Consider the following 57,671-nt stretch of genomic DNA (forward strand, 5'->3'; position numbering starts at 1 on the left):
TCGACACGCTGGAAGAAGGGCAGGGGCGACATGGCGGCGGCCTCCGGGATGTGAAGGAACAGGCTTGCGGCGAGCAGCAGCGCCGGGCGGATCCGCATCATCGCACCTCTTCGGTATCAGCGGTGGGCTCGGTGTCGGCGGTGGGGCCGGCATCGTCCGGCGGGCGGACAGCTTATAGGCGCAAGGCGGCCGGGGCGGAACGGATGCTTACGGGGGGCCTCGGGAGGACCCCAGTTTTTCAGGCCGGCACCGGCTCCCGGTTCGCTATGAGACTGTTGATCGCCTGCTCCGCCAATGCCGAGCGGAGCGGCAGCCGGCCGTACAGCTCCGGCGGGGCGAGGGAGCGGGCGCGGTCGTCGCTGACCACGTCCACCAGCAGGACGATCCGCTGCTCGTCGGGAGCGTTCTCCACCTGGTGGGGGAAGGTGAAGTCGCCGGCCCACGGAGTCCCGGCCGGATAGGCGGCCGGGCTGTCGCCGATCCAGGTGACGGCGGCGGGCGGGGCGATGATCGGCACGATCAGCCGCGCTTCGGGCTGGTGCAGGCCGGCGCCGTCGTAATGCCAGCGGAGCAGGCCGCCGGGCTCCTGCCGGTGGACGTAGCAGGACAGGATGCGGCAACCCAGCCCCTCCAGCAGGGCGCGGGCGCTCGGCATCATGTCCAGTGCCGGGGTCGGCCGGCCGGTGGCGCGCAGGTTGTCGGAGCCGAGCCCCTCCTCGATCAGGGTGATCGACGACCAGCTGCCGTCGCCGGCCATGAACATGCGCCCCTCGTCCCCCGTCGCCGCGTCGAGGGCCGCGAACTCGCGCTGGAGCGGCGCCGGGTCGGTGCGGACGGTCAGCGGGGCGTGCAGCATCAGGCCGCTGCCGGCGGTGACCTGCTGCCAGGGATGGAGGGGGCGGGACTGCATGGCGGGCGAGCCGTTCGGTTGTGGTTCCGTTCAGTTCTTAAACTTTTTCCGGGAGATGTGCCAGTCGGGGCGTCCCGATCGAGCGGATGGTCTTATGCATCGACAGCGGCGATGGATGGTTGCAGGCTGTCGCCCCCGTTCTCCGTCTTCCGGACATCGTCCTTCCATGCGGATCCTGTTCGTCCACCAGAACACCCCCGGCCAGTACAAGCATCTCGTCCGCCATTTCGCGGCGGATCCGGCCCATCAGGTCGCCTTCATCGGCAAGGTCCGGCGCGAGCTGCCGGCCGGGGCGCAATTGGCGCTCTACCGGCCGACGCGCGAACCGGGCGAGGCCACCCATCCCTATATCCGCATGTTCGAGGGGCAGGTGCTGCACGGGCAGGGCGCGGTGCGCGCCGGTCTGGCCCTGCAGAAGGAAGGCTTCACCCCCGACGTGATCTGCGCCCATCCCGGCTGGGGCGAGGCCTTGTTCCTGAAGGACCTGTTTCCGGACGCGCGGCTGCTGCTCTATTGCGAGTTCTTCTACCGGGCCGAGGGCTCCGACGTCGGCTTCGATCCGGAGCGGCCGGTGACGCTGGAGACGCGCTGCCGCATCCGCACCAAGAACGCCACCCTGCTGACCGGGCTGGACGCGATGGATTGGGGCGTCAGCCCGACGGAGTGGCAGCGGCACCAGCATCCCGATGCCTTCCGCCCGCGCATTTCGGTGATCCATGACGGGGTCGACACCGCGGTCTGCCGGCCGGATCCGGCCGCCACCGTCACCCTGCCCGACGGCCGCACCCTGTCGCGCGACGACGAGGTGGTGACCTATGTCGCCCGCAACCTGGAGCCCTACCGCGGCTTTCCCACCTTCATGCGGGCGGCGGCGGAGCTGCTGCGGCGCCGGCCCAAGCTGCATATCCTGATGGTCGGCGGCGACGAGGTCAGCTACGGCGCCCCGCCCGAGGGCGGCGGCACCTGGCGCGAGACAATGTGGCGGGAGACGATGCTGGACGCCGCCGGCGCGCCCAGGCATGAGGCGGCACGGCTGCATGTTCTGGGCAAGCTGCCCTATGAGCAGTACCTGTCGGTCCTGCGCGTCTCGCGCGCCCACATCTACCTGACCTTCCCCTTCGTCCTGTCCTGGTCGATGCTGGAGGCGATGGCCTGCGGCGCCGTGATCGTCGGGTCCGACACGCCGCCGGTCGCCGAGGTGATCGAGGACGGGGTGAACGGGCTGCTGACGGATTTCTACGATCACATGGGGCTCGCCGACCGGGTGGAAACGGTGCTGGACGACCCGGAGCTGCGCGCCGCCCTGTCGGCCGCCGCAAGGCGGACGGCGGTGGAGCGCTTCGACCTCGCCACCGTCTGCCTGCCGGCGCAGATCCGCCTGCTGCAGGACGTGCAGGCCGGGCGGATGCCGGCTCTTTAGGAAGGGGAGGTCACCGGCCCGCCGCCATCCTCTCCAGGTCGCTCCGCACCGCCTCGAACACCGGCGTCCAGTCCTCGTCCGGGCCCTGGCGGTAGAGGCGCATCGACGGGTACCAGGGGGTGGTGGGGCCGGTGCGGCCGTAGACCCAGTAGGGGACATGCTGCACCAGGTTCCACACCGGAACCCCCAGCGAGCCGGCGAGGTGGGCGACCGAGCTGTCGGTCATGATGACCAGATCCAACGCCTCCAGGACCGCCGCGGTGTCGGCGAAGTCCTGCATCTCCGGCCCCAGCGCCGTGATGGGGGCATCGGGCAGGGCCTGCAGCTCGGCCTCCGGCGGCCCCTTCTGCAGGCTGTGGAAGACGGTGCCGGGAACCGACAGCAGCGGCAGGAAGCGCTCCAGCCCGGCGGCGCGGATGTGGTTGTCGCTGAAGCCCTGGTTGCCGGACCAGACGATGCCGACCCTGAGCCGGCCGTCGCGAGGCCCCAGCAGCCGGGCGGCCTTGGCGCGCGCCTCCTCCGGGACGGTCAGGCGGGCCGGCGGCGGCACCGTGGCGGCGGTGGTGCCGAAGCGGTGCGGCAGGCTCATGATCGAGCTGTGGACATGGTAGATCGGCGTCGGCGCCACGTCGCGCGGCACAAAGGCGTCGACCCCTTCCATCCCGGCGAACAGGCGGCACAGCTCGTCGGCGCGTTCGACCACCACCCGGCGGGCGCCCAGTCCCTTCAGCAGCGGCAGGTAGCGCGCCATCATGATGGTGTCGCCGAAGCCCTGCTCGGTGGTGATCATGACGATCCTGCCGTCCAGCGGCTCGCCGGTCCAGCGCGGCCCCGGATGGGGGCGGTAGGCCTGCAGCTGGTACTCGTCCAGCCAGTAGCGGCATTCGTAGTCGGCGAAGCCCTCCTCATACTCCCCCTCGTGCAGGCGGATCTGGGCGCGGCCCCAGCGGTGGCTGGGAAGCTCCGGCTGCAGGCGGATCAGCCGCTCCAGCGCCTCCCGGCAGGCGGGGAAGTCGCCGCGGCGCTGCAGGGCCACGGTCAGCCGGAAAAGGGCGTCTGGATCGGCCGGGGCGAGCGCCAGGGCGCGCCGGACGGCGTGCAGCGCCTCGGCATGCCGGCCGCAATGGGACAGGGCGAGCGCCCGCTCGGCCCAGGCGGCGCCCTGGCCGGGATCGAGGAGGAGGGCGCGCCGGCTGCTGTCCGCGGCCATGCCGCGCAGGCCCGGCCGGTTCAGCACCTTGCCGCGGATGACCCAGCCTTCGGTGTCGGCCGGATCCTCGGCCAGCCGGAACTCGATCGGCCGGGGCGGCGGCTGGGGGGCCGGCTGGAGCGGGGCGGCGAAGGGGGCGCCCAGGAAAGCGCCGGGGAAGGGCGGGAAGCCCGCCATGGGGGGGACCGACGGCAGGGGCGACAGGGGGGTGTTCGTCATGAACCGGCCAGCGGAGTGAAGAAGGGAAGGGCGGCGGGAAACTATAGAGAAGGCCGTTCGCCACCCGCAAGGCGCGACATCCACCAAACTGTGTCGCGCATGGGAGGTGCCGGCCGACGGTGCCGCCCGGCCCCCTCCCTTCCCGACGGGCCTTGCGCCGGGGGGCATCCTGAATTAACCCGATTGTCAGAAAGCACCGGTTACGGTCGGGGTTCATTTCGATCCCGATGCGGCGCCCGCCCCGGAGCATCCGGCCGGCGGGGTCCGGCCCGGCGGTTTCGAACGATGCGGCTTCAATGGACGGAACCGGCGGTGACGACACACTCCAGCAAAGCGGGCGGGGCCATGCCAGGGACTCCGGCGGATGGATCGGAGGAGTCCGCCCTGTCCGGGACCGGGCTGGAGGCGGGGCTGCGCATGCTGGACGGCCGGTCGGTCCTGATCACCGGGGGGACCGGCTCCTTCGGGCGCCGCTTCGTCGAGACGGTGATGCGCCACGCCGAGCCGCGCCGGGTCATCATCTTCTCCCGCGACGAGTTCAAGCAGTACGAGATGCAGCAGCGCATGCCGGCGGAGTGGGCGCCGACGCTGCGCTATTTCATCGGCGACGTGCGCGACCGCGAGCGGCTGGAGCTGGCGATGCGCGGCGTCGATTTCTGCGTCCATGCCGCGGCGCTGAAGCATGTGCCGGCCGCCGAATACAACCCGATGGAATGCATCCATACCAACGTCTACGGGGCGGAGAACGTGGTGCGGGCGGCGCTGTCGATGGGGGTGCGGCGCGTCGTCGCGCTGTCGACCGACAAGGCGGCCAACCCGATCAACCTCTATGGCGCCAGCAAGCTGGCATCGGACAAGATCTTCATCGCCGCCAACAACCTGTCGGGCGCGCTCGACACCCGCTTCGCGGTGGTGCGCTACGGCAACGTGGTGGGCTCGCGCGGCAGCGTCGTCCCGCTGTTCCGCAAGATGATCGCCGACGGCGCCGACCATCTGCCGGTCACCGACAAGCGGATGACCCGCTTCTGGATCACGCTGCAGCACGGCGTCGATTTCGTGCTGTCCTGCTTCGCCATGATGCAGGGCGGCGAGATCTTCGTGCCGAAGATCCCCAGCATGCGCATCGCCGACCTCGCCCGCGCCATGGCGCCGGACCTGCCGCAGAAGATCGTCGGCATCCGGCCGGGCGAGAAGCTGCACGAGGTGATGATCACCGAGGATGATTCCCGCCAGACCTACGAGTTGGCCGACCGCTACGTGATCGAGCCGGCCTTCGCCTTCTGGCAGCATGCGCCGTACGAGCGGCTGAACGCCCGTCCGGTGGCAGACGGTTTCCGCTATGCCAGCGACGGCAACGACGACTGGCTGGACGGCGAGCGGCTGCGCGACCTGCTGGCGGAAGCGCCCTGATGGCGGAGATGCCGTTCCTCCCCTACGGCCGCCAGTCGGTGGAGGAGGAGGACATCGCCGCGGTGGCGGCGGTCCTGCGCGGCGACTGGCTGACCCAGGGGCCGGCGGTCACGGCCTTCGAGCGGGCCTTGGCCGCGCGGGTGGGGGCGGCCGATGCGGTTGCCTGCGCCAACGGCACCGCGGCGCTGCGGCTGGCCTATGCCGCGCTCGGCATCGGGCCGGGCGACGCGGTGGTGGTGCCGTCGAACACCTTTCTCGCCACGGCGTCGGCCGCCCGCCACGCCGGGGCCGAGGTCGCCTTCGCCGACGTCGATCCCGACAGCGGCCTGATGGGCGTGGCCGAGGCCGAGGCCGCCATCGCCCGCGGCCGCAAGGCGGGCTGGCGCGTCCGCGCCCTCGCCCCCGTCCATTATGCCGGCCAGACCGCCCCGATGACCGGGACGGCCGGGCTGGCGGCACTCGCGCAGGCGGAGGGGCTGGCGCTGGTCGAGGATGCCTGCCACGCCATCGGCACGGTGGATCTGTCCCCGGATGGCGAGACGCCGGTCGGCGCCGGACGCGCGGAGGTGGAGGCGGGGTCGCTGACCGTCTTCTCCTTCCATCCGGTCAAGACCATCGCGGCCGGGGAGGGCGGGGCGGTCACCGGCGGCGATCCGGCGCTGATGGCGCGGGTGCGGCGCCTGTGCAACCACGGCATGATGCGCGTGCCCGAACCGGGGGAGGGCTTCGCCGATCCCGACGCCGCGCTGGATGCGGAGGGAAAGCCCAACCCCTGGTACTACGAGATGGCGGAGCCCGGCTTCAACCACCGCCTCTCCGACATCCATGCGGCATTGGTGCTGAGCCAGCTCGGCCGGCTCGACCGCTTCGTGGAGCGGCGGGCGCGGCTGATGGCGCTCTATGCGGAGCGGCTGGCGCCGCTGGCCCCGCTGGTGCGGCCGCCGGTCCCGGTGCCCTGGTGCCGGCCGGCCTGGCACCTGTGCGCGGCGCGCATCGACTTCGATGCTGCTTCGGATGATGCTTTGGATGCTGGGGGGCGGACCCGTTCGGCCGTGATGACGGCCCTGCGCGGCCTGGGCATCGGCACCCAGGTGCACTATATCCCGGTCCATCGCCAACCCTACTGGCGCCGCCGTTACGGCGACCTCGCCCTGCCCGGCGCCATGACCCATTATGCCCATACGCTGTCGCTGCCGCTGTTCCCGGCCATGGCCGACGGCGACGTCGACAGGGTCGCCGCGGCGCTGGAACGGGTCCTGTCCTGACGGATGTCCAGCCGGCCATCCTGACGGAAGATCAGGGTCCGGACCGTTTCGCCCAAGCGATTCCGTTAGCGTTTTGGACAGGATGGACGGATAACAATGGCGTCGTCAGGACGGCATAGGCCTAGGTCCAACGGCTGAAGAGCCGCATGGCCGGGGTCGGGTCATCCCGAGCGCCGCTCCACAGTGCTTCGCGTACGGACCTCCGAATTTGCTTCGCAACACGCTCTGGAATCTGCTTGGCGAAGGCCTCCCCATGTTGGCGGCCCTCGTGTCGATTCCGTTGCTCATCTCCGCCGTCGGGATGGAGCGTTTCGGCGCGCTGACCCTGATCTGGGCGCTGCTCGGCTATCTGGGGGTGCTCGACCTCGGGCTGGGACGGTCGCTGGTGCAGGTCGTCGCCGACCGGATCGGCCATGCGGGCCATGCAGGAGATCCGGAAAACAAATCCGGAGCCGACCAGGGCGTCGGCGGCACGGCGGGCATCGCCGGGCCGGCCATCGCCCTGATGGGGGCCATCGGCCTCTTGACCGGCGGGGCGGTGGCGCTGGGCGCCGGGCTGCTGGCCGACCGGTTCCAGCTGGATACCGGCACCTCGCCGGACGAGATCCGGCTGAGCCTGCTGATCGCGGCGGCCATCGTGCCGATCGCGCTGGTCTCCGCCGGCCTGCGCGGCGTGCTGGAGGCGCACCAGCGTTTCCGCCCGATCAGTCTGGTGCGGATGACGGTGGGGGTGCTGAACTACCTGAGCCCGCTCTGCGTGCTGCCTTTCAGCCAGAGCCTGGTGCCGGTGATCGCCGCCATCGCGGTGGGGCGCTTCATCGGGCTGGTCGGCTATGGCGTGCTGGCGGTGCGCCAGATGCCGGACCTGCTGCGCCCCATCCGCTGGGGCCGCCAGAGCCTGCGCGGGCTGTTCACCATGAGCGCCTGGATGATGCTGAACAATCTGGTCGGCCCGGCGATGCTCTATGCCGACCGCTTCATCCTGCTCAGCCTGGTGCCGGCGGCGATGGTCGCCTTCTACACCACCCCGTTCGAGCTGCTGTCGCGGCTGATGGTGATCCCCGGCGCCCTGTCGCTGGCGCTGTTCCCGCTGGCCTCCAGCCTGTTCCGGCGCGACCCGCCGGCGCTGGGCCGCATCCTGGACGCCGGCGGCCACCTGACGCTGGCGGTGTTCCTGGCGATGCAGGCCGCCACCATCGTCGGCGGCGAGACGGCGCTTGAGCTGTGGCTGGGCCCGGCCTTCGCCGCCAACAGCGCGTCGGTGCTGTCGATCCTGATGCTGGGCGTCTTCTTCAACGCCACCGCCTATGTGCCCAACACCCTGATCCAGAGCGTCGGCCGCGTCGACGTGACCGCCCGGCTGCAGCTGGCCGAGCTGCCGGTCTATCTCGGCGTGCTGTGGCTGCTGGCCGAGCGCTACGGCGCCGTCGGCGCCGCCGCGGCCTGGAGCCTGCGCACGGCGGTCGATTGCGGGCTTCTGCTGGTCCTGCTGCCGCGCGTGGCGCCGGGCACGGGGGCGGTGGCGCTGACCATCGGCCTGCGCGCGCTGCTGGCCGGGGTGGCGGGAACGGCCGGGCTGCTGGTCGGCGGGCCGGTGGGGGCGGCGATCAGCCTGACCGGCCTGCTGGCCGTCGGCCTGGGCGTCGCCGGCCGGCTGCTGCGCACGCGGTCCTGGGAGAAGCTGTCCGCCCCGCTGCGCAAGTCCCGCGCCGCCCGGCTGATCGACGGAACCGCGGCGGACCGGACGTAATATAACGGCCGGTCGCGGGCTTGCGGCCGCGCTCGACCGCCACGGTGCGCGGGTGGTTCCTTTGCCGCCGGAAATGCGCTATGTGAGCGGAAACTCTGTGCAACGCTGGTTGGAGTTCGAAGGCCATGGCCGAGGGTACTGTGGACTATTACGCGATGGTCGAAGAGGCTTGGCAGCTCAGCGACACCGCGCGCGACTATGTGAAGAACGCCGGCCGCGAGGTGGACAACACCGAGCTGTGGGAAAAGGTGTTCGCCTCCTCGCCGCTGATCGACCTGGAGCGCACCCGCGCCGAAGGCGGCCAGCCGCTGCAGAAGATCTTCTTCAAGAACCCCTACGGCCTGCAGTACCGCGCCGACCACAAGGACTGGATCCCGTTCCGCCACGGCGCGCTCGACCCGGCCTATCTCCAGGTCATCTGACAGGGCCGTCCGGCGGACAGTGCCGTCTTGCTGCGGGGGTTTTTAGGGGGCGTGCATGGCGCGGCTGGTGGCGGGGCAGGGCTTCGCCCTCGATCTGGATGAGGCCCGGCTGGCGAACGGGTTCGTCGCCGACGCCTTCACCACCGTGCCGGAAGCCTCCACCCTCGCCGCCGGCGCCGGCAGCCAGACCGTCGCCCGCACGGTCGCCGGCCGGGCGCACGCCATCGCGCTCGACTATGTCGCCGCCGGCAGCGGGTCGGGGGCGGGCGTCCGTTTCACCGGCCTGAGCGACCGCGATGCGGCCGGCGTCCTGCGCTACCGGATCGAGGGGCTGGACGTCGCGCTGACGGGCGGAACGCTCGACCGGCTCGGCGCCCGCATCTTCCAGCAGATCGACGGCTTCGCCGGGGCCGACGCCAACGACAGCGTGTATCTCGGCGTGCCCGGCGGACGCAGCTTCGACGGCGGCGGCGGCATCGACCGTGCCGTCTACACCGCCGATCCGCGCCGCTATGCCCTGCAGGGCGGCGCCTACCGTGCGGAGACGCCGGTGGTGGTGGCGCTCGACGGCAGCGGCCGGCGCCATGCCGTGGTGTCGAGTCGGAACGCCGATACGCTGACCGACGTCGAGCTGATCACCATCGATGGCCGCACCGCCGCCCTGGCGGCGCTCGCTTTCGACGCGCGGAGCTACCTTGCGGCCAACCGCGACCTCGCCGCCGTCTTCGGCGACAATGTGGTGGCCGCCGCCGCCCATTATTCCTGGAACGGCCGGAACGAGGGGCGCAGCCTGGGCGGCTTCGACCCGCTGGGCTATCTGGGCGCCAATCCCGACGTGCTGGCGGCGGTCGGCGTCGATGCCGGGGCCGCCGTTCGGCATTACCTGGCCTATGGCGCCCGCGAAGGGCGGACCGCCGGTTTCGATCCCTACGGCTATCTCGCCTCCCACCCCGACGTGCTGGCCGCCATCGGCATCGATCCGGCGGCGGCGGTGGTCCACTATGCCCGCCACGGCCGGGGCGAGGGGCGCAGCGTGACCTTCGACGCGGCGGCCTATCTGGCGGCCAACGCGGACGTGGCGGCGGCCACCGGCGGCAACGCCGCTGCGGCCAAGCTCCATTACCTCGCCTTCGGCCTCGGCGAGGGGCGGCCGTTGCGGGTGCCCCCCAGCCGGTCCCCGGTGGCGTCCATGAGGGCCGCTTCCATGAGATTGGCCATGCCGGCCGCCGCCGCACTCCTGGAGCCGCAGGGGACATCTCTTGGGACGCCGCAGGGAGTGCCGGTCGTCGTGACCGGGACGGCCGGCAACGACACGCTGAGCGGCAGCGCCGCCTATGACGCGCTGGGCAACCCGATCACCGACGCGGTGGACGGGCTGGCCGGGATCGACAGCTTCGTGCTGACCGGCGCGCTCGCCTCCTACTCTCTGGCCATCGACGCCAACGGCAATCTCGTGGTCGGCGGTCCCGACGGCACCGACACGCTGACCGGCATCGAGATGCTGCAGGCCACCGACGGGGTCTATCCGGTGGGATCTCTGGTCGGCTTCTCCCAGCCGTCGCTGACGGGCCTGACCGTCTCGACCTCCGCCTCCACCGGCGCCGATTATCTGGTGGGCGGGATCATGGGGGACGCCATCGGCGGCGGGGCTGGCAACGACACCATCGCCGGGCTCCTCGGCAACGACACGCTGTTCGGCAATGCCGGCAACGATGCCCTGCTGGGCGGCGACGGGCTGGACCAGCTGGAGGGCGGGGCGGGCAACGACCTGATGTTCGGCGGGGCTGGGGACGATCTGCTGCGCGGCGATGTCATCGACGTGGTCGGCAACGACACCCTGCTGGGCGAGGACGGCAACGACTGGCTCGACGCCGGGGCGGGCAACGACTGGCTGGACGGCGGCGTCGGCAACGACACGCTCTATGGCGGGCTGGGCGGCGACGTGCTGCGCGGCGGCGGCGGCGGCGACGTGCTGTTCGGCGATGTCTATTCCGACCGCAGCCACGAGATCTCGGTCAACGCCGCCGACACCACCACCGTCTATGAGGACGTCCTGCTGGGCGGCGCCGGCAACGACACGCTGGTCGGCGGCCATGGCGCCGACCTGATGGACGGCGGAGCGGGGGCGGATGTCTTCTCCATCCGCAACCTGAACGAATCCACCCTGGCCGCCCCCGACGCCATCATCACCTTCAACGGTGCCGTCGTGGCGCAGCAGGCCCTGCAGGGGCTGGCGAGCTACGCCACCGTCGGGGCCGAGGGCGACCGCATCGACGTTTCGGAAATCGACGCCGTCACCGGCACCACAGAGAACGACGCCTTCACCTTCGTCGGCGCCGCCGGCTTCACCGCGGCCGGCCAGCTGCGCTATCAGGCCTCCGGCGCGGTCACGCTGATCGAGGGCGAGGTGAACGGCGATGGGGCGGCCGACTTCCGCATCCAGGTCAACATCGCCAACTATACCTTCTCCGCCTTCGACTTCGTGCTGTAGGCGCGCGGGCGGCCACCCCCCATGATGTTCACCCTCGTCAGGACCGAACGGTTCGAGCAGGAGATCAAGAAGAGCCGCTTCCTGGCCCACGCCGCCCCGGCCGGCAGCGAGGAGGAGGCGCGCCGCGTCATCGCCGCCGGCAGCAGCCCGGATGCCGGCCACAATTGCTGGGCCTTCCGGATCGGCGACATCTACCGCTTCAGCGACGACGGCGAGCCCGGCGGGACGGCCGGGCGGCCGATCCTGCAGGCGATCGAAGGGCAGGGACTGGACCGCGTGGCGGTGGTGGTCAGCCGCTGGTTCGGCGGCATCCTGCTGGGCGCGGGCGGGCTGGTGCGCGCCTATGGCGGCACGGCGGCCAGCTGCCTGAAGGCGGCGGAGCGCGAGCCGATCGTCGACTATGCCACCCTGTCCATCGCCTGCGCCTTCGCCGAGGAGGCGCGGGTCCGCTCCAGCCTCGGCTCCTTTCCCGGCACCCAGGTCGAGACCACGGACTTCACCGCCGACGGCGTCCAGCTTCGCGTCACGCTGCCCCGCGACCGTGTGGAGGATTTCACCCGCATGGTCACCGACCTTTCCCGCGGGCAGGCTGTGATCGGGCCTGTCGGAGATCGCGGATAAGCGGAAGCGTGGCTGCTTTCCATAAGGGAGCTTATGTGTTTTTCATGCCATAAAATCATGAATTATAATGATGGGTTGATGATTTGGAACCTTGTCGCGGGGGTTTCCCGATCTCCCCACCGATAGGAAATCCACCCCTTTCTCGTGAGTCAAAAGGGGCTGTTTCGTGTAGGGCGACAATTTTGAGCACTCCCCGTTGAACGGGGGATGGTGCCGAAATCATCCGATGAAATCCGGCCTTCCTCCTTCCGTTTTACTTGGAAGGATCGCCCGTTCTAGCCGGTGATACCCCGACTTATCGAATTGTGGACGGCGGTTTCCTCCTCACATTTGGGTGAATACGGCCGATTGGCCCAACAAATCATCACCGGAGTGCGGTTGCGTGCCGGCAGCCGGCGGGAAATGCCCCCGTCCCGGTCATGCCGCCCTGCCGCCGTCAAGGAGGACCATCTGTGCGCGACGTACTGATTGCGGACGCCGGCCTCGCGGATCTGGACCGGCTGCTCGACCGTTGCCGGCCGGACATTCGCGTCGTTCGGGTGGCGGCCGATGGGGATGGCGGGAAGGCCCTGGCCGATGCGCTCGCCGGGCGGCCTGCGGCCATCCATCTGCTGGCCCATGGCGAGCCGGGCGTGGTCCGCCTGGGCGCCCGTCCGCTCGACGTCGCGGCGTTTGAGCACGCTGGGGAGTCTGCTGCAGAGGCGGACAGGCATTCCTGGCCCCAGGCGCCGGACACGGAGATCCTGATCCATGCTTGCGACGTGGGGGCCGATGGCGGCCGCTTCGCCGCGGCGCTCGCCCGGGCGACCGGCGCACGGGTCGCCGCCGCCAGCCATCCGGTCGGCCATCCGTCGCTGGGCGCCTCCTGGGACCTCGACGTGACCACCGGGCCGGTCGCCGCCGCCCTGCCCTTCTCCGGCACCGGCGACTGGGTCCATCGGCTGGCCTACAGCGGCACCCCGTCGGACGGCGACGACACGCTGGTCGGCGACGACACCGGCAACATCATCGACGGCGGGGCCGGCAACGACAGCATCACCGGGGGCACCGGCAACGACAGCCTGGTCGGCGGGATCGGCAACGACACGCTGGTCGGCGGCGGCAACACGGGCGTCGCGGCCGGCGACACCATGAATGGCGGGCTGGGCGCCGACCATTATGTCGGCGGCAGCGGCTTCAACATCGTCACCTACGAGGACGCCACCGCCGGCCTCACGCTGGACCTGACCAACGGCGCCAACAACACCGGCGAGGCGGCCAGCGATACCTTCGAGAACATCCAGCGCTGGATCGGCTCGGAGTATGCCGACAGCCTGACGGCGGGCGACACGGCGGTGTGGTTCTGGGGCCATGGCGGCAACGACGTCGAGCATGGCGGGGCCGGCAACGACACGCTGGAGGCCGGCGACGGCAACGACAGCGTCTTCGGCGGCGGCGGCACCGACCTGATCTACGGCCGCGCCGACAATGACGAACTGCATGGGGAACTCGGCGACGACACGGTGGCCGGCGGCGGCGGTGCCGACCTGATCCATGGCGATGCCGGCAACGACCTGCTGAAGGGCGACTGGGAGCGCGACACCATCCATGGCGGCGACGGCGACGACACCATCCTGGCCGGCATCGTCTCCGCCGGCAGCTATGCCCAGACCCAGGCCGACACGATCTTCGGCGAGGCCGGCAACGACCGCTACATCGTCGTCAGCCAGTATGACGCCGGCACCGTCGGCTTCGACGGCGGCACCGGCACCGACACGCTGGAGGTCCGGTCCGACAACCTGACCAGCTTCAACGGCTACGACCTGGAATACTACACCGCCGTCGCCTCCCCCACGATCGACCTGACGGGGATGACGCTGGCCGGTGTGGAGCGGCTGGAGCTGACCGGTAGCCGGGCGCACGATGTGACGCTGACCGGCGCGCAAGCGGCCGGATTCGAGGTCATCGCCGGCAGTGCGGCGTCCGACACCCTGCGCATCGCCGGCAGCGCCGACCTGTCGGCAGTGGCCCTGTCGGGCATCGAGGCCGTCGAGGTCACCGGCAGCGGCGCAACCCTGACGCTCGCGGCTTCGCAGCTGGCCGGGCTGGCGCTGACAGGCAACGGCAACGCGCTCGCGGTGGCGGCGTCCGGCGATGGGGCAACCGTGGACCTGTCGGCGGCCGCCGGCTTCGCGCAGGTCGCCCTGACCGGCACCGCCGGGGCCGACGAGCTGACGGTCGGGGCCGGGGCGACCGTCACCGGCAATGGCGGCGGCGACGTCATCCGCATCGCCGCCGGGACCACCGGTGCCGTCACCGTCACCGATGCCGCTATCGGCGATCGTCTGGTGATGGAGGGCGCCGACCTTGCGGGCATGGAGGTGGAGACGGCCGCCGGCTCCACCGTGCTGCGCCTTGCCAGCGGTCTGGCCGTGACCCTGACGGGGAGCTTCGACGCCACCCAGTTCCAGGCCGGCGGCAGCGGCAGCGTCACCATCGTTCAGGCCGTTTCGCCTCCCCCTCCCCCTCCCCCTCCCCCGCCGCCCGTCACGTCACCGGATCCCGTTCCCGATTCCCCACCGGCTCCCCCGCCGGCCCCTACCCCGGTTCCAACCCCCGACCCCACTCCGGTCCCCACGCCGGTCCCGTCGGCCGACCCCGCCTCCACCCCCCAGGCGCCGTCCGCCGGAGGGCTGCCGGCCGGCTTCAACGCGCTCGCCTACATCGCCTCCCACCCGGACCTGATCGCCGCCTTCGGTGCCAATGCCGAGGCCGGCACCCGGCATTACCTGCAAAGCGGACAGGCGGAAGGGCGGACGGTCACCTTCGACCCGCTGGCCTACACCGCCTCCTTCCCCGAACTGATCGCCGCCTTCGGTACCGACGCCGATGCCGCGGCCCGGCACTACATCGAGCTCGGCCGCGCCGAGGGGCGGCAGCCGAACTTCAACGGCCTGTCCTACATCGCCTCCCACCGGGACCTGATCGCCGCCTTCGGCACCAACGCCGACGCAGGCACCCGGCATTTCATCGAGAACGGCTATGCCGAGGGGCGGAGCGTCACCTTCGACGGCTATAATTATCTGGCGGCCAACCGCGACGTGGCGCTCGCCTTCGGTGCCGATCCCGATGCCGCCGCCCGGCACTACATCCAGAACGGCCTGTCGGAGGGGCGGCCGGCCCAGGGCTTCGACGCGCTGCGCTACATCGCCAGCAACCCGGACCTGATCCAGGCCTTCGGCCCCGACGTCCAGGCGGCCGAGATCCATTACATCCAGATCGGCTACGCCGAGGGCCGGTCGCTGACCGCCTTCGACCCCGCCGCCTATCTGGCGAGCAATCCCGAGATCGCCGCGGAGTTCGGCACCAGCGACGCCGCGATCGAGCTTGCCTACATCAAGCGCAGCACCTCGACCGAGACGGCGGCCCTGTCGCCTGCCGCCAGCCCCGCAGCCATGGAGATGGCGCCCATCGCCGTCACCATGCTGGCGGCGGGGATGACCGGGTCGGAGGCGCTGGGGATCGGCAGCGGCTTCCACGACCCGGCATCCTCCGGCACGGCGTCGGGCATGCTGGCGGTGGGCGACGGCGGGCTGTCCGGCCGGGAGCGGACGGAGCTTCCCGCCTGAACGGCGGGGAGGTTCGGGATCGGGTCTTGCGGAAGGATGGCGGCGCCGGGCAATCCCCGGCGCCGCTTTCCGTCGGTCCGGCCGGTCAGCGGCCGCCGGCGGTCCTGGCGCGCTCGGCCTTCGCCATGGACGGCAGCGCCACGTCGATCACCAGCCGGTGGCCGCGGTCCTTGTCCGGGGCCAAGGTGGAGACGGCGAGCAGGCGCACCGCCCCGCCCTTGGCATCGTCCTCGCCCGCGCCATCCTCGTCGCTGAACAGCAGGCGGGTGCCGCCGCCGTCCCGCTCGGCCCGGTAGCCGAGCGCCGTCGCCGGCAGGCGGCCGGACGGGGCAGCCTGCCACAGCGTGCCGGGCAGCCTCACCTCCAGCCGGCCGTCGGGGCGCCGCACCGGGGTCTCGTAACGCGGGTCCTGGTCGAGGTCGAGCACGACGCGCAGCCCGTCCCCGCCATTGGCGGTGCGGATCCGTTCCACACGACGCTGGGCCTCGGGGCGTTGAGCGTCAGGGCGTTGGGTTCCGGAGCGCGCCGCGGGCTGGAAGCTGACCGGCTGGGCGGGGGCTGCGTCGTCCCGGGGGTCGGGCTTGACCGCAGGGACCGGAGCGGCGGGAACTGCCGGAGCCGGGGAGGCGACAGGCTGTGAAACCGCGGGCTGGGCGGCGGCCGGCCGGGTGGCGGCCTTCGCAGGGGGGACCGCCTTGGCCGGTTCCTTGCCCAACTCGACGAAGCCGCCGGTGCGCCCCTCGGCGCGGCCATGCTGGACGTAATGGGCGTAGCCGCTGGAAGCCTGCCCGCTGCGGATGGCGGCGACCACGTCGGGATTGGCGGCCAGATAGCTCCGCTCCCGCCAGCCGGTCGGCGGCGCCAGGGCGCTGTCGATCTGCGGGGTGCGGCGCAGGCCGGACATCAGCGACCCGTGCAGGCCGAGCCCTTCCACCGCCAGCGACAGCCACATGGGCGTCAGCAGCAGAAGCAGAAGGCGCAGCAGCTGGGAGATCGGCGACAAGGCGGGGCGCGTCCGGAAGAGGGGAAACGGCACCGGTCCCGTCGGCCCGGCGTTCCCCGCATGCCTACTCCCAAGCGCGCCGTCCGGTCCAGGAAAAGCCGCCGGCCGGAGGGGGGTGCTTTTTCGGCCATCAACCCCTTTGACCACCAACGATGCGGGGTACCCCATCGTTCGGGTGGCCGCCCGTCGGCGCGATGCACACCTTGGGTTGGCCGCAGCCGTTCGGCGCCACCCCTTAGAGTTTCGGAACCGGGAAGCCTTCATGGAACAGATGCGAGACGGATCGCCGGCCGATCCGGCGCGGGACCCCTCCTCCCCCCTCTCCTCCAAAGGGCAGCCTCAGGCCGAGGGTTCCCAACCCGGCTCCAACCCTGGCCCCAATCCTGGTCCAAGGCCCGGACCGCCTCTCGATCCCGGCATCGCCGGGCTGGTGTCGGCGCTGCGCATGCTGGGCATCCCGGCCGATTACGACGGCGTGCGCCATGCCTGCGGCGGCGAATCCCCCGACCTGACCGGGCTGGTCCGCCAGGCCCACCGGCTGGGCGCCAAGGCCCGCGTGGTGAAGACCAAATGGGAGCGGCTGGAGCGCACGCCGCTGCCCGCCCTGGTCCCCGGCCCCGATGGCGGCTTCCTGGTGCTGGCCAAGGCCGGCAACGGCCGCGTGCTGGTGCATGACGCCGCGACCAACCAGACCCGCATCCTCGACCGCGAAGGGTTCGAGCCGCTGTGGAGCGGCCGGTTGATCTGCCTGGGGCGCAAGGGCACGATGGGCATGGGCCAGCCGCGCTTCGACGCCCGCTGGTTCGGGGCGGTCGCCTGGAAATACCGCGGCATCCTGGGCGAGGTGCTGCTCGCCTCCTTCTTCATCCAGCTGTTCGCGCTGGTGACGCCGCTGTTCTTCCAGGTGGTGGTCGACAAGGTGGTGGTGCACCGCAGCCTGGGCACGCTGGACGTGCTGATGGTCGGCATGCTGGCCGTCATCCTGTTCGAGGCGGTTCTGGGCGGCCTGCGCACCTACACCTTCGCCCACACCGCCAACCGGCTGGACGTGGAGCTGGGGGCCAAGCTGTACCAGCGGCTGCTGTCGCTCCCCATGGGCTATTTCGCGGCGCGCCGGGTCGGCGACAGCGTCGCCCGCGTGCGCGAGCTGGAGACGATCCGCAACTTCATGACCAGCTCCACCATCACGCTGGTGCTGGACCTGCTGTTCACCGTGGTCTTCCTCGGCGTGATGCTGCTGTACAGCCCGATGCTGACGGCGATCGTCGCGGCCTCCTTCCCCATCTACGTCCTGATCAGCCTGGTGGCGACGCCGATCCTGCGCCGCCGGCTGGACGAGAAGTTCGCCCGCGGCGCCGAGAACCACAGCTTCCTGGTCGAGACGGTGTCGAGCATCGAGACGGTCAAGGCCATGGCGGTGGAGCCGCGCATGCAGCGCCGCTGGGAGGACCAGCTGTCCGGCTATGTCCGCGCCGGCTTCCGCGCCGGCAACCTGAACAACGTCGCCAGCCAGTCGGTGCAGTTCGTCTCCAAGATCTCGACCATGCTGGTGCTGTGGCTGGGGGCGAAGCTGGTGATCGAGGGCAGCCTGACGGTGGGCGAGCTGGTGGCCTTCAACATGTTCGCCGGCCGCGTCGTCCAGCCGGTGCTGCGCATCGCCCAGCTGTGGCAGGACTTCCAGCAGGTGCGGCTGTCGATGCACCGCATCGGCGACATCCTGAACACCGCGCCCGAACCGCTGCAGAGCCCCGGCCGCGCCGCCATGCCGGCGATCAAGGGCGACCTGACCTTCGACCACGTCACCTTCCGCTACCGCCATGACGGGCCGGAGACGCTGAGCGACGTGTCGCTGCACATCCCCGCCGGACAGGTGGTCGGCATCGTCGGCACCTCGGGCTCGGGCAAGAGCACGCTGGCCAAGCTGCTGCAGCGCTTCCATGTGCCGGAGCGCGGGCGGGTGATGGTGGACGGCACGGATCTCTCCACCGCCGACGCGGTGTGGCTGCGCCGGCAGATCGGCGTGGTGCTGCAGGACAATGTCCTGTTCTCGGGCACCATCCGCGAGAACATCGCGCTGACCGACCCGACCATGGAGATGGGCCGCGTCGTCGCCGCGGCGAAGCTGGCCGGCGCCCACGACTTCATCGTCGAGCTGCCCGACGGCTACGACACCGTGGTGGGGGAGCGCGGCGCCAGCCTGTCGGGCGGGCAGCGGCAGCGCATCGCCATCGCCCGAGCGCTGGTCACCAACCCGCGCATCTTGATCTTCGACGAGGCGACCAGCGCGCTCGACCATGAGTCCGAGCGGATCATCCAGGCCAACATGCGCCGCATCTGCGCCGGCCGCACCGTGCTGATCATCGCCCACCGCCTGTCCACCGTCGCCATCGCCGACCGCATCGTCACGGTGGAGCGCGGCCGCATCGTCGAGGACGGCGCGCCCGACGAGCTTCTGCGCCGCGGCGGCCGCTACGCCACGCTGTTCCACGGTCAAATGGGGGGGCAGATGGGACAGCTGCCGGGGGGGAACCCGCCGCCAACGGACGGGCTGATCGAACAACGGGCCGCGGGCTGAGGGGGGACGAGCGCCATGAGCAAGACGAACGCCGCGGTGAAGGCCACCTCCGCCATCCCCGATCCCAATGGTTCCAACCCCGCCGCGCCCGCCAACCCTGCCGGCGTCAAGCCGCCCGCCAACGTGCCGGGCACCCCTGGCGAGCCGCGCCCGCCGACCCGGCCCCAGGGGCGAACCCAGAAGCGCCGGCGCGACGAGATGGACTTCCTGCCCGACGCGCTGGAGATCCTGGAACGGCCGCCCTCGCCCACCGCGCGGACCTTCACCGCCGTCATCATGCTGGCCTTCACCGCAGCCTGCGCCTGGGCCTGGTTCGGCCATGTCGACGTGGTGGCGGTGGCCCAGGGCCGGGTGGTGCCGAGCGGCCGGACCAAGACCGTCCAGCCGATGCAGACCGGCGTCGTGCGCGCCATCGCCGTCGAGGACGGCCAGCTGGTCAAGGCCGGCCAGACGCTGATCGAACTGGACCCGACCGGGGCGACCGCCGACCGCGACCGCATCCGCTCCGACCTGTCGGCGGCAAGGGCGGAGGTGGCGCGGCTGCGGGCGGCGCTGGAGGTGGTGAACGGCAACCCCGACGCCGTCTTCGCCGCTCCCGCCGGGCTGTCGCCCGAACTGGCGCGGATGCAGGGCCAGCTGCTGGCCAGCCAGATCGCCGAGCAGCGCGCCAAGCTGGCCGCGCTCGACCGCGAGCACGCCCGGCGCGAGGCCGACCGCGCCACCGTGGTGCAGACCATCGCCAAGCTGAACGCCACCCTGCCGCTGATCCGCGAACGGGCGGAGGCGCTGTTCGACCTGTCCCAGCGCGGCACCTCGTCCCGCTTCCAGTATCTCCAGCTCCAGCAGGATCTGGTCGGGCAGGAGCAGGAGCTTCTGGTCCAGAAGATCAAGCTGACGGAGGCCGACGCCTCCATCGCCGCCACCGCCGAGCAGCGCCGCCAGACCGAGGCCGAGTTCCGCCGCCAGCTCTACACCGGACTGGCCGAGGCCGAGCGCAAGGCCGCCTCGCTGGATCAGGAATTGGCCAAGGCAGACCAGCAGGTGGATCTCTTGCGGCTGACCGCGCCGGTGGACGGCTATGTCCAGCAGCTGGCCGTGCACACGGTGGGCGGCGTGGTGACCACCGCCCAGCCGCTGATGGTCATCGTGCCGGAGGACAGCCGGCTGGAGGTGGAGGCCTTCATCCCCAACAAGGACATCGGCTTCGTCCAGACCGGACAGGTGGCGGAGGTGAAGGTGGAGGCCTTCTCCTTCACCAAATACGGCCTGATCCCCGGCCGCGTCGCCTCGCTGTCCAGCGACGCCGTGCAGCAGCAGGCCGACAAGGGAACGGAGAAGAGTGGCGCCAAGGCGCCGGAGGGGGGAGCGGTCTATGCCGCCCGCATCGCGCTGGATCGCGACACGCTGGAGGTCGACGGCAAGGAGACGCGGCTGCAGCCGGGCATGACCGTGACCGCCGAGGTCAAGACCGGCCGCCGCCGCATCGCCGACTACCTGCTCTCCCCCCTCTCGCGCAGCGCCCAGGAAGCCATGCACGAGCGGTAGAAGTTCCCTCTCCAGGGATCCCCCCTCTCCCCCCCGGGGAGAGGGTCGGGGTGAGGGGGATGCATGGGGTGGATTCGGTGGGGGCGGAGAGTGCGCGACTCTTGAAAATCCTCGCCGCGCGCCCCCCTCACCCTAACCCTCTCCCCGCTTTCGGCGGACCTTTGGTCCGCCTGTCGCGTCAGCGCAAACGAAGTTTGCGCGTGAGCGGGGGAGAGGGGATCTCCAGTTTATGCCGCCATGTCATGCGCGTCGTACCAGGCGTGCAGGCCGTGGGCGGCGTCCTCGAAGCCGGAAACCGTCTGCGGCATCCAGGCGGCCATGGTGTCGGCAATCCCATGCGACGCCGCGTTGGCCGAGACGGCATGGCCCAGCAGGTCGCCGGCCTGAAGCTCTGCCATCTGCGCCTGGGACGGAGCCTTGGTACCGAACAGGCTCTTGTCGGCGGCGACGACCAGCGTGCCGTTCCACCACATCCCGCTCTGGCCCTTGACCACGTCGCGCCCGTCGAGCGCGCCCTTGTCGTAGGTCACCGCGGCGTCGGTGGCGGCATAGCCGTGGCCGTTCACGCTGACGCTGTCGACGAACAGGTTGCGGTCCTGGCCGCCGGCGAAGCCGTCGTTGTCGTACCGGATCTGCACCTTGTGGGCGCTGTCGGCCGACACGCTGGTGATGAAGGCGTAGGTTTTCGCCGCGCTGCCGACGGTGGCGCTGCCGACGGTCTGGCCGTCGACCAGAAGGGTGAAGTGGGCGTTGACCCCGGCGGCGGCCGTGCCCTTGGCGTTGACCAGGATGGTGGCGGCCGTGGTCGCGGGCGCGCCCGGTCCGGTGTCGGGCGTTTCCGGCGCGCCGTAGAGTTGGCCGATCTTCGCCAGCATCGCCTGGGTGTTCAGGTCGGTGTAGCCGGTGGCGCCGAGCGGCGTTCCGGTCTGCTTCGCCAGCGACAGGAACTCGTCCTGGGTCAGGGCGCTGCCGCGCAGCGCCAACGCCTCCTGCTGGGCGAGCGCCACCGCGGCGGTCACCGTCGGGGCGGCGAAGGAGGAGCCGTTGGCCGTCACCGTCCGCCCCGCCAGGTCGGTCAGCCGGATGTCGGTGCCGTCGGCGCACAGGTCGGTGATGCCCGGATTGCGCTGGGCCCAGCCCGGCAGCGCCCCGTCGCCGGTGGAGGCGGTGACGCAGATCGTGTTGTGGTCGGCGGCGAAATAGGAGACGTCGGTCGCCGTCCCGTTCTGCCCGGCATTGCCGGCGGCGGCCGACACCAGCACCCGCTTGGCGGCGAGGCTCGCCAGCTCGTCCGACAGGATGGTCGTCATCTCCGACGAGGCGGAGCCGCCGGCCAGCGACAGGTTGACGCCGACGACGTTGTGGTCCGACGCATGGGCGACGACCCATTGCAGCGCCTGCTCGATCGCTGCTCCCGACGCGGTGGTGGAGTTGTCCGGCATCACCTTCAGCGCGATGATGCCGACGTCCGGCGCCTGCGACAGGATGCGGGAGGTCACCAGGGCGCCGTGGGTGTCGGCGTTGGGGTTGCGCGCATCGCCGTCATTGTCGGCGTAGTCGTGCTGGTAGACCACGGAGGCGGCAGTCTCCCAGGTCGGCGACCAGCCGCTGTCGATGACGACGACCGTCTTGCCGCTGCCGGTATGGGTGCTGTTCGCCATGCTGTCGGTCCCCGCTGTCTGCCGTCGATGAAAAGCGGGGCGGAGTATGAGGGCTGGCGGTGTGGCCTTCGGATGATAAGGACGGGGCGGTTTTGGGATGGGGCACCCCTTATGCGACGGCGCATAAGAGAAGGCATGAGGGGCGGCATGACCGGCGGTATCGGGCATGGGGCTGGCCGGAGCCAACCGGCGCCCCACCTGTTGGGCGGAAGCCATGCAAGAGGGAGCAATGCCGTGCGAGGGGGGTGGATGAGGGTGCCGGTCCGTTATCGCTGGGGGTTCGCCGCCCTGCTGTTCCTGCCGTCCGCAGCCGCCGCCCAGCCCCCTGCCGCTCAATTGTCTGCGGGGGCGCCGGCGCTGGAACTCCCGGTGCGCTGCCGGATCGGGGCGGACTGCTTCGTCCAGAACTACGTCGACGCCGATCCGGGGCCGGGGATGCGGGACTTCGCCTGCGGCCGGCTGACCTATGACGGGCACAAGGGGACGGATTTTCGCCTGCCCGACCTGGAGGCGATGCGGCGCGGGGTGGCGGTGGTGGCGGCGGCTTCCGGCACGGTCGCCCGTGTGCGCGACGGGATGGAGGATGTCAGCATCCGGCAGAGCGGCGGCGCGCCGGCCGGCTATGATGCGGGCAATGCGGTGGTGGTCGACCATGGCGACGGCTGGGAAACCCAGTACAGCCACCTGAAGCGTGGCAGCGTCATCGTCAAGCCGGGCGACCGGGTGGAGGCGGGCACGCCGCTGGGCCAGATCGGGCTGTCCGGCAAGACCGAGTTTCCCCATGTCGATTTCGGCATCCGTCATGACGGCCGCACGCTCGATCCCTATACGGGCAAGGAGGCCGGCAGCGGCGATGCACCGTCCTGTGCTGCCGACCAGGGGGCCGCCGGGACGGGCAACGCGCCGCTCCCCCCGGATACGCTGTGGAGCGCCGAGGCGCGCCGGACCCTCGCCTATCGGCCGAGCGCCCTGCTCGGCGCCGGTCTGGCGCCCGAGGCGCCGAAGGCGGAGGTGGCGCGGGACGGCGGCTATGGCGCGGGCAATGACGGCAAACCCCTGCCGGCCGGCACGCCGACGCTCGGCGTCTGGGCGGAGCTGATGGGCGGGCGGCAGGGCGACCGCGTGACCCTGGAGGTGACCGGCCCCGACGGCCGCCGCCTGTTCCGCAGCGAAGGAGCGGTGCCGCGCCCGCTGGCCGTGCTGTTCTTCGGCACCGAGGTGAAGAAGCCCGCCCCCGGTCCCTGGGCGCCCGGCCCCTACCGGGTGACGGTGACGCTCCGCCATGGCGACGAGACGGTGCTGCGGGAGGAGAGGCGGGTGGAGGTGCGATGAATCGCGGCAGATAATCAACCGAAGAGTCCTGTTGAACTCAGGCAAAGATCTTTACGTTTGTTAAGTATAAGTTCGTATAACCGTTAAACAAATATTCTTCTATAAAAGAAAAATTTTAAAACTGATGATTGATATATGACTTTGGCCTATGTTGCTGCCGCTCGCGAATGGGCGGCTTCGGAGAATTTGCCGAATTCTCCCTCCAGACTGTAAAGCGTCTGAAGCAATATGGGGATATCCATGAAGAATATCGGGATTTTTGACCGGATGAAAGTGGCGACCCGTATTGCAGCCGGCTTTCTTGTGCTTCTCGTCATCATTGCCGCCATTTCCGGACTGGCCGCATCCGGCCTGCTGTCGGCAAGGAGCGGGTTCGATCAATATGCTGCCATCAGCAGCAACTCGCTGAACATCGAGACGGTCAAGGGCGACCTGTCCGAAATGCGCCGCAACGTGATCTCCTACATCTACACCGGCAATGACGACGCCAAGGAGACGGCGCGGCAGATCCAGAAGCAGTTGGCGGAGCTTCTTCCCCAGGTCATCCAGGCCAACGCGCATCCCGAACGGCGGGCCAATCTGGAACGGATGAGCGTGCTGCTGGCCTCCTACCGGGCCAATTTCGACAGGATGGAGCCGGTGCGGGAACGCCGCGACGATCTGGTCGAGAAGGAAATGGACCCGACCGGACGGACGGCGCGGGAAAACCTGTCGCGGATCGTCCGCTCGGCCATGGCGGACGGCGATCTCGAAGCGGCCGCCTATGCCGGCATCGCCCAGGAGTCCCTGATGCTGGCCCGGCTGGAGGCCACCCGTTTCCTCGCCGACCCGCGCGACGAGGTGGCGGACCGCTTCCGCCGGAACGCCGAGGGGTTCGAGAAGGCCGCAGCCGTTCTGGACGGGCATCTCCAGAATCCGGAGCGGCGGCGTCTGGCGGTCGAGACGGCGGAACTGGCGAAGCGCTACCGCAACCAGTTCGAGGAGTTGCGGTCGGCGGCGATCGAGGTCGACCGGCTCGTCAACGGGGTTATGACCAAGGAAGCCAACGAGTTCAAGGATCTGGCCATGCGGACGGTCCGGATGCAGGCCGAGGCGCGGGCCGACCTGCTCAGCGGAACCGAACATGCGATGACGCGGACGATGACGCTGAACCTGGGCTTCGCCGGCGTGGCGCTGCTGGTCGGGCTGCTGGCGGCCTGGGTTGTCGGCCGCAGCATCGCCCGTCCGGTCCGGGCGATGACCGCCGCCATGCGTGTCTTGGCCGGCGGCGACCTGACGGTCGACATTCCGGCCCGCGCCAGCCGTGACGAGATCGGCGACATGGCCAAAGCCGTGCAGATCTTCAAGGACAACGCCGTGGAGCGCGTGCGGCTGGAGGAGGAGCAGGCGCGCGAGCAGGCTGCGAAGGAGCAGCGCAGCCATGTGGTGGAGGGCCTGATCCGCACCTTCGACCGGAAGGTGACGGACGTGCTGGATGGGGTGTCGGCCGCATCGGCCACCCTCGGCGATACTGCCCGCGGCATGGCGGACATCGCCGCCGAGACCACCCGGCAGGCGGCGTCCTCCGCCTCGGCCGCCGAACAGACATCGGCCAACGTGCAGACGGTCGCCGCCGCCACCGAAGAGATGGCCGCCTCCATCCAGGAGATCAGCCGTCAGGTATCCCGCTCCAACGCGGTCGCGTCGCAGGCCGTGCAGGAAGCCGGCGAGACGACCGCATCGGTGCGCGGACTGGCCGATGCCGCCGGACGGATCGGCGACGTCGTCAAGCTGATCCAGGGCATCGCCGAACAGACCAACCTGCTGGCGCTGAACGCCACCATCGAGGCGGCGCGCGCGGGCGAGGCCGGCAAGGGCTTCGCCGTCGTCGCGTCGGAGGTGAAGACGCTCGCCAACCAGACCGCCCGGGCGACGGAGGAGATCGCCGCCCAGATCGCCGGGGTCCAGGGCGCCACCCAGGGGGCGGTGACCGCCATCGAGGACATCGGCAGGACCATCGCCAGCATGAACGAGATCGCCTCGACCATCGCCGCCGCCATCGAGGAGCAGAACGCCACCACCGGCGAGATCACCCGCAACGTCCAGCAGGCGGCGCGCGGCACCGAGGAGGTCAGCGGCACCATCGTCGAGGTGAACGACATGGCCGGCCGGACCGGCACCTCGGCGGACCAGGTGCTGACCGCGTCCGATGCGCTGTCCCGGCAGGCGGTGGAACTGCGCCGCGAAGTCGAAAGCTTCCTGGCCGGCATCCGCGCGGCCTGATCGGGAAGGTGTCCGAAGAAGCGCAAGAGTCAAATCGAACCCGGCGGAAGTTATCACAAAATTAACACGTACTCTTTCCACAAAAGAGATTGCCCGAAAGGAGAAAAGTTAAGCCTTTCTGTCGTGTGATTGCCTCGTATGGGCAAGGCAATCCGGCAATGACAGACACTCAGCAGGCTTTCTACGTCGCGACCAACGGCAACGATTCCTGGTCGGGGCGTTTGGCGGCACCCAATGCCGATGGGACCGACGGTCCCTTTGCCACGCTGGAGCGCGCGCAGGGCGCCATGCGGGCAACCGGCATCCGCGACACCTATGTGCGCGGCGGCACCTATGCGATGGCGCGCACGGTGACGCTGACCGGGGCCGACAACGGCGTCCGCATCATGGCCTATCCGGGCGAGACCCCGGTCTTCAGCGGCGGCGAGCGGGTCGGCGGCTTCACCGCCATCGGCGGCGGGCTCTATGCCGCGGCGACCTCCGCCACCGGGCTCGACCTTTCCATCGGCGGGGTCCGGCAGAAGGTGGCGCAGACCGGCGACTGGAATGCCGGCGACCCCCGCTCCGGCTGGTCGGCCCTGGAGGCGGCGGCCGGCGGCGCCAGCAGGACCAGCCTGCGCGCCGGGGCCGGCGACGGGGCGATGGCGGCGGTGCTGGCCGCCGGAGTCCAGCCCGGCACGATGGTCCAGACCTTCGATACCGAGCGGCTGTCCGACAACATCGTCGGCGTCGCCTCCACCGATGCCGGCAGCCGGACCGTCACCTTTACCCAGAGCGCGAAATACGCCCTGCGCAGCGGCGGTACCTATCGCCTGCTGAACGACGACGCCTTCATCCGCGATGCCGGCGAATTCGCCTGGCAGGCCGAGACCGGACGGCTGGTGGTGAAGCCGCAGGACCCCGGCGCGCTGCTGGCCCAGGGGGCGGTGGTGGCGCGGCTGGGCACGCTCCTGTCGCTGAACGGGGCGAACGGCGTCACCCTGCAGGGGCTGACCTTCGCCGACACCGCCTGGAACGGCTCGGCGCTGACGCTGACGAACGTGTCGGGCAACAGCATCGCCGGCAACCGCTTCGTCAATGCCGGCACCGCGATGACGCTGGCCGGGTCGTCCGGCAACGCGATCGAGGCCAACCGGATGGAGCATCTGGGGGCTGGCGGCATCAAGCTCGCCTACGGCAGCAACGGCAACCGCGTCAGCGCCAACAGCATCGACGGCATCGGCGAGGTTCTGAAGGACGTGGCCGGCATCCAGCTCTACGGCACCAGCGGGACGCTGATCTCCGGCAACGACATCCGCAACAGCACGCGCTACGGCATCTCGATCAAGAACTGGGACGGTGCCACCGTCAACACCGATACGGTGGTGGAATACAACCGCATCTACAACACGATGACCGAGACCGCCGACGGCGGCGCCATCGAGATGCTGGGGCGGTCCAACGTCGATACCCGCACGATCATCCGCGGCAACGACATCCGCAACGTCGGCGGGCTGGCGACCGACGGGTCGGGCTGGCTCGACCGCCACAAGAGCTTCGGCATCTATCTGGACGACATGGCCAACGGCGTCACCGTCCAGGACAACTTCATCCAGAACACCGGCTGGGCCGGCGTCTTCATCCATGGCGGTGATTCCAACAGCGTCACCAACAACTTCGCCGTCCTGTCCAACCCGCGCGAGCGCTTCATCCGGCTGGAATGGGTGCCGAGCGCCGGCAACATCGGACTGCTCGCCAACAACAGCGTCACCGGCAACGTCATTTCCTCCTCCACCGGGGTGGATTACTGGGAGTTCTGGACCCCCGGCGCCTACACCGTCACCGGCAACCTGCTGCAGGGCGTGCGCGGTCTGAATGGCGGCGACAGGGTGTCGTCCGACCTGTTCGTCAACCCGTCGGCCGGCGACTTCCGCCTCGGCAGCGGCGCCGCGGCGGGGCTCGGTCTTTCCCTGGGCATCCGCGACCTGGATTGGGCGCGGATGGGCAGCGCACCGTTGACGGTGCCGGGGATCCCCGCCCCCGGTGCCGGCGGCGGATCCGGAGGCGGTGACTCGCCGTCGACCGGCACGGGCGGCGCGCCCGCCGCGGCCGGGCCGGCCTTCTCGCCGCTGGCCTACATCGCCTCCTACGCCGACCTGTCGGCGCTCTTCGGCGCCAACGCCGCCGCCGGTGCGGCGCATTACGCCGCCAGCGGCCGGTCCGAGGGACGGACGGTCAGCTTCGATCCATTGGCCTACATCGCCTCCCATGACGATCTGGCGGCGGTCTTCGGCACCAACGGCGATGCGGGCGCCGCCCATTACATCACCAGCGGCCGGACGGAAGGGCGGGCGGTCAGCTTCGATCCGCTGGCCTACATCGCCTCCCATGGCGACCTGTCGACGATCTTCGGCACCAATCGGACGGCGGCGGCGATGCACTACATCGCCAGCGGCCGGGCGGAGGGGCGGACGGTCAGCTTCGACCCGCTGGCCTACCTTGCCTCCTACAATGACCTGTCGGCGATCTTCGGCACCGACCGGACGGCGGCGGCGATGCACTACATCGCCAGTGGCCGGGCCGAGGGGCGGACGGTCACCTTCAACCCGCTGTCCTATCTGGCGGCCAACGCCGACCTTGCCGCCGCCTTCGGCACCGACACCACCCGGGCCGGGCTGCATTACCTGGGCGCCGGCCGGACGGAGGGGCGGAGCACCGGCTTCAACGCGTCGGCCTATCTGGCGGCCAACGGCGACGTCGCCGCGGCCACCGGGGGCGACCTGACGGCGGCGATGCGGCATTACATCCAGAACGGCCGGCTGGAGGGCCGGGCGCTGAGTCCCGCCTCCTCGTCGGCCCGTTCGGCGGGGATGCTGCCGGAAAGCGCAATGCTGGCCGCATCCGGGATGGGGTGAGCGGGGAGCCGGCCCCTCTCCCGCGGAGATTGCATATGGGAAATCGAACGACGACGTTGCTCTTCGGATGCCCTTCTCCCCTTGCGGGGCGGGATGAGGGGGGCCGGCCGACGGCCGGGGAAATTAATGGCTTGTGACCCCTCACCCCAACCCGCGGGTCGGCAAAACGCCTTCGGCGTTTGGCCGATTCCGCCCCGCAGGGGGAGAGGGGCTTTCGCGGCGGACCACCTCCAAATGCGCTGACCGAGCATCTCCCGCCTGATTGGGTGACAAGCCGGGCGTGAGCCGTTAAAACGGCCCGTTCGGCGCCGCTGTCCCGCGGCACCCGGATTTCCATGCGGGGATGATGGCTCAGGCTCTTCTCGACACCCCCTTCGCCCAGCCGGCCGAGCCCAATCCGTTGGGAACGGACCCGCTGGGAAAGGGGCCCGGCAAACCGGCCGGACGGCGGTGGCCGCTGTTGGTCAAGCTGGCGGTGACGGTCGTGATCCTGGGCGCGCTCGCCGCGGGAGCCGACTGGCAGGGCATCGTCGCGCGCCTGTCGGCCGCCGACCCGTGGCTGTTCGCCGCCGGCTTCGCCGTGAAGGCGCTGACCCTGCCCTTCGCCTCGCAGCGGTGGCGGGCGGTCGGACGGGCCGCCGGTTTCCGGCTGACCCGCTGGACCGCCTTCCGCCTGCAGATGGCCAGCGGCTTCCTGGGGCAGATCCTGCCGGGATCGGTGGGGGCCGACCTGCTGCGCGGCTGGTTCACCTGGCGGCTCGGCCATCCGGCCGGCCCGGTGATGCTGGCCCTGCTGGTCGACCGGCTGATGGCGCTGTTGGGCGTGGTGCTGATCGGGCTGGTCGGGCTGCCGCATCTGGCGGCGGTGGCGCCGCCCGCCGTCGCCGGCACCGTCCTGGCCGGCGCGCTTGTCCTGGCCGTGGCCATGGGGCTGCTTCTGCTGGCCGGCCGCATCCCGCGCGACCGGCTGCCGATCCCGAAGCGGCTGCGCGACGGTGGGTTGGTGCGGACCGCCTGGGGGGCGGTGGCGCAACTGCGCGCCATGGCCGGCAACCCTGCCGCCTGGGCGGCGCTGGGCCACAGCGTCGGCGTCCATCTCGCCACCATCGGCGCCACCATCCTGTTCGCCCGCTCCGTCGGCCTGCCGCTCGGCTGGCTGGACGGGCTGGCCATCGTGCCGGCCGCCATCGTCGCCGCAGCCCTGCCCGTCTCGCTCGGCGGCTGGGGCGTGCGCGAGGGGGCGATGGTCGCCGGCTTCGCGCTGCTCGGCTTCGATGCCGGCGCGGCGCTTCTGGTCTCGCTGCTGATCGGGCTGTCGATCGCCGTCCTGTCGCTGCCCGGCGGCCTGTTCTGGCTGCTGCTGCGCAACGAGACCGCCTCCCGGCCCGATCCTGTCCAGCCGGGCATCGCAGTGCCCGCTGCCCTTCCCACGGATTCCACCCGATGACCGACCAGCCTCTTCCGACGCTCGACCGGACCGCCACCCCGGAGGCCGCCACCTTGGAACCCGCAACGCCGCGTGCGCTCTCCCCCCGGCAGGAGCGTATCCGCGGGCTGTTCGACGCCATGGCCCCCCTGCGCGACCGTTGGGCCGAGCGCAACCGCGCCTTCCACGAGGCCGACCGCGCCTATCTGCGCTTCCTGATCCCGGAAGGGGCGACCGTGCTGGAGATCGGCTGCGGCGTCGGCGACACGCTGGCGGCGCTCAAGCCGTCGCGCGGCGTCGGCATCGACCTCAGCCCGGCGACGATCGAGGCGGCGAAGGCCCGCCACCCGCAGTTGGAACTGATCGCCGCCGACGCCGAGAACCCGGCGACCATCGACGCCGTGGAGGGTCCGTTCAGCCACATCCTGCTGTCGGGCACCATCGGCTTCCTCGACGACATCGAGGAGACGCTGCGCCTGCTGCGCCGGGTCGCCAATCCCAAGACCCGCATCATCGTCAGCTACCATTCCCGCGTCTGGGAGCCGATTCTGTGGGCGGCGGAGAAGCTGGGAATGCGCATGCCGCAGGGCCAGCAGAACTGGCTGTCGACCAGCGACATCGTCAACCTGCTCGATCTGGCCGGCTGGGAGCCGGTGCGCCGCGAATGGCGCCAGCTGATCCCGAAGCGGCTGTTCGGGCTGGGTACGCTGGTCAACCGCTACATCGCGCCCCTGCCCGGCATCCGCCGGCTGTGCGTGCGCAACTATGTCGTGGCCCGGCCGCAGCCCACCGTGGAGGAGGTCACCGTCGACGGCAAGCCGGCCTCGGTCACCATCCTGATCCCCTGCCGCAACGAGCGCGGCAACATCGAGAACGCCATCCGCCGCCTGCCCCGCTTCGCCCCCGACATCGAGGTGATCTATGTCGAGGGCAACAGCCAGGACAACACCTTTGATGAATGCCTGCGCGTCCGCGACGCCTATCCCGACTGGGACATCAAGGTCATGAAGCAGCCCGGCAAGGGCAAGGGCGACGCGGTGCGCGCCGGCTTCGCCGTGGCGCGCGGCGACATCCTGATCATCCTCGACGCCGACCTGACGGTGCCGCCGGAGACGATGGGGAAATTCTACCAGGCGATGGTGTCGGGGCGCGGCGAGTTCGTGAACGGCACGCGGCTGGTCTATCCGATGGCGCCGGAGGCGATGCGTTTCCTGAACTTCCTGGCCAACCGGGCCTTCGCGCGCATCTTCTCCTTCCTGCTGAACCAGCGCTTCACCGACACGCTGTGCGGCACCAAGGTGCTGTGGCGCGAGGATTACGAGACCATCGTCGCCAACCGCCACTACTTCGGCGACTTCGATCCCTTCGGCGATTTCGACCTGATCTTCGGCGCCGCCAAGCAGAACCTGAAGATCGTCGAGGTGCCGGTGCGCTACGCCGACCGCAGCTATGGCGAGACCCAGATCTCCCGCTTCACCCATGGCTGGCTGCTGGCCCGCATGGTGGTCTTCGCCTGGAAGAAGCTGAAGGCGTTCTAAGCCTTCAGCGCACCGTCGCCCTACCGCACCGTCGACAGGGCGATCTCGAAGGCCCGCCGGTTGATCGCCCAGGCTTCGAACGACGAGTCCTCGTCGGGGGAGAGCAGGATCAGGCAGACCGGCAGGCTGTGCGCATCCGCCCCCCCGGTCTCGCTGAGCGCGACTTGGGCGGCGAGGATGGTCATGGAGGTCCCGTTCCGGCGGGCCTTGCGGCGGTGGAGAAGGAGGCTGCGCTCCGCCGTCCGTTCCTCGGCGATGCGCTCGGCATCGGCGGACAGGGTGAAGCCCTGGTTGGCCAGCTTGGCGAGCGTGGTCCGTTCGATCTCCGCGGCGGCGGCGAGGGCGGCGGCGGCGGTCGCTTCCGCGGCGCCGAGCACCGCGATCAGGCTGCCGCGGCCGGTGGAGCCGTCCGGCCCGACATGGTCCAGCACCAGCGAGGCGCCGTCCGGCGGGGCGTCGCCGCCCGGCGTCTCCCGCCACAGGCCGGAGGCGAGGAAGCGGACGGCGTGCGCCCCCTTCAGCTCCGTCCATTCGAACCCCTCGGCGAAGGTCTGGCCGGTCGGCTCGGCCAGCCGGAAGCGCATGGTGGCGAGCAGGACGATCTCCTGCATCACCCGATGGTCGGCCTGCCCGCCCCGCGACGGTCCCCCCTGCATCATGCGCCCGTCGATCAGGAACAGCAGGTCGCCGTCCTTCACCGTCAGCAGCCGGTGCAGGCGCAAGCCGCCGTCATGGCGGCCGGCGGCGAGCGCGTCGCCCATCATGCCGGTCGGCGAAGGCGCCTGGCGGAAATCCAGTTCGCGGTAGCCCTGCGAGCGCATCCAGGCGCGCAGCCAATCCGCCCCGTGAATCTCGCGCGGCAGGAAGGCGGCCCAGACCACCAGTTCCACCCCCTCCGCCGCTCCCGTCGCTCCTGGCTCCCCCGGATAAAAGCGTGCCAGCGGGACGAGGGGTGCCTCCGGGCCGGGAGCGGCGGTGGCCGTCCGTTCCACCGCCCAGCCTCGCGGCAGGGCGATGGAGAAGCCGGTTCCCGCCGGCAGGCCGTCGCGGACCAGGACGTCCAGATAGGTGGCTTCGATCACCGGGCGCGGCGACAGCGGCGCCGTCAGCAGGGTCGGCAGTCTGGGGTCCATGGTCTACTCTCCCGTCGCGATGCCGGCCGGACTCATGGCCCGGCGCTCCGTTCCCGGCCGGTGTAGCGGGGGCCGACGCTGAGGTCCACATCGGCCTTCAGGCCCAGCAAGGCCGCGGCCTCGCCCGCCAGACCCATATGGTAGCGCCCGGTCTCCAGATCCTTGAAGGCATGGGCGGACGCCCCGGCCCCGACCGAGCCGGCGGACGCGCCGCCCTTCCCGCGCAGGCTGATCGTGTAGTCGGTGAAGGGGATCGGGATGTTGATCTCGCCCTTGAGGTCGCCGGAGGCCGCCGCCGCACCGGCCTTGGCGCCCAGCGCGATGCCGGCGCGCCGCCCGTCGGAGCCGATCAGCCCGTCGGCCTTGGCTTCGGCCTGCATCAGCGAATATTCGCCGCCGCCCTCGGCCCACGGGTTGTTCTTGTCGGTGCCGGCGAACAGCGTGCCTTCCTGAGAGACCATCACCGCCTTGGCCGATGCGGTGCCGCCGATGCCATGGACGATGCCGCCGGCGGCCTTCGCTTCGGCGGTCAGGTTCTCCATCTTGTGGGAGCCGCCGACATAGCGGTTCCCCAGATGGCCGGCATGTTCCATCTTCACCATGCCGACGCCGACCTCGCCCTTGGCCTGCCCCAGCAGGCCCTGGCGCTTCGCCTCGCCGTCGGCCATGGCGTAGAGCGCGCTGACATTGTCGTCGCCGCCCGCCCGCTTCAGGAAGAGCGGTTTCTTCGGACAGGGGGCGACCGGCGCGCCGGGCGGCGCAGGCGCCGCCGTCTGCGCGGCCGCCTGTCCGGCGCGCGCCGCGGCGGGGGCCGCCGGCGGGGCCGGCGGCGGCGCCACGACCAGCCGCTGGCCCGACGCGATCATGTTGGGGTTGGAGATGCCGTTCAGCCGCTGCAGCTCGGCCACGGTGGTGCCGTTGCGCCGGGCGATGGCGGAGAGCGTCTCGCCGCGCTGGACGGTATGGACGGTCATCGTGTGCCCCCCGCCGTGCGAGGGGCCGCCGTCAGCGCGGCGGTGATCTGGTCGAGCCGCGCGTCGGCGTCGCTTGGCCCGTCCAGCCCCGGTCCTTCCAACAGGGCGCCGAGCCAGGCGAACTCCTCCCGCCGAGCATGGTCGGCCGGGAAGGCCGCCAGGATGTGGACGTAGCGGGTGATCTGCCGCTCGGTCTCCATGCCGTGGGCGGGAGCGGCGGCGAGCGCCGCTTCGATCCGGGCGGCGACCTCGCCGGCCGGGATTTCGGGGGCTTCCCGCGCCATCATCGCCGCCGCCGCGGCGCGCAGCCGGTCATGGAAGGCGTCGGCGCGCGCGGCGTGGAGCTGCCCCTGCTGGCGGTCTGAGATGCGCAGCATGGCTCAGCGCTCCCCCGGCCACAGGATGCCAGTCCAGACCAGCAGCGCGGCGACGGCGCCTGCGAGCGCGAACAGCGCCATCAGCGTGAAGCCGGCGGTCTGTGCCAGCTCCGGCGCACGGTCGCGCAGGATGGCGTCGGCGATGGCGCCCTTGGCCTCGATCCGGGTGAAGAGGGCGCGCAGGCGGCCGACAAAGCCGGTGACGAGCGCCGGGGCCGCGAGGGCGAGCATGCCACCGCCCAGCCCGACGAACAGCGTCTTGTAGGCCCGGGCGGCGAGATCGCGGTTGCCGCCGAACAGCGGCAGGGTGCGCTCTCCCAGCACGGAAAGGCCGATCAGGGTCAGGAGAAGGAGAAACGCCGCGAGGAGCAGGCGTCCTTCGGTGGAGGACGGAAGCGGATCCATAACCCTTTGGAACCCTTTGGCCGGTCGGGGTGAAAACGGGCAAGCGGGAGCTTCACAAAAGCAACCGCGCCTGTCCACTCCGTTCACCGTCCATACCATTCGGCATCACGGCGCCGTCAGGCGGTGACGCCCCGCCGTCAGGCGTTGACGATCGCCGGCATGGCGAGGGCCTGGTAGCTGTCGCGCTGCTCGGTCAGGCTCAGCAGCAAGTCGGTCAGGCTGTCGCGGGCGAAGGTGTCGGAGGTCTCCGCCAGCTTGCGGCGCACGACGCCGATGAACTCCTCCAGCACTTCCAGGTGCAGTGTGGCGGAGGCGAGGACGTCCTTGGCAATCGGGGCGGTCATGATGGCGGTCTTTCGCATGAGAGAGAAGGCGGAAGGAACGGCAGGATCAGGCGGCGAGGGCGGTGACGGGCTGAACAGTCGCGAGCATGGCGCGGTAGGTCTCGCGCTGCTCGGTCAGGCTCGACAGCAGGTCGGTCAGGCTGTCACGGGTGAATTCGCTGGTGGCGCCGTTCAGCTTCGACTGGGTGATGGCGATGAATTCATCGACGATATCCAGGTGCAGAGCGGCGGAATTGAAGATCTCGGCGGCGTAATCGGTCTTGGACATGTTGGCGATCCCTGTATTCGTGGCGGAGGCTTTTGCCCGTTCTGATGAGCTTATTGAGCCATCCGGCCAGTTAACGAGGTGTTAAGATCACCGATTGGTCCCAGGTCGATTGGTGATTACCACTTCCAAGAAAAACGCCGCCGAACGCCGCTTTACGATTTGGCGGTAGGATTACTTCTTTAGATTGGACATGAAAAGACGCGGCCGGTTGCCCGGCCGCGTCCTTCACTGTCGGTTGGCCCCGATCAGACCGCCCCCATCAGACCGCCTGCGGCAGCCCGTGGATGTAGCCGACGCCGCCGCTGCGGCGGTTGCGGTAGGCATCGTCGATCAGGCTGGCGACGCTGTCCTTGACCTTGTCGTGCAGGCCCTTCTCCCAGTCGCCGGGGTGCTGGAAGTTGCTCATGATGTAGGAGAAGCCGTTGACGTCGTCGACCGCCTGCAGGCCGGTCGATTCGGCCCCCGCCGGGCAGGACAGCAGGCGGGCCAGCTGCCTGGTGTCGACGTTGTAGGCCCACAGGAAGTTGTTGACGTGGTTGCCGCTGTCCTCGCCGATGAACAGGGTGCGCAGCTTCTCGGAGAACTTCAGGTTGTCCGGGTTGGCGATCAGGTCGGCGTCGGCGGTGTTGCCGAGCGCGTCCGGGGTGGCGAGGTCGCGGCCGACCAGGGCGGGGACCGGGCTGAAATGCACCGGCACCCAGTCGCTGGCGATGGCGGCGCCGGCGAGGTCGGTCTGGCCGGCCTTCATTGGCAGCTGGTAGACGGCGCCGGCGTTGATCGCCTTCACCTTGATGCCGCTCTTGCCGTCGCTCATCGACTTGTAGATGTAGGACACCGCCATGTAGGCGGTCTTGTCCTTGGCGTTGACGGTGACGCCTTCCAGCTTCGACAGGGCCAGCGTGGCGCCGACGGTCGGGGCGTAGCGGTGGGTTTCTAGGAAGGCGGCGGCCTTCTCCATGCCCGGCTTGAACCTGACCCACTGGGTCTTGCCGTTGAAGCCGATGGCGGTGAAGGACGGGTCCTTCGGATCCTCCTTTTTCACCTCGACGATGTCGGCGGCCTTCAGGCTGTCGGCCAGCTTCTCGATCTCGGCGCTGGTGGCGTGGCCCAGCTTGACCCACTTCAGCGCGAAGGCGCCGCCCTTGTCGATGTCCTTGCCCTCTTCCTGCTCCATCCTGGCGGCATAGAGGGTGCCGGCCGACAGGTCCTTGGCCTTGTCGGCGATGAACATGAACAGGCCGCCGTTGGTGGTGTCGTCGCCCATCAGCACGGTGCGCTCGTCCGGCATCACCTGCACCAGCTCGTGCGAGATGCGGCCGAGATTGTAGTGCTTCCTGATCGTGCCGGTGCCGTCGGGGTTCACGAACACTTCCGGCATGTGGCCGTAGTGATAGGGGTTGGCCTTGGTCTCGTCGCCGAACAGGTTCTTGCTGTAGGCGCGGAACTGGTCGTCGAGGGCGGTCGCGTCCGGCTCGTACTCCTCGCTCGACAGGTGGGTGTTCCAGGGCGACAGGCTGGCGCCGCAGGTGATCCACAGGCCGTGCGCCGGGCTGGTGTCGACGTTGTGGTACTGCACCAGCTTCAGCGCGCCGGTTTCCTTGTTCTGGTCCAGGGTCAGGACGGCGATCGGCGACGGCAGCTTGCCGTACATCGAGGCGTCCTTGGAATCGCGGCTCGCATATTCGAACTGGACGACGGCGAACAGGGTGTTGCCGGTGACGCCGGCCACCTTGGCGCCGGGGATCGGGGCCAAAAGGTTGCAGCCGTCCGGGCAGTCGGAGAAGAACTGCGCCGGGGTCGCCATCGAGGTGTCGAGGATCGGCTTGCCGTCGATGTCGGTATAGCCGCCGGCCAGGATCGTGCCGCCCTTGCCGTCCGGAACCTGATCGCCGGTGATGAACAGCGGCTGGTAGCCGAGAGCGAAGCTCTGCTTCGTGCCGTCGGCCCAGGTCACGACCATGCTGGACTCGACCATGGTCTTTGCCTGCGCGGCGGCGGTGGTGGGAGCGGCCATGCCGACGAACTCGACGGCGACCGGCGCGCCCTTGGCGGCGGCTGCTTCGGCGCCCGAGGCGAACAGCAGTTCCCCGGCGCCGATGCCGGCGACCGGCAGCAGCGGCAGCCCGGCAAGGGCGCGCAGCACGGAGCGGCGCGACGTCTCAGGAAGATTGGCGGACGGATTGGTCATGACTGGTCTCTCCCGAACCCTCATCAGGGCAAGCGGCTGGCGTGGCCGCGCCGCCGGGCCGTTTGGGGTGCCGGACGACGCAGCCTTGTTATTGGCGAGCGGCGGGAGGCTACCGCGGGGATGTTACAATTTGACGGTCGCCTCCCCGTTCGATGGGGTGCCGACCGTCCCCGGTCAGTGGGCCCTGCTCAGCGCGCGCTGAGCATGCAGGTGCGGTCGGACGGCATGGGCAGGACCACCGGCTTGCCGTCGGCCCCGGTGCCGCGCACCTCGCGTCCTCCGGGCTTTCCGCCGGCTTGGCCGCCGGTGGCGGGCAGATCGACGATCTCCGGGTCCGCGACCTGCCCGGCGACGGTCCATTGCCGGGTCTGCGGGTCCTGGCAGCGCAACTCGTACCGGCCCTTCATCGGCTCGGCGGCGGCCGGGGAAACGGCTGTGGATGCAAGGGCGCCGGTCAACAGAAGGGCGGCCATTGGAGCGGACAGGGCGAAACGGGTCATCGGGATCCTCCTCAACTGGCTTTGTCCGGGGATTGGGGGCGGGACAGCACCCGCGCGATGTCGGCCTGCCAGATCATGCTGACCAGCGCGATCTGGGTCAGCAGGTGCATCTCGCCGCGGCCGATGGCCTCCAGCAATTCCGCCTGCGTCAGGAACAGGATCTCGGTGTCCTCCAGATCGTCGGCGACCGGTTCGGCGACGCGGCGGCAGCCGGTGGCGTGGAACATGTGCGACCAGGCCCCGCCCTGGTTGGCGTTGACGATGTAGGCGCCGAGATCGGTCCATGCCTCCGCCTCCATCCCCGTCTCCTCCATCAGCTCGCGCTTGGCCGCGGCCAGCGGGGCCTCGTCGGGGGACAGGTGGCCGCCGGGAAAGACCAGGCCGACCTTGCGCGGCCCGTGGCGGTATTGGCGGTAGGTGACGATCCGTCCGTCCGCGGTCTCGGCGAAGATGCAGGCAAAGGAGGGCTGGTCGAACTGGTAATAGTCGTCGATCCGCCGCCCGTCCGGCAGTTCCACCGTCTCCACCCGCACCTTCAGGAAGGGATCGGCGTCGAGCAGCTCGCGGCTGCCCAGCACGGTCCAGGGGTGGTGGAGGCGGTAGGGGCGGTGTCCGGGCATGGGAGGGCCTGTTCTGTGACGGGAGCACATTCCGCGGCGACGCGATCGCCGGGGAGAGGCCTACCAGCAGCCGTCCACTTCCGTCCAGTCTCCCTCTCGGAGAGGGGGAAAATGGCTAGGAACGCGATGCAGGAAAGAACATTCTCCAGCGCAGGGCATAATATTTTGCAAATACCAAGCACCAGAGCGTCAAATGAGAGAATATCCGTTAAGAGACCTCCCTTATGCGTGTATCAAATGAAACGAGATGTGATGAATTTTTGCTGACTGCCTATTTGCATTGAGCCGGTTTGGCAAAATGCTTATCGGTTTGCGTCCATTTCCATCAAGAGCCATGCAGACCGAAGCCAATTCCCCCATTCCGCGCCTGATCCATCAGACCTGGAAGACCCGTGACGTCCCGCCGGAGCTCCAGGGCTTTCAGCGCAGCTGGACCGGGCGCAACCCCGGCTTCGCCTACCGGTTCTGGACCGACGACGACATCGGGCGCTTCGTGGCGGAGGAGCATCCGGCATTGCTGCCGGTCTTCCACGGCTATGCCGACCCCATCGCGCGCATCGACCTGGCCCGCTACCTGATCCTGCGCCGTTTCGGCGGGGTCTATGCCGATCTCGACTTCGAATGCCTGCGCCCGATCGACGGGCTGCTGGAGGGCCGGAGCTTCATCGTCGGGCTGGAGCCGGAGGAGCATGGCCGGCTGGCAAAGGCGGCGGAGCGCGGGCTGCCGCGCATCCTCTGCCCGTCCTTCCTCGCCTCCGTCCCCGGCCATCCCTTCTGGGACCATCTGCTGTCCCGGCTGGTCGAGGCGCGGCAGTGCGGGGACGTGCTGGACGCCACCGGCCCCTTCCTGCTGACCCGTGCCCACGCCACCTATCAGGCCGAAGGCCGGGCGGCGGTGACGGTGCTGGCGCCGGACCTGCTCTATCCCGTCACCAAGGACGATTGCTGGAGCGGCCGCCTGTTCGATCCGGTCTTCTGGGAGCGGGCGACGCGCGACGCCTATGCCGTCCATCACTGGGAGGGGACATGGTTCCGCGGCGCGGCGGAGCGCGGCGCCGGGCCGGGCGCCGGATTGCCCCGGCAGGTCGCGGCGGTGGTGACCGACGGCCGGCCGGAAGGCGAGCGCCCGGCGGTAACGAAGGCGGAAGTGCACCCGCTGATCTCCTGCCTGATGATCACCAGGGGGCGGAGCAGCTTGCTGAAGTTCGCCATCGAGGGGTTTGCGCGCCAGACCTATCCGAACCGCGAGCTGGTCATCGTCTGCGACAGCCCGGCGCTGCCCGAGGACGACCCGCTGGAGCGCGCCATTCGCGACGCGGGGTGCCCGAACATCCGCCTGATCCGGGTGAGGACCGCCTCCCAATCCGGCGCCCAGCCCAGCAGCTTGACGCTGGGCGAGCTGCGCAACATCGCCGTCGACCAGGCGGCCGGCCGCTATGTCTGCCAGTGGGACGACGACGACCTCTACGACCCCTGCCGGCTGGAGATGCAGCAGCGTGTGCTGGCCGCCGCCGGCGCCCAGGCCTGCCTGCTCGGCCGCTGGATGATCTGGTGGCCGGCGGAAGACCGGCTGGCGGTGTCCTGCGAACGGGATTGGGAGGGCTCGCTTCTGTGCGAGAAGGCGGCGATGCCCCGCTACCCCGCCCTCCGCTGCGGCGAGGACACGCCGGTCGTCGAGCAGCTGCGCCGCAGTGCCCGCGTCGTCCGCATGGACCTGCCGCGGCTCTACACCTACGTCGTCCATGGCGGCAACACCTTCACCACCCCCCATTTCGAGGCCCACTGGCAGACAGCTATCGCCCGTTTCGACGGCGGGCGCTGCCGGGCCGTGCTGGAGGAGATGGGCAAGCGCCTGCCGGTGGAGGCCTACCGCCGGGCCGTCCCGGCCCCTGTCCCCGCCACCGCTGCGGCGCGGCAGGACCGCGTGCTGGTGCTGACCCCGGTGAAGGACGCCGTCGCCCATCTGCCGCGCCACCTGGAGCTGCTCGGCCGGCTCGACCATGATCCGTCCCGCCTGTCGCTGGGCTTTCTGGAGGGGGACAGCCGCGACGGGACCCATGACTGGCTGGCCGGCCGGCTGCCGGAGCTGCGGGAGCGCTACCGCCGGGTGACCCTGCTGCGCCATGACCACGGCTTCCGGCCCGACGGCCCGCGCTGGGCGCCGGCGATCCAGCGGCGGCGGCGGGAGGTGCTGGCGCGCTCGCGCAACCGGCTGCTGTCCGGCGCGCTGGAGGACGAGGACTGGGTTCTGTGGCTCGACGCCGATCTGGTCGATTACCCGCCGGACCTGCTGGTCCGGCTGCTCGCCGCCGGGCGCGACATCGTCGTCCCCCATTGTGTCCTGCCCGACGGGCGGACCTTCGACCTCAACAGCTTCCGTCTGGATGGGACGGAGGCGGGGGAGGAGGACCCGCACCATCTGGCCGACGGCATCTTCCAGCCGCCGCGCGGCGCCGGACGGCGCTATCTCGGCGATTTTCCGGGAGAGGAGGCCGTGCCGCTGCACGGGGTGGGCGGCACGGCCTTGCTGGTGCGCGCGGACCTTCATCGGGAGGGTCTGTGTTTTCCCCCCTACAGCCATCGCGGCTACATCGAGACGGAAGGGCTGGCGGCGATGGCGCGCGACATGGGGGTCACCGCCTGGGGCCTGCCGGGTCTGCGCATCGTCCATGCCGATCACTGACAGGCGAAGCATCATGCCGACCACCCAACATCCCGTCGCCGACAGCCTGGAGATCGCGGCCAGCATCGTCGTCTGCACCCATCGGCGGCCGGAGCTGCTCGGCGCCTGCCTGGACAGCCTGATAGGGCAGCGGGTGGGCGGCGGTTCTCCGGATCTTGTCGATGGAATTCCAGGGGCCCACGAGATCCTGGTGATCGACAATTCCGCCCTGGCGGAGGGACGGCCGGTCGTCGAGAGCCGGCAAGCCGCCTTCGCCCTGCGGGGCGTGCCGTTGCGCCATGTCCTGGAGGAAAGGCCCGGCGTCAGCTTCGCCCGCAACCGCGGCGTGGCCGAGGCGGCCGGGGAACTGATCGTCTTCATCGACGACGACGAGCGGGCCTGCGACGGGTGGCTGGAGCGGTTGCTGGAGCCGTTCCACCGGCTGGGTGATGCCGTCGGCATCGTTGCCGGCGAGGTCGAGCCGGATTTCGGCGCCCTGCCCAGGCCCGGCTGGCTGGCCGACGACATGATGCATTTCTTCTCGTGCCGCTGGGGGTGGGACAGCGACTCCCGCTTCCTGCGCGAGAAGGAATGGTTCGGGGAAGGGAACTGCGCCTTCCGCAAGCGGCTGATGGACGGGCGTTCCTTCCCGACCGATCTCGGCCGCAAGGGGGATGGGCTGCTGACGAATGAAGGCATCGTCTTCATGGAGATGCGCAGCGCCGGAGCCGCCACCTACTATGTGCCGTCCGCCACGGTGTCCCATTTCATCCATCCCGACCGGCTGAACCGACGCTGGCTGATGCGGCGGATGTTCCATCAGGGGGTGTCCAACCGCCTGACGCAACGGCGCTACGGGATGGAGGAGCAGCGTTGCGACTTCAACGTCAATCTGGCCGATCTGGCCGCCCTCGACGTCGAAACCCTCGAAGGGGAAAGCCTGTGGGCGGTAATCCGGCTGTATTACCAGCTCGGCTATGCCTCGGCCCTGGCCATGAACTGAAGCGGTCGGGCTCCGGTCCCGTTATGCTGCCGGGGCACGACGACGTCGTTTGCATTGTTGCCCTGAACACAAGGACGTAGGGAGGCAGGGGAAAGCCGATGGCCATGGACGGTGTCGAGCATCGCGTGCTGTACCGCGATCCGCATTTCTACGCGTCCTTCCCGTCGCTGACCGCGGGGCGGGACGGTTCGGTGCTGCTCGCCTTCCGGCGGGCGCGCGACCATCGCTGGCTGCGCGGGACTACGTTCCGGGCGGGAGAGGCCGGGTTCAACCATGTCGACCATCTCGATTCCCGCTCCCAGACCGTCCTGCTGCGGCTCGGCCCCGATGCGGAGCCGCTGGGGGAGGCTGTCGCCCTGCCCCCCGACCCGCAGGCGGCCGACCAGGACGCCAGCCTGCTCAGCTTGCGCGACGGCCGCATCCTGTTGACCGGCTTCCGCTGGTATCCGGTGCCGGCGGCGGAGGGGGAGGCGCTGCGCGTGCTGGGATTCGGGCTGGCGGGAAGCCCGCAGAAGACCGGTGATCTCTACCTGTTCTGGGGCGGCTACAGCCGGCACAGCGACGATGACGGGCGGAACTGGACCCCGCACCGCGACCTGCCCCCCCTGCCCGGCCATCCCGACATCGTGCCGGGCCAGCGGCCCTTCCATGGCGGCGCGGTGCGCGGCCGGGCGGTGGAGGCGCCGGACGGTACCATCCTGCAGACCGGCTACACCCACCATCCCTCCACCGGCACCTATGCCAGCCATCTCTTCGCCTCCACCGACCGGGGGGAGAACTGGGTGCACCGGGCGATCATCGCTCTCGATCCCGAGGCCAAGGCCGGCTTCTGCGAGACGGCGCTGCAGCTGGATGCCGACGGCGTGCTGCACGCCTTCCACCGCACCACCGGGCTGGACGACCATCTGGCGACCTCTCGCTCGACCGACCTCGGCCACAGCTGGGAGCCGTGGCGGCGCCATGCGGTGGTCGGCCATCCCTATGACGCCTGCCCGCTGCCGGACGGCCGGCTGCTGCTGGTCGGCGGCTACCGCCATGCGCCCTACGGCGTGCGCGCCCGCCTCTACGACCCGCGCCGCCAGCAGCCGGACGAAGTGCCGGAGCTGGTGCTGCGCGACGACGGGCCGGCGCCTGACCTGGGCTATCCCTGGGCGGCGGTGCTGCCGGACGGCCGCGCCATGGTGGCTTATTACATCTGCGACGCCACGGGCCTGCGCGGGATCGAGGCGACGCTGTTCCGGCCGTGATGGGGAGGGGACCTGTGCCCTGCCGTGCCCTGACCGGCCGGCGGGGCGCGGGCTACCCTTCGCGACCATGGGAAGCCTCCTTCCTCCGCCTCCTGATCGAGGAGGGCGCGCGCGACCTCAACATCGCCCTGCTGCACCGCGACTGTTTGCAGGCGGCAGCGATCCGGCAGGGCAGCGGCCTCAACTTTCCCACGGGTTGACGATGGGAACCCCGCAATCCAGGAAATCCGCCACGTTTCTGGTTGCCAAGGCAGCGCCATGGGACGCCGCGATGGCGGCGATCTGCGCATCGAAGGCTCCGGTCGGTCGGCCCTGTTGCCGCCGTCCTGCCGCAATGGGCGCAAAGGCTTTTGCCGCCATGTTGTCGAAGGGCAGCACCCGGCCGGCGAAGTCTTCGGCAAACATCTGCTCCGCCGCCATCAGGAGATCGCTTCGACGCCGCCCCTGCGGCAGCAGGGCGAGGCCGAACAGGATTTCCGCCTGGGTGATCGTCGTCGTGAACAGGGTGGCGGCGGAGCGCCCGGCGAACCAGCGGAGCACGGCTTCGGACGGGGTTGGGCGCATCAGTTCCGAGAGCACGTTCGTGTCGAGGACGATCATCAGTCGAAGTTCGGCGGTGTCCGCAGGGGCGCGCGCTCCACCTCCGCCAAATCGACACCGTCGAGCCGCGCGAACCGCTGGTGGATGGCTTCCCCAAGATCCGGCGCCGGCTGGTTCTCTTCCGTGAGTGCCGCGCGCAGGATGTGGCGGGCCTCATCCTCCATGGAGCGGCCGTGATGGGCGGCCCGGATCCGCAGCCGGGCCTTCAAGGGATCCTCGAGGTTCCGGATCGTGATGCTGGCCATCGGTCGCTCCTGAGCATGTCGGGAGAAGGTTAGACAGTGATTGCATTGATTTCAATGATAGCGTCCTGCCCTCTCTACCGCCACTCTCGCCCGTCCATATCCTGGTACACCCCGAACCGGCCGCGCACCGCCAGCCAGTCCTCGGCCAGCATCTCGAATATGTGCAGGTCGATCTCCTGCCCGTCCTTCACCACCTGGCGCTTCAGCACGCCGACCGGGCGGTAGCCGATCATCGGCTGGCCTTTCAGCAGGCGGGGGCTGTTGGTGCCCAGGATGTGGTTCACCACCTTGCGCAGCCCCAGCGTGAAGAAGACGTGGTTCAGCATGTAGGCGAAGTTCAGCGGGGCCGCCCCCATCCGCCCCGCCCGCTCGCCCATCAGCACGCCGACGGTGGCGATCTTCCATTCCCGCTCGGTCACGGTGATGGAGACATGGCCGGCCGGCACGCCATCGACGCAGAGGATGCGGTGGACATAGTCGTCCCGTTCCGCACAGCGCCGCAGCCACGTCTTCTGCCGCTCCACGTCGTAAGCCACGCTGGTCAGCATCTGGCTGGCGATGTCGGGCCGGGTGCGCCAGTCGAGCAGCAACTGGGCGTGCTCCTCCGTCGGCTCGATGAAGGTCAGGGCGCCGCTCATCAGGCAACCTCTCCCAATTGCCGCAGCATCGCCTGATGGAAGTCGAGGATGCGGCGCTCGCGCCGGCCGTAGATGCCGGTGATGTGGGGAAGATCGGCGATGCCGGGCCGGCCCTGCTGCACCGCCTCGCAGACAGGACAATCCTCGGCGATCACGGCGCCGGCGGAGTCGATCAGATAGGTGGCGGTGGAGCGGTGGAAGGCCTGCTCGCGCGCCGTCTCCAGCCGGGTGGTGGGCAGGAACAGCTGCCACCGCAGGACCGAGGCGTCGGGGGCGACCGGGTCGATCCGGTGCGGGATCACCGTGGCCCCGTAGAAGGTCGCCAGATAGAAGTTCGGGAAGATGAAGGTGTGGCGGTAGAACGACTCGTCGGCGAAGCGGCGCATGCGCAGCTTGGCGTCCAGCTTCGCCCACCAGCCGACGGTGCCGTCGGCCAGCAGCCAGCGGGAATCGCTGTTGGCGCCGTGGCGTTCGGTGACGAGGTGGGTCTGCCAGTCGGGATGGACCGCGGGGTGGATGGTGTCGGGATGGACGGTGGAGCCGTGGAAATCGTCCATCGTGTTCTCGACCAGCGCCTTCCAGTTGGCCTGGAACGCAATGCCGACTGGTGGCTGCGGGTTCAGGCAGTTGGCCGACATCATGGCCAGCCGCTCGCCATAGGGCGCCAGATGCTGGGCCAGGGTCGGCCCGCCCTCCCCGCCTTCCTTTGGCGCCACGCGGGCGAAGACCAGCGCGCCGCAGCGGTCGATCTGCAGGGGCCGCACCCGCTCCCCGTCGCGGCACACGCCCTCCATCGCCTCGCCGCCCATCGCCCCGCCGCGGCGCTGCAGCTCGAAGCGCAGCCCGGCCATTTCCGCGGTCAGGACATTCGTGTCGTCGAACACGCCCATGTAGAGCCAGCAGCGGCCGAAGACCCGCTCGCGCTCCTGGGCGAAGGCCTCGTCGGTCCAGAAATGGCTGTGGGGCAGGAAGGCGCCGTCCTCGGGGAGGATGCTCTGGACGGGATGCGCGCTCATGCCGGCAGCTCCGCATCGGCGGTGATGGGATAAAGGGTGACGGTGCGGGAAAAGCGGCTATCTGCGCCGGCTGGCGCGGCGCTGTGCAGCACCAGGGCGCCGTCCGGTGCCAGATGGAGGCGCAGGTTGGCCGCCTCGATGCGCTCCCAATCCCCGGCCGGCTCCAGCGCGTCGCCGCGCCGGGGGAAGGCGTCGGAGAGGGCGGCCAGCCGGGCGAAGGGGCCGCTTCCCAGTTCCTCCTCCAGCGAGGGACCCTCGGCCGCCACCCGGACGAAGACCAGCCGGCCGCAGCGGGCCAGCGAGGCCGGGTGCAGGGCCAGCCGCCGGCGCCCCTCGGCCTCCAGCTGGAAGTCGGTCGGGTTGAAGGGCAGCCCCACCGGCACGCCGTCGGCGTCGAAGCTCCAGCCGTGATAGGGGCAGCGCAACGGGCCGCAGCCCGACGGCTCGCCATGGATCACGGCGAAGCGGTGGGTGCAGACGTTGCGGAAGGCGACCACCCGTCCCTTGATGTTCTGGGCCACCAGCGGCACCGCCCCCACCCGCGTGGTGACGAAGGCGTTGGGGCTGGCGAGGTCGTCCGCCATGCAGAGGTGGAACCAGCGGCTTTCAGGGCAGATTTCGGGGGATCCGTTCTGCATGGCGGGCCTCAGGCGGTGCGGCCGCCGTCCACCGTGACGATGGACCCGGTCATCCAGCGGCTGGTGTCGGCGAGCAGATAGGCGATCATGTGGGCGATGTCGTCGGGATGGCCGAAGCCCAGCGGCTGCAGCGTGCGCAGATGCTCGTACTGCTCGGCGGTCAGCTTCTGCTTGCCGCGCTCGATCAGCTCGGTCTCGACGATGGAGGGGACGACGCAGTTGACGCGGATGCCGTCGCTCAGCAGCTCCACCGCCAGCCCCTTGGTGGCGGCGATGATGCCGCCCTTGCTGGCGGCATAGACGACGTTGCCCGGCGAGGCCGCCGTCGCAGCGGTGGAGGAGATCAGCGCCATCGCCGCCCGTTCGGCATGGCAGCCCTTCTGCCGCAGCCCGCGGGCGAGCGCGAGCGCGCTGCCCAGGTTGGCCCGCATAACCTCGTCGAAGAAAGCGGCGGAGAAGATGCGGATCGGCCGCAGCGTCTGGATGCCGGCGCAATGCGCGATGCCGTCGAAGGGCGCGTCGTCGGCGCACAGCCCCTTCACCCAGCCCGGCACGGCTTCCAGATCCGACAGGTCGAAGGGGGCGATGGCATGGTCGTCCCCTTCCAGCCGGTCGGCGGTCCCGGCCAGCCGTTCCTCGTCGCGGCCGTTCAGCACCAGCCTTGCGCCGAGCTTCGCCAGCACCACCGCCGTCGCCCGGCCGATCCCGGCCGACGCCCCGGTCACCAGGATGCGGCGGCCGGTCAGGTCCATGGGGTTGTAGGCGGCTGTCATGGCGGGAGAATCCTGGTTGGTGGCGTGTCGGGACGCGGACCATAGCACAGGGGCGACACGCTCCCCGCTGCGGCTTTTTCGATTGAACGGCGGATGGTGCCTGGCCGGAGGTGCCGTCTGCTGCAATTGTCCGCAATCAATCTTCCGGAAACCAATCCGGGGCCACTGTGCGCTATGGTTTGGGCTATGGTGCCGGCCACCGATTTCCGAAGAGGCCCCCGCCGGGCCCTTGAACACGCGAAGGACAGGACTGCCATGAAAGCCATCATCGACGGCATCCGGATCGCCGGCCTGCGCGCGGTGGTGCCGCCCCAGCGCCATTCCTTCGTCGAGGATCCGGGCATGTTCACGGTGGAGGAGATGAAGAAGCTGGCTGCCACCATCGGCGTCCAGGAACGCCGCGTGCTGCCGCCGCCCTATTGCGCGTCCGACCTCTGCCTCGCCGCGGCGGAAGGGCTGATGCAGCAGCTGGACTGGGACCCGGCGACGGTGGAGGTGCTGGTCTTCGTCTCGCAGGATGCCGATTACGTGCTGCCGGCCACCGCCTGCATCATGCAGCACCGGCTGGGGCTGCCGACCAGTGCCGCGGCCTTCGACGTGCCGCTGGGCTGCTCGGGCTATGTCTACGGCCTGTGGATCGCGGCGAAGCTGCTGGGCGGATCGACGGCCAAGCGGGCGCTGGTCCTGTGCGGCGACAACCCGACCCGCTACCTGCACCCCGAAGACCGCGCCACCCTGCCGCTGTTCGGCGATGCCGGATCGGCCACCGCCCTGGAGGTGGATGCCGCTGCTCCGCCCATCCCGGTGGTGATCGGCACCGACGGCGCCGGCGCGCCGCACATCTTCGTCAAGGCCGGCGGCAAGCGCCATTGCCTGATCCCGCCGGTCGGCACCGCCGGCCGGATCGCCGACGAGGAGGAAGCCGCCCAGCTGGAGCGCGACTCCCGCCTGACGCTGAACGGGGCGGAGGTCTTCTCCTTCACGCTCCGCGCCGTGCCGCCGCTGCTGCGCGAGGCGATGGAGCATGCCGGCACCGACGTCGACGGCATCGACCGCTTCGTCCTGCACCAGGCCAACGCCTTCATGCTGGAGCATCTGCGCAAGCGCATCAAGGCGCCGGCCGACCGCTTCGTCATCGACATGCAGGGCTTCGGCAACACCAGCTCCGCCTCCATCCCGCTGGCGATCTGCCACACCATGGGGAAGCCGCTGGCCGCCGGGCCGGTGAAGACGCTGATGGCGGGCTTCGGCGTGGGCTGGTCCTGGGGCGCGATGGTGGCGGAACTGGGGCCGATGCCGGAGCCGCAGGTGGTGGATTTGCCGGAGGGATATCCGGTGCTGGCGGTGTGAGTTATCCGATCCGGTGCCTCTGACATGGTATAAGGATATCGGGAGTAGGCTCTTTTCGGCTCAAACCTCGATGTGGCGTGACCTGCTCCTGGTGACGTCGGCAACGGTGGTGCTGCTCCTCTAGATCAAGGCATCCGTATTCACCTCGCCAGCGTTGAATGGCTATATAGGGCAAAGGCAAGAGTGATGAAGGGCTCATTTATCTCCATGCTGAAGTATATCTCCACCAACCTGGGCCAAGCTTAGCGTTATTGACAACAGATTGGCGAATGTATCAGCATCACCCCCATTACAATCAGGTGCTTGACGACGATGTCTCTCCCCCCTGTGCCGACGACACAAGAACCTCAGTACAAGCGCCTTCTAGAGGTTGAGGCCGAGGCTGGGCGTTCTCGCCTTGGGCTTATGATGAACCAAGCTTGGTACGATGATCCAAAGCGGCTTACGTTCACGTTTGCCCGCTACAAGTTTGTTGCCAAGATGATGGCTGGGTTTGGCGACGTGTTGGAGGTGGGGTGCGGTGACGCGTTTCCCAGCCGGATTGTCCAACAGGAAGTCGAAAGGCTTTCCGTATGCGATTTCGATCCTTTGTTTATCAAGGATATACGAGAGTGTGAGACGGACCGCTGGGCCTTTGCTGACGTCTTTGTCCATGATGTCCTTGCCAGCCCCCCGCCAAGTCGCTTCCAAGGCATCTATGCCCTGGATGTCCTGGAGCATATCCAGCCTAGCAGTCAGCATCGTTTTATTGGAAACCTAGTCCAATCACTGCAAGAACACGGCACCCTCATCATTGGAATGCCTTCGCTTGAAAGCCAAGAGCATGCTTCCGCGCTCAGCAAGGAAGGTCACGTCAATTGCCAGACCTTGCCGCAATTGAAAGATACGATGCAACAGCATTTCCACAACGTATTTATGTTCTGTATGAATGATGAAGTGTTGCACGTAGGCTTCAGCAAGATGGCACAGTATTTGTTCGCGGTCTGTTGCTCTCCCCGTTCGGATCGGAGTGGATTTTCGGCGCTTTGAAGCCGTCTGAGGAATTAAATGGGCATGCACAAAGATTGGCCGATCCACCGACTAAAGACAATAATGGCCGGACAGGACATCAAGGCGGCATTTCAGAAAACGATTCCTGCCTTGAAGTCGGACTATGGTGCTCCCAGAGATGAAGCACTTATAGCGGAATTTCTGCGTGAGCAATTGCCTGCCGGCCGCTATGCGATATACGGTGCCGGCACTTTGGGCGGTTACTTGTTCGGCACTTTATCCGACCGGCCAGGCATCATTATCCAATCCTTTCTGGACAAACGTGCGCTACAGATCAGCAACTTCTGTGGCCGCTCAGTCGTGTTGCCGGATGAGGCCGCAAATCTGGATGTCGATGGGATCATCGTGATGCACCACCATCAGGAGCGCAGCATGATTGCGGCGCTCCGACGTTCCGGTGTTCCCGATGCACGGATCGTTCCCGCTTTCAGCGGGTCGGCTTTCATCCAATGGGCCCTACAGCGACGTCTTCCGCAGATCGACATGTGGCGGCACCAAGGGATCGAGCACCTTGTTGTCACCTGCGCCGATGCACAATGGTCCTTGCTGCGGGATGCTGAACTGGCATCGCATCTCCCGCCCGACCGGACCCTGCACGCCTATTTTGGTCGAAGTGAGCCTGTTCAGCATAAGACACTGGATACGGTTTTCCCGATGATTGACCTGGGCTTGTCCCTGGTCCTGCTTGATGCGTTGGTTTCTGCTCTCTCGCCCCGCACCCTCTATGTCAAAGTATCGGCACATTACGGTGGCCAGTTTCTGGGAGCATACCTCAAAGCACGCTTTCCAGACTGTTTGGTCATACAGGAAATGTACGACCAAGCTCTGATGCTGACGGATGAGAAGCTGCGAGTCGGATACGACTACGACGCAAATGACATTGCAAGAATTCGGATCGCCGAACTGGCATCCATGCAAATCTGCGATCTGGTCATTACCAAGAACGGCGGCCATCTTTGGGATGAGGCATGCCGGGATTTGCAGGCACCTCAGGCGATTTATTTCCCACGAATCGAAGAACTCCCGCCGCAAGGAAATCAGACCGCTCCCGGCGCTCTCCTTGGCGTCGTTTTTGCCGGCACGTTGCCCCGTCTGGCGACGGGGAGCCAAGGAAGCGATCATCCGGACATGCGGTATGTGGAAATGGTGCAGCGGATAGAACTGACCGGAAGAGTGTTCATCGATTTGTACAACGCGGCGCATCGGTTTCCTGGGCACGATGCGTTCTTTGCCCCGTATCGAGAGGTGTTCGGGCCGGACGGGTATATTCGCTATCACTCAGGACTGCCCTTCGATGCGATGAAGCGGCACCTCTCCTCATTCCATTTTGGCTGGCACGTCATGCACAACGGCGATCCCGCCTTTGTGGAGCCCGTGTCGCGGGTGGGAATTGGCAACAAATTTACGACCTACCTGAATTGCGGACTCCCGATTCTGATCGACCCTGATTTCGAATATATGGCCGACCTTGTCAGTTCCTACGATGCGGGTCTGGTGGTTGGATCGACGGACTTGGATGATTTGGAAGATACTCTGCTCAAAGCCGATCACGCGGCCCTGCTCCGGGGGGTACAGCGACTGACTGACATGATGCGGAGCCGCAACAGCACGACCCATGCCCTCCTGATGGAACGGCTCAACCCCTCGTAGAACACACGAGCACAAGCGGGCTCGTCTGACCTTTCCGGAACTGCCGGCCCGCACATTACCGGTCGGCTGGGAGCATATCGGCCTGTCAGGCGATTCCCCGTGGGAGCGAGCTGCATCCGTTCCAGCCGGGCGACGGCCAGGGCCGTCACGCAGCCGGCGGTTCAAGGATCAGGCGCGTGATGTAGCGCATCCAGTCATCGGCGGGAAGATCGGGCAAGCGGCGGGACCAGGGCACGCGCTGGTAGCCCTCGCGCAGCCGGTGCTCTTCGTTGGCGTTGCGGAACAGGCCGTACCGGGCGACGAACAGCAGGCGGGGACGATCGATGGGCGGCATTCCGCGGTGCAGGCCGTAGTTGTCGCCCAGAAAGCCAACCCCCGCCGGCCCGACGATCGTCGCCATCAACGGCGCGAAGGTGTCGAGATATTCCGTGTTGCGTTCCGGAATGCCGTTCAGCCCATCGAAATAGCTCATAGCGTTCCGGCCTGTCGGAAATAGGCCGCGGGCGGTTTCGGCGAAGCGATCGAGGTCATGGGAGCCACGGACATACTGGTGCGGCCCGCTTCCCAGCCCGACATCGGTCAGATAGACGAACAGGCTGACGAAACGGAAATCGTCGCTGTCCCGGTGAAAGTTCTGCGGAAACGGCTGCGGTTCGGAAACGCTGGGGAAAGACCACCAGGCGCTCAGCATCGTCAGGGTCGGTGTGGCGTTCATATACGCCTCGGCCACCGACAGGATGGTCGGGCTGAGTGCCAGTTCCAGCAGATGCGGCAGTTCGACGACATCCTGCATTCGGTAGCCGCCCAGCCGCCGCTGCTCGGCCCCTGCACCGACATAGCGCGGGATGCCATCCCCCTGGTAGGCGATTTCCCGATCATAGCACGGCAGGGCGCGGGCGGCGGCGACAGTGGCCGCGATGTCATCCGGCTGCAGTAGAACGCCCAGAGGGACAAAACCCTCCGAACCCAGAACAGGGGCCAGGGCGGCGGTGGTGCGCGTCGCCTGACCAGGCATGCGCGGGATCCGGATGTTCAGGGCATTAGCCAGATGTGAGCCCACAGCCTTCCGGACGTGCGCGTCGCTGACCAGATCCGTGTTCCGCGTGAAGAAATCTAGGATCACGTCGGATTCGCAAGTATCGAGAAAAGCTTGGGTCATGGCCGTTTCCTGTCTGAGCATTCCGGCGGAGGTCGAGCGATGTTCTGAGAGCCTGTTTGAAAACGTCCATCATATTCCGACCGCTGGATTCCCGCCTTCACGGGAGTGACGATGGAAACGCGTCAAGTGTTGGTCGACGGGATTTTCAAACAGGCTCTGAGCCTTTCCTAACGGACATCAATTTTGCGCACTCCCCAACAGAGGCATAAAGAAATCTTGGAAGTAACTTTCAATGTTTGACTGCCCACCATCCAATTGCATCGCCCAATGGTAAGCTTCATAAAATGCATATTTATCCATATTGTTTATATTAACGATTGAATCTTCTAGATGCGGAAGTTTTTCCGTAAAAGAGTTCACTGAATAATTTTCTTGGTTTTGCCAGTCTATCCATGGTGCTACGACCTCACAAATTTCCTTGAAACGCAAAGAAATATCGTCATACGAAATACGTATGTATCGATCTCCGCGATTTCTCAGACCGTTTATGTAAATGTCATTCAAAACAAGGCTGGCCAAGATATTCTTTGCTTTGTTTCCATCAATGTCGATCGGCTGGGGGGTGAATTCATGGTTGGATAATGCATGCACTGCTTGGGCAGTGACTTGAGCTGTTCCAGGGTTGGCATTCGATAAATTGACCTTGTGTACATATCCCCGACCAAATCCCGACTTGAATATACTCCAGTAATCTCTGACGATATGTATTACGAAGACATCCTGTGGCACGCTTCCGATGAAATCGGCAAGATCCATCTTGAAAAAATCAAGAAGTTTCTCCTGATTGGACGGCCTTCGGCCCGTCAACCAGGGATCCATCGTAATCTTGCTCCCCACCGCCTTCCCTCGACATCCTTCCGCGGCAAGGACATCGTGACAGGTGTGATCAGGACCTGTAAATTTCCGATGGATAGGATGAAGATGGTAATCGGGGCGCCACTTGAACTCATAATCAGCAAACACGCCCGGAATCTGTGCGAGTGACGTCAACATCCATGTTGATCCGCAGCGACCGTTCGATACCACAAGAAATTTCACATGCATTTAAATGTTCCTGCGGATAAGTGTCTTGTGAGGACTGCCAAAGGTCCGGGACTATTCTTCTCGAACCAGCGGGGAAAAGCCGGGGACGATATCAGCCGTTGTGCCGTCCATGCACAAGTCCGCAGGCCGTCAGGGCGTCGTGCAGGATTGTCGCAGCACGCGGATATGCGTGGATATGCTGTTGAAATCTTACAGAGCCGTACTGTTCGAGCACCGCTGCCACCATGGCGTTCCCGGCTGCCCGATCGCCGGCATGCACCAGGATCAGCCCTTTCCAGAACAGCAGATAGGCGCTGGGATCGGGCTGGAGACCGATCATCCAATCGAGGGTGGTCATTGCGCGGCGCGCATCTCCGGCGACCAGTGCCTGAAGCGCACAGAACACAGTGATGCCAACGTCTTGGACGCCGCTCACGGCGGCGGCCGCCTCATTCGCTTGGTCGTCCCTACCCAAAGCCTGCGCCACGATGCCCAGCGCCAGCCGAAGGGCCGGTTCGGCAGGGTTCTTCGTGATGGCGGCGGTGGCGATGGCCTCGGCCTCGCCAATCCGCCCGATCGACAGCAGGGCGATGGCGGCGCTGGCCTTCTCGGCCGGAGACGAGGTGCGTTCCGCAACCGCATGCAGGTGCCTGCCCGCTTCATCGAAGCGCCCGAGAAAGATCAAGCTGCGGGCCGTCTGCAATCGGATATGCAGGTTTTCCGGATCGTGCTCCAGAAGTGCCAGGTAGATCGATGCCGGCACCGAAAGGTCGCGTTGCTGATGGAAGACGGAATCCGCCAGTGCTTTTAGGAAGGTGCGCGCCGAATGATCGTCGGCCGCTAGGGGAATGAGGGATTCGGCGAGTTCGGGAAGCCGGCTGTAGAGCGCCGTCGCATGCTGAAGGCGCGGAACCTGCACCACCAGCGCCGCCAGATCCGGCCGCTGCTCCAGGGGCATGCGCGCCGCCATCCGCGTCAGCAGAAGGCAGACCTCTAGCAGGGTATCCGGCGCGACGTCCGAAACTGCCCCCAACTGGCGGGCCAGATCGGCCAGAGCTTCGGCGCTGGCGTCCACGCAGGGAAGGGCGGAGAAGTCGCGCGACAGCGCCTGCAATATTGCCGCGTCCTGATCGACCTCCATCTTTGCCTGGACCTGGAAGGTTAGGCGCCGGAACGTCAGCGCCGACTCCTCGTCCCCTGCCTCCAAGGACTGGGCCAGGACCAGTGCCCGGTCGAACTGCGCCAGCACGGTGGCGGGCGAAAGCGCCGGCGTGGCCGCGTAGACCCGGCACAGCCCCGAACGGCCGCGCAACTCCGAGCGTGGATCGCGGACAGCAGCCGCGGCCAGAAGACGTTGCGCTTCCTGCAGGTCGCCGGCATCGGCCTGCGCATCGGCCAGGGCTATTTCCATCTCGTCCCTGTAAGCAGCGAGGCCGAGGCCGCGCCGCAGGAGCGCGGCGGCCTGGGCCGGGTCCCCCTGATGATGAACGGCTATCCCCATGTTGAGAAAATAGTTGGCAAACGTCATGTCTTGGATGTTGCGGCGCCATGCCTCGATCCGCTCGGGAGTGAGGGCGGGGGTATCCGGAACAGCCATGGGAGATTCCTTCAGCCTGAGATATACGGTGACCAGAGCCTGGCGGCACAAACTGCGGTGGGCATTCCAAGTCCGTTTCTGCGAAAGTGGAATTCGGAAAGTCCGCTCAGCCGCGGGGAATGCAACCGATGTTCGTCACGCCTTCGGCGCTGATCACCCGGCCCCGCGGTTGGGGACCGTCCAGGCGACGCGTCAAGGTGGAGGCGTCCTCGTCGGCGGAGGTCAGGCGGTCTCCCTGCCCGTCAGGGGCGAAGATGGAGACGTCGATGGGCGCCTCACGCCATAGCCCCTTGATGTCGCTGCGCAGCCGGATGAGGTGATAATTGGGGCGCAGCTTTTCGAACATCTCCCGGTAGCCGTCATCCCACCAGGTTTCGGGAAACTCGAAGACAAGGTGGGGACGGTGACGCCCGATCGTTTCCAGCGCACCGTCTATGGCGTGCGGCTCATGTCCCTCGACGTCCAGCTTTATGAAGTCGGGAACGATTTTCCTCTCCTCGCAGAAGGCGTCGATGGTGGTGCATTCGACCGTCGCCTCCTGTCCTTCGAATCCCGGAACCGCCTCGACCGAACTGCTGGAGCCCTCCGGCGTGCGCTGGTCCACATGGAATTTCACCATCCCCTTGCGGTCGCTGATTGCCAGAGGAAGACGTTCGATCTGCTTGTACCCGGCCAGATTCGCCCGCCAGATGTCCTGGATCAGGGGATTGGGTTCAAAGGCAAACACACGATCGGCACGGCCGGCGAAAAATGCGGCAAATACCCCGATGTTGCTCCCGACATCCAGGGCCGTCGCGCCCCGGCGCAAAAAGCGCTCGGCGAAGCGGCGGACCTCGATATCCGGCCGGTACTGGAAGATTTGCAGGATCGGCCAGAGATTCCAGACCCCCGTCACGCCAAGCCGCGAGAGATTTGCGGAGATCTCGACATGGGCCTGGGAGCACACCAGGATCTGGTTTCCTTCCCGATGAAGGGCAAGGTACTCGTTAAGGGAGTGACAGTGCAGCCCCTCGACCTCCCCCGACAGTTTGCTGTCGATGAAGCCGGCGACGCGGGTGAAACCGCTGAGAGCCAGCCGCTGCCGGATGGCGCGGCCGAAAACGCTGCACCCGTAGATGAAGAGCGGCGCGTCCGACGGCAGCGCTTCGAGAGAAGTCAGTATGGTCATGGCGGTCTCCTGGCTTTCCGTTTGTGGCCCGGCGCCGCACCGGCTCAGGCGGTTTTGATCGCCATGCGGCCGGTATAGTCGGTTCGGTTCATCAATGGCAACACGCCCTGTTCGGCGAAATATTCGTCGACCGCCTTTCGCGCGCCTTTCAGATGGCCGTAATCGTCGACGATCAGGACGCCGTGCATCGACAGCCGGGGATAAAGGTGGACCATCTCGTGTCTGGTCGAGGTGTACCAATCGGTGTCCAGGCGCAGCAGCGCGATCTCTTCCGGGGCGGCGGCCGGCAGGGTGTCTTCGACCATGCCTTTGACGAAGCGGAACCGCTCTGGCGGATAGCCGGTCGAGGTCATGTTCGCCGTCACATCCTCCAGGGTTGCGCGGCCCCAGGTCGAATGGCCGTCCACCAGATGTTCAGCCCAGATCTGTTCGTGCCCCTTGCCCCACAGGTCGAGGTCAACCATGTCGTCCGGTTTCGGCAGGCCTTCAAAGGTGTCGAACAGCGCCAGTTCCCGGTCGGCTGCCCCCAGATGCAGCAACGTGCAGGCGGCGACCATCATGCTGCCGCCGCGCCATGTGCCGCATTCAACGATGGTTCCGGGAATGCGGTTGAATACGATGTATTCCACTGCCTTATAGACGGCGAACATACGTTCCGGAGTGGTCATGGTATAATGACGGCAGCGCTCATAAATCGGCAGGAAATCCGGGTCCATGTCCAGCATACCGGCTTTCAAATGGCACTTTTGTGATTCTTGCTGCCAATCGACGCTTCCCATGGGCGGGTAGTGGCTGGGGATTTCCAACATGCTTGATCTCCGGAATAAAATGGGAATCTGGATTTGCGTCCATCGCAAAAACGGGAGGCGGAATTCTCAGTCGTAGCGCGCAGCACCCCATTCATAGGGCACGTCGCATTTGGCGCATAGGGGCAGATGGGAAATATCGCCGTCGAGAAAAGCTTTCACCAGCGCCTGGAACTTCTCTGTGCGCCGGAGAGCGCCGAGCGTCGTCGTCGTCGCATCGCCCAGGTCCAACTCGCCGTTGGAATCCAGGCAGCCGCAGGCGGTTGCACGACCGTCAATGTAAACGCCGGGCGAACTCATGAGCACCGGGCACAGCGCCGGACGGGAGGATTTCAGCGTCTTATGGGAATGCAGGGCAGCGTTGGAGCGATACTCTCCGGCTTCGACCACACCGCCGAAATTGTGAGGAACCGCGATGTTGACCTTGTCCTCCGGCACGCCGAGTGAAGCGATGTAGGCCTTGGTGCGGCTGACGAACTCCTCGCGGGAGTAAAGCCCCATCACGCTGTCGGCGTAAACGCCGTGGACTGAAAACAGGGTGGGCGAGCCTGTTTCCGTCAAATGGCGGTGGATTGCCGCCAGATTGCGGGACACCTGCTCGAAACGAGCGCCCGCATAGATCGTCTCATAGCTGCGCCGGTCGAACCCCGCGAACGAGAACTGCAGGTGATAGAA

General features: G+C 68.3%; 47 protein-coding genes (2 of these 47 cut by a window edge). 21 read left to right on the forward strand and 26 right to left on the reverse strand.

Annotation, left to right across the window (positions count from 1 at the left end; all coding sequences use genetic code 11):
* Both J2Y49_RS24425 and J2Y49_RS24430 read right to left on the reverse strand, forming a co-directional pair.
* Positions 1-101: the 5' portion of a hypothetical protein gene (locus J2Y49_RS24425; protein WP_310117604.1), read on the reverse strand. 391 nt of this gene lie to the left of the window's left edge; 101 of the gene's 492 nt are visible here — the first part of the coding sequence; its start codon is at positions 99-101; the stop codon falls past the left edge of the window.
* 137 nt (positions 102-238) lie between these two features.
* Entirely contained in the window at positions 239-910 is a 672-nt protein-coding gene (locus J2Y49_RS24430) for an aspartyl/asparaginyl beta-hydroxylase domain-containing protein (RefSeq protein ID WP_310117606.1), read from the reverse strand.
* A gap of 166 nt (positions 911-1,076) precedes the next feature.
* Between J2Y49_RS24430 and J2Y49_RS24435 the strand changes: the two genes are divergently transcribed.
* The gene (locus tag J2Y49_RS24435) at positions 1,077-2,330 is read left to right on the forward strand and encodes a glycosyltransferase family 4 protein (protein WP_310117608.1); all 1,254 of its coding nucleotides are present in this window, start codon (positions 1,077-1,079) and stop codon (positions 2,328-2,330) included.
* A 10-nt stretch (positions 2,331-2,340) separates the two neighbouring features.
* On the opposite strand, the gene J2Y49_RS24440 is transcribed toward J2Y49_RS24435, so the two are convergent.
* Positions 2,341-3,759, reverse strand: a complete 1,419-nt coding sequence (locus J2Y49_RS24440; RefSeq protein ID WP_310117610.1) for a tetratricopeptide repeat-containing glycosyltransferase family protein — start codon at positions 3,757-3,759, stop codon at positions 2,341-2,343.
* A 345-nt stretch (positions 3,760-4,104) separates the two neighbouring features.
* Between J2Y49_RS24440 and pseB the strand changes: the two genes are divergently transcribed.
* From pseB to J2Y49_RS24475, 7 genes are all read left to right on the forward strand, one after another.
* A complete protein-coding gene (gene pseB / locus J2Y49_RS24445) occupies positions 4,105-5,169 on the forward strand; it encodes a UDP-N-acetylglucosamine 4,6-dehydratase (inverting) (RefSeq protein ID WP_206692270.1) in 1,065 nt (354 codons plus the stop codon).
* Positions 5,169-6,434 carry an aminotransferase class I/II-fold pyridoxal phosphate-dependent enzyme gene (locus tag J2Y49_RS24450; protein ID WP_310117612.1) on the forward strand — a complete coding sequence of 422 codons (1,266 nt, stop codon included), beginning with the start codon at positions 5,169-5,171 and terminating at the stop codon, positions 6,432-6,434. Before pseB ends, J2Y49_RS24450 begins: the two co-directional genes overlap by 1 nt.
* Positions 6,435-6,687: 253 nt before the next feature.
* Positions 6,688-8,184 (forward strand): flippase, encoded by a 1,497-nt coding sequence (locus J2Y49_RS24455; RefSeq protein WP_310117614.1) that lies wholly within the window; start codon positions 6,688-6,690, stop codon positions 8,182-8,184.
* Positions 8,185-8,309: 125 nt separating this feature from the next.
* The gene (locus J2Y49_RS24460) at positions 8,310-8,606 is read left to right on the forward strand and encodes a hypothetical protein (protein WP_044553747.1); all 297 of its coding nucleotides are present in this window, start codon (positions 8,310-8,312) and stop codon (positions 8,604-8,606) included.
* Positions 8,607-8,661: 55 nt separating this feature from the next.
* A complete protein-coding gene (locus tag J2Y49_RS24465) occupies positions 8,662-11,097 on the forward strand; it encodes a calcium-binding protein (RefSeq protein ID WP_310117617.1) in 2,436 nt (811 codons plus the stop codon).
* 21 nt (positions 11,098-11,118) lie between these two features.
* Positions 11,119-11,718, forward strand: coding sequence for a YigZ family protein (locus J2Y49_RS24470; RefSeq protein WP_310117619.1), 600 nt, complete (start codon positions 11,119-11,121; stop codon positions 11,716-11,718).
* 452 nt (positions 11,719-12,170) lie between these two features.
* Positions 12,171-15,326, forward strand: a complete 3,156-nt coding sequence (locus J2Y49_RS24475) for a DUF4347 domain-containing protein (RefSeq protein WP_310117621.1) — start codon at positions 12,171-12,173, stop codon at positions 15,324-15,326.
* An 85-nt stretch (positions 15,327-15,411) separates the two neighbouring features.
* On the opposite strand, the gene J2Y49_RS24480 is transcribed toward J2Y49_RS24475, so the two are convergent.
* A complete protein-coding gene (locus tag J2Y49_RS24480) occupies positions 15,412-16,329 on the reverse strand; it encodes a hypothetical protein (RefSeq protein ID WP_310117623.1) in 918 nt (305 codons plus the stop codon).
* 262 nt (positions 16,330-16,591) lie between these two features.
* On the opposite strand from J2Y49_RS24480, the gene J2Y49_RS24485 reads away from it, so the two are divergent.
* Both J2Y49_RS24485 and J2Y49_RS24490 read left to right on the forward strand, forming a co-directional pair.
* The gene (locus J2Y49_RS24485) at positions 16,592-18,904 is read left to right on the forward strand and encodes a type I secretion system permease/ATPase (protein WP_310117624.1); all 2,313 of its coding nucleotides are present in this window, start codon (positions 16,592-16,594) and stop codon (positions 18,902-18,904) included.
* 15 nt (positions 18,905-18,919) lie between these two features.
* On the forward strand, positions 18,920-20,449 hold the full coding sequence (locus J2Y49_RS24490; RefSeq protein ID WP_310117625.1) for an HlyD family type I secretion periplasmic adaptor subunit: 1,530 nt from the start codon (positions 18,920-18,922) through the stop codon (positions 20,447-20,449).
* A gap of 227 nt (positions 20,450-20,676) precedes the next feature.
* On the opposite strand, the gene J2Y49_RS24495 is transcribed toward J2Y49_RS24490, so the two are convergent.
* On the reverse strand, positions 20,677-22,110 hold the full coding sequence (locus J2Y49_RS24495; protein WP_310117627.1) for a carbohydrate-binding domain-containing protein: 1,434 nt from the start codon (positions 22,108-22,110) through the stop codon (positions 20,677-20,679).
* 249 nt (positions 22,111-22,359) lie between these two features.
* Here J2Y49_RS24495 and J2Y49_RS24500 point away from each other — a divergent pair, with 249 nt between their 5' ends.
* From J2Y49_RS24500 to J2Y49_RS24520, 5 genes are all read left to right on the forward strand, one after another.
* Positions 22,360-23,442 (forward strand): M23 family metallopeptidase, encoded by a 1,083-nt coding sequence (locus J2Y49_RS24500; protein WP_310117628.1) that lies wholly within the window; start codon positions 22,360-22,362, stop codon positions 23,440-23,442.
* A gap of 267 nt (positions 23,443-23,709) precedes the next feature.
* Positions 23,710-25,704: a methyl-accepting chemotaxis protein gene (locus J2Y49_RS24505; RefSeq protein WP_310117630.1), complete on the forward strand. Its 1,995-nt coding sequence runs from the start codon at positions 23,710-23,712 to the stop codon at positions 25,702-25,704.
* A 158-nt stretch (positions 25,705-25,862) separates the two neighbouring features.
* Complete coding sequence (locus J2Y49_RS24510) at positions 25,863-28,598, forward strand: right-handed parallel beta-helix repeat-containing protein (protein ID WP_310117633.1); 2,736 nt, start codon at positions 25,863-25,865, stop codon at positions 28,596-28,598.
* A 343-nt stretch (positions 28,599-28,941) separates the two neighbouring features.
* Positions 28,942-30,045 (forward strand): lysylphosphatidylglycerol synthase transmembrane domain-containing protein, encoded by a 1,104-nt coding sequence (locus J2Y49_RS24515; RefSeq protein ID WP_310117635.1) that lies wholly within the window; start codon positions 28,942-28,944, stop codon positions 30,043-30,045.
* Positions 30,042-31,562 carry a bifunctional class I SAM-dependent methyltransferase/glycosyltransferase family 2 protein gene (locus J2Y49_RS24520; RefSeq protein WP_310117636.1) on the forward strand — a complete coding sequence of 507 codons (1,521 nt, stop codon included), beginning with the start codon at positions 30,042-30,044 and terminating at the stop codon, positions 31,560-31,562. Before J2Y49_RS24515 ends, J2Y49_RS24520 begins: the two co-directional genes overlap by 4 nt.
* A gap of 20 nt (positions 31,563-31,582) precedes the next feature.
* Here the strand turns inward: J2Y49_RS24520 and J2Y49_RS24525 are convergent, their stop codons facing one another.
* From J2Y49_RS24525 to J2Y49_RS24565, 9 genes are all read right to left on the reverse strand, one after another.
* Positions 31,583-32,695 (reverse strand): hypothetical protein, encoded by a 1,113-nt coding sequence (locus J2Y49_RS24525; protein ID WP_310117639.1) that lies wholly within the window; start codon positions 32,693-32,695, stop codon positions 31,583-31,585.
* Positions 32,696-32,727: 32 nt separating this feature from the next.
* Positions 32,728-33,669, reverse strand: coding sequence for a LysM domain-containing protein (locus J2Y49_RS24530; protein WP_194910480.1), 942 nt, complete (start codon positions 33,667-33,669; stop codon positions 32,728-32,730).
* The gene (locus J2Y49_RS24535; RefSeq protein WP_310117643.1) at positions 33,666-34,046 is read right to left on the reverse strand and encodes a hypothetical protein; all 381 of its coding nucleotides are present in this window, start codon (positions 34,044-34,046) and stop codon (positions 33,666-33,668) included. Before J2Y49_RS24535 ends, J2Y49_RS24530 begins: the two co-directional genes overlap by 4 nt.
* Positions 34,047-34,049: 3 nt before the next feature.
* Positions 34,050-34,451, reverse strand: a complete 402-nt coding sequence (locus tag J2Y49_RS24540) for a hypothetical protein (RefSeq protein ID WP_310117645.1) — start codon at positions 34,449-34,451, stop codon at positions 34,050-34,052.
* Positions 34,452-34,588: 137 nt separating this feature from the next.
* A complete protein-coding gene (locus J2Y49_RS24545; protein WP_194910474.1) occupies positions 34,589-34,795 on the reverse strand; it encodes a hypothetical protein in 207 nt (68 codons plus the stop codon).
* 46 nt (positions 34,796-34,841) lie between these two features.
* Positions 34,842-35,063 carry a hypothetical protein gene (locus J2Y49_RS24550; protein WP_310117648.1) on the reverse strand — a complete coding sequence of 74 codons (222 nt, stop codon included), beginning with the start codon at positions 35,061-35,063 and terminating at the stop codon, positions 34,842-34,844.
* A gap of 259 nt (positions 35,064-35,322) precedes the next feature.
* A complete protein-coding gene (locus J2Y49_RS24555) occupies positions 35,323-37,251 on the reverse strand; it encodes an alkaline phosphatase PhoX (protein ID WP_310117649.1) in 1,929 nt (642 codons plus the stop codon).
* A 188-nt stretch (positions 37,252-37,439) separates the two neighbouring features.
* The gene (locus tag J2Y49_RS24560; protein ID WP_194910462.1) at positions 37,440-37,751 is read right to left on the reverse strand and encodes a hypothetical protein; all 312 of its coding nucleotides are present in this window, start codon (positions 37,749-37,751) and stop codon (positions 37,440-37,442) included.
* An 11-nt stretch (positions 37,752-37,762) separates the two neighbouring features.
* Positions 37,763-38,371, reverse strand: a complete 609-nt coding sequence (locus J2Y49_RS24565) for an NUDIX hydrolase (RefSeq protein WP_310117650.1) — start codon at positions 38,369-38,371, stop codon at positions 37,763-37,765.
* 334 nt (positions 38,372-38,705) lie between these two features.
* Between J2Y49_RS24565 and J2Y49_RS24570 the strand changes: the two genes are divergently transcribed.
* The 3 genes from J2Y49_RS24570 to J2Y49_RS24580 all read left to right on the forward strand — a co-directional run bounded on the left by J2Y49_RS24570 (position 38,706) and on the right by J2Y49_RS24580 (position 43,283).
* Positions 38,706-41,054: a glycosyltransferase gene (locus J2Y49_RS24570; protein ID WP_310117652.1), complete on the forward strand. Its 2,349-nt coding sequence runs from the start codon at positions 38,706-38,708 to the stop codon at positions 41,052-41,054.
* Positions 41,055-41,067: 13 nt separating this feature from the next.
* Positions 41,068-42,036 carry a glycosyltransferase family A protein gene (locus J2Y49_RS24575; protein WP_310117654.1) on the forward strand — a complete coding sequence of 323 codons (969 nt, stop codon included), beginning with the start codon at positions 41,068-41,070 and terminating at the stop codon, positions 42,034-42,036.
* 98 nt (positions 42,037-42,134) lie between these two features.
* Positions 42,135-43,283: a sialidase family protein gene (locus tag J2Y49_RS24580; RefSeq protein WP_310117656.1), complete on the forward strand. Its 1,149-nt coding sequence runs from the start codon at positions 42,135-42,137 to the stop codon at positions 43,281-43,283.
* A gap of 180 nt (positions 43,284-43,463) precedes the next feature.
* Here J2Y49_RS24580 and J2Y49_RS24585 read toward each other — a convergent pair whose 3' ends face one another.
* The 6 genes from J2Y49_RS24585 to J2Y49_RS24610 all read right to left on the reverse strand — a co-directional run bounded on the left by J2Y49_RS24585 (position 43,464) and on the right by J2Y49_RS24610 (position 47,193).
* Positions 43,464-43,883: a type II toxin-antitoxin system VapC family toxin gene (locus J2Y49_RS24585; RefSeq protein ID WP_310117658.1), complete on the reverse strand. Its 420-nt coding sequence runs from the start codon at positions 43,881-43,883 to the stop codon at positions 43,464-43,466.
* On the reverse strand, positions 43,883-44,128 hold the full coding sequence (locus J2Y49_RS24590; protein WP_194910450.1) for a FitA-like ribbon-helix-helix domain-containing protein: 246 nt from the start codon (positions 44,126-44,128) through the stop codon (positions 43,883-43,885). The genes J2Y49_RS24585 and J2Y49_RS24590 overlap by 1 nt, the downstream gene beginning before the upstream one ends.
* 74 nt (positions 44,129-44,202) lie before the next feature.
* A complete protein-coding gene (locus J2Y49_RS24595; RefSeq protein ID WP_310117661.1) occupies positions 44,203-44,766 on the reverse strand; it encodes a GNAT family protein in 564 nt (187 codons plus the stop codon).
* A complete protein-coding gene (locus tag J2Y49_RS24600; RefSeq protein ID WP_310117663.1) occupies positions 44,766-45,782 on the reverse strand; it encodes an RHO alpha subunit C-terminal catalytic domain-containing protein in 1,017 nt (338 codons plus the stop codon). Before J2Y49_RS24600 ends, J2Y49_RS24595 begins: the two co-directional genes overlap by 1 nt.
* Complete coding sequence (locus J2Y49_RS24605; RefSeq protein ID WP_310117665.1) at positions 45,779-46,420, reverse strand: Rieske 2Fe-2S domain-containing protein; 642 nt, start codon at positions 46,418-46,420, stop codon at positions 45,779-45,781. Before J2Y49_RS24605 ends, J2Y49_RS24600 begins: the two co-directional genes overlap by 4 nt.
* An 8-nt stretch (positions 46,421-46,428) precedes the next feature.
* Entirely contained in the window at positions 46,429-47,193 is a 765-nt protein-coding gene (locus J2Y49_RS24610) for an SDR family NAD(P)-dependent oxidoreductase (RefSeq protein ID WP_310117667.1), read from the reverse strand.
* Positions 47,194-47,448: 255 nt separating this feature from the next.
* Between J2Y49_RS24610 and J2Y49_RS24615 the strand changes: the two genes are divergently transcribed.
* From J2Y49_RS24615 to J2Y49_RS24625, 3 genes are all read left to right on the forward strand, one after another.
* Positions 47,449-48,543, forward strand: coding sequence for a ketoacyl-ACP synthase III (locus tag J2Y49_RS24615; RefSeq protein ID WP_310117669.1), 1,095 nt, complete (start codon positions 47,449-47,451; stop codon positions 48,541-48,543).
* A 312-nt stretch (positions 48,544-48,855) separates the two neighbouring features.
* Positions 48,856-49,572, forward strand: a complete 717-nt coding sequence (locus J2Y49_RS24620) for a class I SAM-dependent methyltransferase (protein WP_310117671.1) — start codon at positions 48,856-48,858, stop codon at positions 49,570-49,572.
* An 18-nt stretch (positions 49,573-49,590) separates the two neighbouring features.
* The gene (locus J2Y49_RS24625; RefSeq protein WP_310117673.1) at positions 49,591-51,243 is read left to right on the forward strand and encodes a hypothetical protein; all 1,653 of its coding nucleotides are present in this window, start codon (positions 49,591-49,593) and stop codon (positions 51,241-51,243) included.
* Between the two features lie 145 nt (positions 51,244-51,388).
* On the opposite strand, the gene J2Y49_RS24630 is transcribed toward J2Y49_RS24625, so the two are convergent.
* The 6 genes from J2Y49_RS24630 to J2Y49_RS24655 all read right to left on the reverse strand — a co-directional run.
* Positions 51,389-52,402, reverse strand: coding sequence for a phytanoyl-CoA dioxygenase family protein (locus tag J2Y49_RS24630; RefSeq protein ID WP_310117675.1), 1,014 nt, complete (start codon positions 52,400-52,402; stop codon positions 51,389-51,391).
* Positions 52,403-52,579: 177 nt separating this feature from the next.
* Positions 52,580-53,395, reverse strand: coding sequence for a hypothetical protein (locus J2Y49_RS24635; protein ID WP_310117677.1), 816 nt, complete (start codon positions 53,393-53,395; stop codon positions 52,580-52,582).
* A gap of 142 nt (positions 53,396-53,537) precedes the next feature.
* Positions 53,538-55,022: a hypothetical protein gene (locus J2Y49_RS24640; RefSeq protein WP_310117679.1), complete on the reverse strand. Its 1,485-nt coding sequence runs from the start codon at positions 55,020-55,022 to the stop codon at positions 53,538-53,540.
* Positions 55,023-55,128: 106 nt separating this feature from the next.
* Positions 55,129-56,190 carry an FkbM family methyltransferase gene (locus tag J2Y49_RS24645; RefSeq protein WP_310117680.1) on the reverse strand — a complete coding sequence of 354 codons (1,062 nt, stop codon included), beginning with the start codon at positions 56,188-56,190 and terminating at the stop codon, positions 55,129-55,131.
* A gap of 44 nt (positions 56,191-56,234) precedes the next feature.
* Positions 56,235-56,999, reverse strand: a complete 765-nt coding sequence (locus J2Y49_RS24650; RefSeq protein ID WP_310117682.1) for a TylF/MycF/NovP-related O-methyltransferase — start codon at positions 56,997-56,999, stop codon at positions 56,235-56,237.
* Between the two features lie 66 nt (positions 57,000-57,065).
* A protein-coding gene (locus tag J2Y49_RS24655; protein ID WP_310117684.1) for a radical SAM protein crosses the window boundary here: on the reverse strand, positions 57,066-57,671 show its 3' portion. 450 nt of this gene lie beyond the right edge of the window; the window shows 606 of its 1,056 coding nt (coding positions 451-1,056); the start codon falls outside the window, past its right edge; it ends in the stop codon at positions 57,066-57,068.

It is taken from the genome of Azospirillum sp. BE72 (assembly GCF_031455875.1).
Classification (GTDB): Bacteria; Pseudomonadota; Alphaproteobacteria; order Azospirillales; family Azospirillaceae; genus Azospirillum.

Coding starts and splice junctions, on each gene's coding strand:
- J2Y49_RS24430 (WP_310117606.1), bottom strand. CDS start 910: ATGCAGTCCCGCCCCCTCCATCCCTGGCAGCAGGTCACCGCCGGCAGC.
- J2Y49_RS24435 (WP_310117608.1), top strand. CDS start 1,077: ATGCGGATCCTGTTCGTCCACCAGAACACCCCCGGCCAGTACAAGCAT.
- J2Y49_RS24440 (WP_310117610.1), bottom strand. CDS start 3,759: ATGACGAACACCCCCCTGTCGCCCCTGCCGTCGGTCCCCCCCATGGCG.
- pseB (WP_206692270.1), top strand. CDS start 4,105: ATGCCAGGGACTCCGGCGGATGGATCGGAGGAGTCCGCCCTGTCCGGG.
- J2Y49_RS24450 (WP_310117612.1), top strand. CDS start 5,169: ATGGCGGAGATGCCGTTCCTCCCCTACGGCCGCCAGTCGGTGGAGGAG.
- J2Y49_RS24455 (WP_310117614.1), top strand. CDS start 6,688: ATGTTGGCGGCCCTCGTGTCGATTCCGTTGCTCATCTCCGCCGTCGGG.
- J2Y49_RS24460 (WP_044553747.1), top strand. CDS start 8,310: ATGGCCGAGGGTACTGTGGACTATTACGCGATGGTCGAAGAGGCTTGG.
- J2Y49_RS24465 (WP_310117617.1), top strand. CDS start 8,662: ATGGCGCGGCTGGTGGCGGGGCAGGGCTTCGCCCTCGATCTGGATGAG.
- J2Y49_RS24470 (WP_310117619.1), top strand. CDS start 11,119: ATGATGTTCACCCTCGTCAGGACCGAACGGTTCGAGCAGGAGATCAAG.
- J2Y49_RS24485 (WP_310117624.1), top strand. CDS start 16,592: ATGGAACAGATGCGAGACGGATCGCCGGCCGATCCGGCGCGGGACCCC.
- J2Y49_RS24490 (WP_310117625.1), top strand. CDS start 18,920: ATGAGCAAGACGAACGCCGCGGTGAAGGCCACCTCCGCCATCCCCGAT.
- J2Y49_RS24495 (WP_310117627.1), bottom strand. CDS start 22,110: ATGGCGAACAGCACCCATACCGGCAGCGGCAAGACGGTCGTCGTCATC.
- J2Y49_RS24500 (WP_310117628.1), top strand. CDS start 22,360: ATGAGGGTGCCGGTCCGTTATCGCTGGGGGTTCGCCGCCCTGCTGTTC.
- J2Y49_RS24505 (WP_310117630.1), top strand. CDS start 23,710: ATGAAAGTGGCGACCCGTATTGCAGCCGGCTTTCTTGTGCTTCTCGTC.
- J2Y49_RS24510 (WP_310117633.1), top strand. CDS start 25,863: ATGACAGACACTCAGCAGGCTTTCTACGTCGCGACCAACGGCAACGAT.
- J2Y49_RS24515 (WP_310117635.1), top strand. CDS start 28,942: ATGATGGCTCAGGCTCTTCTCGACACCCCCTTCGCCCAGCCGGCCGAG.
- J2Y49_RS24520 (WP_310117636.1), top strand. CDS start 30,042: ATGACCGACCAGCCTCTTCCGACGCTCGACCGGACCGCCACCCCGGAG.
- J2Y49_RS24525 (WP_310117639.1), bottom strand. CDS start 32,695: ATGGACCCCAGACTGCCGACCCTGCTGACGGCGCCGCTGTCGCCGCGC.
- J2Y49_RS24530 (WP_194910480.1), bottom strand. CDS start 33,669: ATGACCGTCCATACCGTCCAGCGCGGCGAGACGCTCTCCGCCATCGCC.
- J2Y49_RS24535 (WP_310117643.1), bottom strand. CDS start 34,046: ATGCTGCGCATCTCAGACCGCCAGCAGGGGCAGCTCCACGCCGCGCGC.
- J2Y49_RS24540 (WP_310117645.1), bottom strand. CDS start 34,451: ATGGATCCGCTTCCGTCCTCCACCGAAGGACGCCTGCTCCTCGCGGCG.
- J2Y49_RS24545 (WP_194910474.1), bottom strand. CDS start 34,795: ATGACCGCCCCGATTGCCAAGGACGTCCTCGCCTCCGCCACACTGCAC.
- J2Y49_RS24550 (WP_310117648.1), bottom strand. CDS start 35,063: ATGTCCAAGACCGATTACGCCGCCGAGATCTTCAATTCCGCCGCTCTG.
- J2Y49_RS24555 (WP_310117649.1), bottom strand. CDS start 37,251: ATGACCAATCCGTCCGCCAATCTTCCTGAGACGTCGCGCCGCTCCGTG.
- J2Y49_RS24560 (WP_194910462.1), bottom strand. CDS start 37,751: ATGACCCGTTTCGCCCTGTCCGCTCCAATGGCCGCCCTTCTGTTGACC.
- J2Y49_RS24565 (WP_310117650.1), bottom strand. CDS start 38,371: ATGCCCGGACACCGCCCCTACCGCCTCCACCACCCCTGGACCGTGCTG.
- J2Y49_RS24570 (WP_310117652.1), top strand. CDS start 38,706: ATGCAGACCGAAGCCAATTCCCCCATTCCGCGCCTGATCCATCAGACC.
- J2Y49_RS24575 (WP_310117654.1), top strand. CDS start 41,068: ATGCCGACCACCCAACATCCCGTCGCCGACAGCCTGGAGATCGCGGCC.
- J2Y49_RS24580 (WP_310117656.1), top strand. CDS start 42,135: ATGGCCATGGACGGTGTCGAGCATCGCGTGCTGTACCGCGATCCGCAT.
- J2Y49_RS24585 (WP_310117658.1), bottom strand. CDS start 43,883: ATGATCGTCCTCGACACGAACGTGCTCTCGGAACTGATGCGCCCAACC.
- J2Y49_RS24590 (WP_194910450.1), bottom strand. CDS start 44,128: ATGGCCAGCATCACGATCCGGAACCTCGAGGATCCCTTGAAGGCCCGG.
- J2Y49_RS24595 (WP_310117661.1), bottom strand. CDS start 44,766: ATGAGCGGCGCCCTGACCTTCATCGAGCCGACGGAGGAGCACGCCCAG.
- J2Y49_RS24600 (WP_310117663.1), bottom strand. CDS start 45,782: ATGAGCGCGCATCCCGTCCAGAGCATCCTCCCCGAGGACGGCGCCTTC.
- J2Y49_RS24605 (WP_310117665.1), bottom strand. CDS start 46,420: ATGCAGAACGGATCCCCCGAAATCTGCCCTGAAAGCCGCTGGTTCCAC.
- J2Y49_RS24610 (WP_310117667.1), bottom strand. CDS start 47,193: ATGACAGCCGCCTACAACCCCATGGACCTGACCGGCCGCCGCATCCTG.
- J2Y49_RS24615 (WP_310117669.1), top strand. CDS start 47,449: ATGAAAGCCATCATCGACGGCATCCGGATCGCCGGCCTGCGCGCGGTG.
- J2Y49_RS24620 (WP_310117671.1), top strand. CDS start 48,856: ATGTCTCTCCCCCCTGTGCCGACGACACAAGAACCTCAGTACAAGCGC.
- J2Y49_RS24625 (WP_310117673.1), top strand. CDS start 49,591: ATGGGCATGCACAAAGATTGGCCGATCCACCGACTAAAGACAATAATG.
- J2Y49_RS24630 (WP_310117675.1), bottom strand. CDS start 52,402: ATGACCCAAGCTTTTCTCGATACTTGCGAATCCGACGTGATCCTAGAT.
- J2Y49_RS24635 (WP_310117677.1), bottom strand. CDS start 53,395: ATGTTGACGTCACTCGCACAGATTCCGGGCGTGTTTGCTGATTATGAG.
- J2Y49_RS24640 (WP_310117679.1), bottom strand. CDS start 55,022: ATGGCTGTTCCGGATACCCCCGCCCTCACTCCCGAGCGGATCGAGGCA.
- J2Y49_RS24645 (WP_310117680.1), bottom strand. CDS start 56,190: ATGACCATACTGACTTCTCTCGAAGCGCTGCCGTCGGACGCGCCGCTC.
- J2Y49_RS24650 (WP_310117682.1), bottom strand. CDS start 56,999: ATGTTGGAAATCCCCAGCCACTACCCGCCCATGGGAAGCGTCGATTGG.